The organism is Pseudomonas sp. EA_105y_Pfl2_R69 (assembly GCF_963970915.1).
GTDB lineage: Bacteria > Pseudomonadota > Gammaproteobacteria > Pseudomonadales > Pseudomonadaceae > Aquipseudomonas.
This window is the reverse complement of the sequence record NZ_CAXAOO010000001.1, coordinates 631,252-688,922: the sequence shown is the minus strand read 5'-3', so window position 1 is coordinate 688,922 and position 57,671 is coordinate 631,252. Positions and strand designations below refer to the sequence as shown.

The 57,671-nt window shown below is 62.0% G+C and carries 50 protein-coding genes (2 of these 50 only partly in view); 14 read left to right on the top strand and 36 right to left on the bottom strand.

Translation table 11 applies throughout. The features are described from left to right. From AACY13_RS02980 to AACY13_RS02930, 11 genes are all read right to left on the bottom strand, one after another. On the bottom strand, positions 1 to 3,050 hold the 5' portion of the coding sequence (locus AACY13_RS02980; protein ID WP_339459210.1) for a pilus assembly protein. The gene continues 709 nt to the left of window position 1, outside the view; 3,050 of the gene's 3,759 nt are visible here — the first part of the coding sequence; it begins with the start codon at positions 3,048 to 3,050; the stop codon falls past the left edge of the window. A gap of 41 nt (positions 3,051 to 3,091) precedes the next feature. Next, positions 3,092 to 3,559 carry a pilus assembly PilX family protein gene (locus AACY13_RS02975; RefSeq protein WP_339459208.1) on the bottom strand — a complete coding sequence of 156 codons (468 nt, stop codon included), beginning with the start codon at positions 3,557 to 3,559 and terminating at the stop codon, positions 3,092 to 3,094. 8 nt (positions 3,560 to 3,567) lie between these two features. Continuing rightward, entirely contained in the window at positions 3,568 to 4,563 is a 996-nt protein-coding gene (locus tag AACY13_RS02970; RefSeq protein WP_339459206.1) for a PilW family protein, read from the bottom strand. After that, the gene (gene pilV / locus AACY13_RS02965) at positions 4,560 to 5,021 is read right to left on the bottom strand and encodes a type IV pilus modification protein PilV (RefSeq protein ID WP_339459205.1); all 462 of its coding nucleotides are present in this window, start codon (positions 5,019 to 5,021) and stop codon (positions 4,560 to 4,562) included. Before pilV (AACY13_RS02965) ends, AACY13_RS02970 begins: the two co-directional genes overlap by 4 nt. Beyond that, positions 5,018 to 5,494, bottom strand: a complete 477-nt coding sequence (locus AACY13_RS02960; protein WP_339459203.1) for a GspH/FimT family pseudopilin — start codon at positions 5,492 to 5,494, stop codon at positions 5,018 to 5,020. Before AACY13_RS02960 ends, pilV (AACY13_RS02965) begins: the two co-directional genes overlap by 4 nt. A gap of 480 nt (positions 5,495 to 5,974) precedes the next feature. After that, entirely contained in the window at positions 5,975 to 6,544 is a 570-nt protein-coding gene (locus AACY13_RS02955; protein ID WP_339459202.1) for a GspH/FimT family pseudopilin, read from the bottom strand. Further along, positions 6,541 to 9,615 carry a pilus assembly protein gene (locus AACY13_RS02950; RefSeq protein WP_339459201.1) on the bottom strand — a complete coding sequence of 1,025 codons (3,075 nt, stop codon included), beginning with the start codon at positions 9,613 to 9,615 and terminating at the stop codon, positions 6,541 to 6,543. Before AACY13_RS02950 ends, AACY13_RS02955 begins: the two co-directional genes overlap by 4 nt. A 33-nt stretch (positions 9,616 to 9,648) precedes the next feature. Further along, complete coding sequence (locus tag AACY13_RS02945; protein ID WP_339459200.1) at positions 9,649 to 10,137, bottom strand: hypothetical protein; 489 nt, start codon at positions 10,135 to 10,137, stop codon at positions 9,649 to 9,651. Further along, positions 10,134 to 11,201, bottom strand: coding sequence for a PilW family protein (locus AACY13_RS02940; protein WP_339459199.1), 1,068 nt, complete (start codon positions 11,199 to 11,201; stop codon positions 10,134 to 10,136). The genes AACY13_RS02945 and AACY13_RS02940 overlap by 4 nt, the downstream gene beginning before the upstream one ends. Further along, positions 11,198 to 11,761: a type IV pilus modification protein PilV gene (gene pilV, locus AACY13_RS02935; protein WP_339459198.1), complete on the bottom strand. Its 564-nt coding sequence runs from the start codon at positions 11,759 to 11,761 to the stop codon at positions 11,198 to 11,200. The genes AACY13_RS02940 and pilV (AACY13_RS02935) overlap by 4 nt, the downstream gene beginning before the upstream one ends. A 2-nt stretch (positions 11,762 to 11,763) precedes the next feature. After that, on the bottom strand, positions 11,764 to 12,168 hold the full coding sequence (locus tag AACY13_RS02930; protein ID WP_339459196.1) for a type IV pilin protein: 405 nt from the start codon (positions 12,166 to 12,168) through the stop codon (positions 11,764 to 11,766). 325 nt (positions 12,169 to 12,493) lie between these two features. On the opposite strand from AACY13_RS02930, the gene AACY13_RS02925 reads away from it, so the two are divergent. After that, the gene (locus tag AACY13_RS02925) at positions 12,494 to 13,009 is read left to right on the top strand and encodes a GspH/FimT family pseudopilin (protein ID WP_339459194.1); all 516 of its coding nucleotides are present in this window, start codon (positions 12,494 to 12,496) and stop codon (positions 13,007 to 13,009) included. A 36-nt stretch (positions 13,010 to 13,045) separates the two neighbouring features. Here AACY13_RS02925 and ispH read toward each other — a convergent pair whose 3' ends face one another. From ispH to murJ, 6 genes are all read right to left on the bottom strand, one after another. Beyond that, entirely contained in the window at positions 13,046 to 13,990 is a 945-nt protein-coding gene (ispH, locus tag AACY13_RS02920) for a 4-hydroxy-3-methylbut-2-enyl diphosphate reductase (RefSeq protein WP_339459193.1), read from the bottom strand. 131 nt (positions 13,991 to 14,121) lie between these two features. Then, the gene (locus tag AACY13_RS02915; protein ID WP_339459191.1) at positions 14,122 to 14,559 is read right to left on the bottom strand and encodes an FKBP-type peptidyl-prolyl cis-trans isomerase; all 438 of its coding nucleotides are present in this window, start codon (positions 14,557 to 14,559) and stop codon (positions 14,122 to 14,124) included. Next, a complete protein-coding gene (lspA, locus tag AACY13_RS02910; protein WP_445262516.1) occupies positions 14,552 to 15,055 on the bottom strand; it encodes a signal peptidase II in 504 nt (167 codons plus the stop codon). Before lspA ends, AACY13_RS02915 begins: the two co-directional genes overlap by 8 nt. 72 nt (positions 15,056 to 15,127) lie before the next feature. Continuing rightward, complete coding sequence (gene ileS / locus AACY13_RS02905) at positions 15,128 to 17,959, bottom strand: isoleucine--tRNA ligase (RefSeq protein WP_339459187.1); 2,832 nt, start codon at positions 17,957 to 17,959, stop codon at positions 15,128 to 15,130. 48 nt (positions 17,960 to 18,007) lie between these two features. Then, positions 18,008 to 18,934, bottom strand: a complete 927-nt coding sequence (ribF, locus tag AACY13_RS02900) for a bifunctional riboflavin kinase/FAD synthetase (protein ID WP_339459186.1) — start codon at positions 18,932 to 18,934, stop codon at positions 18,008 to 18,010. A 76-nt stretch (positions 18,935 to 19,010) separates the two neighbouring features. Continuing rightward, positions 19,011 to 20,555 carry a murein biosynthesis integral membrane protein MurJ gene (murJ, locus tag AACY13_RS02895; RefSeq protein ID WP_339459184.1) on the bottom strand — a complete coding sequence of 515 codons (1,545 nt, stop codon included), beginning with the start codon at positions 20,553 to 20,555 and terminating at the stop codon, positions 19,011 to 19,013. Positions 20,556 to 20,749: 194 nt separating this feature from the next. On the opposite strand from murJ, the gene rpsT reads away from it, so the two are divergent. Then, a complete protein-coding gene (gene rpsT / locus AACY13_RS02890; RefSeq protein ID WP_136663161.1) occupies positions 20,750 to 21,028 on the top strand; it encodes a 30S ribosomal protein S20 in 279 nt (92 codons plus the stop codon). 373 nt (positions 21,029 to 21,401) lie between these two features. Here the strand turns inward: rpsT and AACY13_RS02885 are convergent, their stop codons facing one another. The 5 genes from AACY13_RS02885 to rplU form a co-directional block, all read right to left on the bottom strand. Then, on the bottom strand, positions 21,402 to 21,866 hold the full coding sequence (locus tag AACY13_RS02885; protein ID WP_339459182.1) for a CreA family protein: 465 nt from the start codon (positions 21,864 to 21,866) through the stop codon (positions 21,402 to 21,404). A gap of 10 nt (positions 21,867 to 21,876) precedes the next feature. Beyond that, on the bottom strand, positions 21,877 to 22,995 hold the full coding sequence (gene proB / locus AACY13_RS02880) for a glutamate 5-kinase (protein ID WP_339459181.1): 1,119 nt from the start codon (positions 22,993 to 22,995) through the stop codon (positions 21,877 to 21,879). A gap of 68 nt (positions 22,996 to 23,063) precedes the next feature. Continuing rightward, positions 23,064 to 24,287, bottom strand: coding sequence for an Obg family GTPase CgtA (gene cgtA, locus AACY13_RS02875; RefSeq protein ID WP_339459180.1), 1,224 nt, complete (start codon positions 24,285 to 24,287; stop codon positions 23,064 to 23,066). Positions 24,288 to 24,454: 167 nt separating this feature from the next. Beyond that, a complete protein-coding gene (gene rpmA / locus AACY13_RS02870; RefSeq protein WP_085584170.1) occupies positions 24,455 to 24,712 on the bottom strand; it encodes a 50S ribosomal protein L27 in 258 nt (85 codons plus the stop codon). A gap of 39 nt (positions 24,713 to 24,751) precedes the next feature. Further along, a complete protein-coding gene (gene rplU / locus AACY13_RS02865; RefSeq protein ID WP_304866209.1) occupies positions 24,752 to 25,063 on the bottom strand; it encodes a 50S ribosomal protein L21 in 312 nt (103 codons plus the stop codon). A gap of 245 nt (positions 25,064 to 25,308) precedes the next feature. Between rplU and AACY13_RS02860 the strand changes: the two genes are divergently transcribed. Next, positions 25,309 to 26,277 (top strand): polyprenyl synthetase family protein, encoded by a 969-nt coding sequence (locus AACY13_RS02860; RefSeq protein ID WP_339459177.1) that lies wholly within the window; start codon positions 25,309 to 25,311, stop codon positions 26,275 to 26,277. 307 nt (positions 26,278 to 26,584) lie between these two features. After that, a complete protein-coding gene (locus AACY13_RS02855) occupies positions 26,585 to 26,812 on the top strand; it encodes a PA4570 family protein (RefSeq protein WP_339459176.1) in 228 nt (75 codons plus the stop codon). A 103-nt stretch (positions 26,813 to 26,915) separates the two neighbouring features. Here the strand turns inward: AACY13_RS02855 and AACY13_RS02850 are convergent, their stop codons facing one another. From AACY13_RS02850 to ettA, 7 genes are all read right to left on the bottom strand, one after another. After that, positions 26,916 to 27,533, bottom strand: a complete 618-nt coding sequence (locus tag AACY13_RS02850) for an FKBP-type peptidyl-prolyl cis-trans isomerase (RefSeq protein ID WP_339459175.1) — start codon at positions 27,531 to 27,533, stop codon at positions 26,916 to 26,918. A 116-nt stretch (positions 27,534 to 27,649) separates the two neighbouring features. Beyond that, positions 27,650 to 27,949 carry a DUF6482 family protein gene (locus AACY13_RS02845; RefSeq protein WP_339459174.1) on the bottom strand — a complete coding sequence of 100 codons (300 nt, stop codon included), beginning with the start codon at positions 27,947 to 27,949 and terminating at the stop codon, positions 27,650 to 27,652. Between the two features lie 137 nt (positions 27,950 to 28,086). Then, positions 28,087 to 28,584, bottom strand: coding sequence for a TIGR00645 family protein (locus tag AACY13_RS02840; protein ID WP_339459173.1), 498 nt, complete (start codon positions 28,582 to 28,584; stop codon positions 28,087 to 28,089). A 202-nt stretch (positions 28,585 to 28,786) separates the two neighbouring features. Continuing rightward, positions 28,787 to 29,128 carry a PA4575 family protein gene (locus AACY13_RS02835; RefSeq protein WP_339459172.1) on the bottom strand — a complete coding sequence of 114 codons (342 nt, stop codon included), beginning with the start codon at positions 29,126 to 29,128 and terminating at the stop codon, positions 28,787 to 28,789. Between the two features lie 198 nt (positions 29,129 to 29,326). Further along, a complete protein-coding gene (locus tag AACY13_RS02830; RefSeq protein ID WP_339459171.1) occupies positions 29,327 to 31,825 on the bottom strand; it encodes a Lon protease family protein in 2,499 nt (832 codons plus the stop codon). Positions 31,826 to 32,044: 219 nt separating this feature from the next. Then, on the bottom strand, positions 32,045 to 32,374 hold the full coding sequence (locus AACY13_RS02825) for a TraR/DksA family transcriptional regulator (protein ID WP_339459170.1): 330 nt from the start codon (positions 32,372 to 32,374) through the stop codon (positions 32,045 to 32,047). 174 nt (positions 32,375 to 32,548) lie between these two features. Next, the gene (gene ettA, locus AACY13_RS02820) at positions 32,549 to 34,216 is read right to left on the bottom strand and encodes an energy-dependent translational throttle protein EttA (protein ID WP_339459168.1); all 1,668 of its coding nucleotides are present in this window, start codon (positions 34,214 to 34,216) and stop codon (positions 32,549 to 32,551) included. A 406-nt stretch (positions 34,217 to 34,622) separates the two neighbouring features. Here ettA and AACY13_RS02815 point away from each other — a divergent pair, with 406 nt between their 5' ends. The 3 genes from AACY13_RS02815 (at position 34,623) to AACY13_RS02805 (ending at position 41,100) form a co-directional block, all read left to right on the top strand. Then, positions 34,623 to 38,912, top strand: coding sequence for a sensor domain-containing protein (locus AACY13_RS02815; protein WP_445262515.1), 4,290 nt, complete (start codon positions 34,623 to 34,625; stop codon positions 38,910 to 38,912). 274 nt (positions 38,913 to 39,186) lie between these two features. Then, positions 39,187 to 40,440 (top strand): serine hydroxymethyltransferase, encoded by a 1,254-nt coding sequence (gene glyA, locus AACY13_RS02810; RefSeq protein ID WP_339459166.1) that lies wholly within the window; start codon positions 39,187 to 39,189, stop codon positions 40,438 to 40,440. Between the two features lie 288 nt (positions 40,441 to 40,728). Next, entirely contained in the window at positions 40,729 to 41,100 is a 372-nt protein-coding gene (locus AACY13_RS02805; protein WP_339459165.1) for a PilZ domain-containing protein, read from the top strand. Positions 41,101 to 41,132: 32 nt separating this feature from the next. On the opposite strand, the gene radA is transcribed toward AACY13_RS02805, so the two are convergent. From radA to AACY13_RS02790, 3 genes are all read right to left on the bottom strand, one after another. Beyond that, complete coding sequence (radA, locus tag AACY13_RS02800) at positions 41,133 to 42,497, bottom strand: DNA repair protein RadA (protein WP_339459163.1); 1,365 nt, start codon at positions 42,495 to 42,497, stop codon at positions 41,133 to 41,135. Positions 42,498 to 42,574: 77 nt separating this feature from the next. Then, positions 42,575 to 42,844, bottom strand: coding sequence for a YdcH family protein (locus tag AACY13_RS02795; RefSeq protein WP_339459162.1), 270 nt, complete (start codon positions 42,842 to 42,844; stop codon positions 42,575 to 42,577). An 84-nt stretch (positions 42,845 to 42,928) separates the two neighbouring features. Beyond that, a complete protein-coding gene (locus AACY13_RS02790) occupies positions 42,929 to 43,171 on the bottom strand; it encodes a YdcH family protein (protein WP_339459160.1) in 243 nt (80 codons plus the stop codon). Between the two features lie 160 nt (positions 43,172 to 43,331). Between AACY13_RS02790 and mscL the strand changes: the two genes are divergently transcribed. The 5 genes from mscL to AACY13_RS02765 all read left to right on the top strand — a co-directional run bounded on the left by mscL (position 43,332) and on the right by AACY13_RS02765 (position 50,819). Then, positions 43,332 to 43,745, top strand: coding sequence for a large-conductance mechanosensitive channel protein MscL (mscL, locus tag AACY13_RS02785; RefSeq protein WP_339459159.1), 414 nt, complete (start codon positions 43,332 to 43,334; stop codon positions 43,743 to 43,745). Positions 43,746 to 43,945: 200 nt separating this feature from the next. Continuing rightward, positions 43,946 to 46,165: a putative bifunctional diguanylate cyclase/phosphodiesterase gene (locus tag AACY13_RS02780; RefSeq protein ID WP_339459157.1), complete on the top strand. Its 2,220-nt coding sequence runs from the start codon at positions 43,946 to 43,948 to the stop codon at positions 46,163 to 46,165. 11 nt (positions 46,166 to 46,176) lie between these two features. Continuing rightward, complete coding sequence (locus AACY13_RS02775; RefSeq protein ID WP_339459155.1) at positions 46,177 to 47,298, top strand: ABC transporter substrate-binding protein; 1,122 nt, start codon at positions 46,177 to 46,179, stop codon at positions 47,296 to 47,298. Then, complete coding sequence (locus AACY13_RS02770; RefSeq protein WP_339459153.1) at positions 47,273 to 48,415, top strand: ABC transporter substrate-binding protein; 1,143 nt, start codon at positions 47,273 to 47,275, stop codon at positions 48,413 to 48,415. Before AACY13_RS02775 ends, AACY13_RS02770 begins: the two co-directional genes overlap by 26 nt. Beyond that, positions 48,390 to 50,819, top strand: coding sequence for a sensor histidine kinase (locus AACY13_RS02765; RefSeq protein ID WP_339459152.1), 2,430 nt, complete (start codon positions 48,390 to 48,392; stop codon positions 50,817 to 50,819). Before AACY13_RS02770 ends, AACY13_RS02765 begins: the two co-directional genes overlap by 26 nt. On the opposite strand, the gene AACY13_RS02760 is transcribed toward AACY13_RS02765, so the two are convergent. Further along, positions 50,810 to 51,586 carry a ferredoxin--NADP reductase gene (locus AACY13_RS02760; protein ID WP_339459151.1) on the bottom strand — a complete coding sequence of 259 codons (777 nt, stop codon included), beginning with the start codon at positions 51,584 to 51,586 and terminating at the stop codon, positions 50,810 to 50,812. The two genes, AACY13_RS02765 and AACY13_RS02760, sit on opposite strands and share 10 nt — an antisense overlap. A 231-nt stretch (positions 51,587 to 51,817) precedes the next feature. Between AACY13_RS02760 and AACY13_RS02755 the strand changes: the two genes are divergently transcribed. Further along, positions 51,818 to 52,942, top strand: a complete 1,125-nt coding sequence (locus AACY13_RS02755) for a class I SAM-dependent methyltransferase (protein WP_339459150.1) — start codon at positions 51,818 to 51,820, stop codon at positions 52,940 to 52,942. 110 nt (positions 52,943 to 53,052) lie between these two features. On the opposite strand, the gene AACY13_RS02750 is transcribed toward AACY13_RS02755, so the two are convergent. The 3 genes from AACY13_RS02750 to AACY13_RS02740 form a co-directional block, all read right to left on the bottom strand. Continuing rightward, positions 53,053 to 53,628 carry a TetR/AcrR family transcriptional regulator gene (locus tag AACY13_RS02750; protein WP_339459148.1) on the bottom strand — a complete coding sequence of 192 codons (576 nt, stop codon included), beginning with the start codon at positions 53,626 to 53,628 and terminating at the stop codon, positions 53,053 to 53,055. An 81-nt stretch (positions 53,629 to 53,709) separates the two neighbouring features. After that, positions 53,710 to 54,912, bottom strand: a complete 1,203-nt coding sequence (locus AACY13_RS02745) for a 3-oxoadipyl-CoA thiolase (protein WP_339459146.1) — start codon at positions 54,910 to 54,912, stop codon at positions 53,710 to 53,712. Between the two features lie 2 nt (positions 54,913 to 54,914). Next, positions 54,915 to 56,426, bottom strand: coding sequence for a 3-hydroxyacyl-CoA dehydrogenase (locus AACY13_RS02740; RefSeq protein ID WP_339459144.1), 1,512 nt, complete (start codon positions 56,424 to 56,426; stop codon positions 54,915 to 54,917). Positions 56,427 to 56,754: 328 nt separating this feature from the next. On the opposite strand from AACY13_RS02740, the gene AACY13_RS02735 reads away from it, so the two are divergent. Beyond that, on the top strand, positions 56,755 to 57,671 hold the 5' portion of the coding sequence (locus AACY13_RS02735) for a hypothetical protein (protein WP_339459143.1). It continues 403 nt past the right edge of the window; 917 of the gene's 1,320 nt are visible here — the first part of the coding sequence; the start codon lies at positions 56,755 to 56,757; its stop codon lies off the right edge, out of view.

The following is a 57,671-nucleotide window of genomic DNA, read 5'->3' as shown; positions in this document are numbered from 1 at the left end:
ACATCAGCGTCATCCTTGGCGATAAACAGCGGGTTGGCGTTGAGTGAGGCAGGAATCCGCCAGCTCGCGGTGTTGCTGCCCGCCAGGTCCAGTCGCCACAGGTTGCCCAACGTATCGGCGATATAGACGCGATCGGCAACCTGATCCCCATCCGTATCCGAGGCCAATGGCGCGCCCAGGCCGCCGGTGGTGGCGAGGGTGAACTCCTTGATCACGCTGCCGTTAGCGGCATCCAGCACCCAGACCTTACCGTTGGTCTGGGTGCTGTCGTGGTAACCGCTGCTGACGATCACCCCGAATTTATTATTAGGCAGCGCCACCAGCGCAGGCTGCCCCATGGTGTAACCCATACGGGGATGACTGAACTCCCACATCACACTGCCACGGCTCATGCTGCCGGGATCGGTGACATCCAGCGCGAAGACGCTGTTGCCACCCGCACCGGTAGCCCCCACAACCATGGTGCGCCAGCCCGTGCCGGTGCCCAGCCAAACGTCCGAAACACGGGGCGTACCATCGACATAGTAGCGGTGGGCGTAGGCCGGCTCGGTCAGGTTGATAAGGTTGCCGAATAGGTTGTTCGGCACATAGGCAAACAGTTCCTTGCCGCCATTGGTCGCAGACGTGGCACTGAGCCTGGCATCGAAGCCGTGCAACATGCCGTCGTTTGCCCCAACGATGACCATGGGGGTGCGGTTCTTGTAAGCATCGGATGTGCGAAACGCAGTGTAAGCCGCCCCCACGGCACCATCGGCCCAGCTCAGACGGGAATAACCGAAATCCTGATTGTGGATAAACTGAGGGTCCGAGTTGACGATATCGCCCAGCCGACTGCCGCGCTGACGGAATGGCTGTGCAGTATCTGTATCCGTGATTTCCCGAGAACGATCACCACGCAGGAAAGCCAGGCGCCGCTCAGCCAGCGTGCTATCCGACTCGCCCTGTTTGGTAAGCGCGGCGCGCTGGGTTGTGCTCAGGCCACTCCAAAGGAAATCAGCGCCGCTGGTCGAGCGCAGCGGACCATTGACCGAGTCAGCTGTGGGGGGCGCGCTGGTGAAGATTTTCCGGTTGGTAAGATCGGTGAGACTATCCAGGGCAGCAGCGGCACTCCAGGTTGCATCGGTCGCCACGGTGCCATTGCTGCCTATTTTTTTCGCCAGAAGGTCGCCACTCCAGCGCTTGCTATCGAGCAGTGACTGGAAGACCGCCGTATCGGTACTCAAGCGGGTCGAGTTGGTCGCCAGCGAAGCCGTTGTGCTTTCCGCCTCCTTGGCAATCTTGGCAAAAGCCAGCTTCAGGCTTTCGACCATCTTTGTCGCGTCGCTCGCGACATAGAAGTTATCGGGCCGCTGGTAGTCCGTACCGAGCATGTCCGAGGTGGTATGCCACCACGCTTCGGGCAGCGCAGTGGTGCGCGCATAGGGATCACCGAAATCGCCGGGCACCTTGAAACCACCGTACTTGGCTGCCAGCCAGTACTGGTTGCGGGCACGCCCAGCCAGGGATTCATTCTCGCGAACATCGACCCAATAGGTCGAGAGGGTTTGCTTGCCCGAAACCTGCGGACGCAAGTCCTTGGTGTTGGCATCGTAAGCAAGGCCGGCGATATAGGCCGAATTATGCCGCCCGGTAAATGGCGTGTTGATGGTGATACCTTCCAGCGCCGCTACTTTCTGCGTCGCGGTTACCACATTGACCGTGTCATCTTCGCTGACTTCACTGGGCGTCGTCGGCTCTCCAGTCATATCGCTGTTACCGGGAAGGTTCTTGTCGCGGTGCGAATTGGTGTCGCCGATGCCCAGGATCACGTTCTTCTGGCAGGCGTATTGAATAGGATCATCCCAGGCCGTGATCACCGGAAAACCGTCGGCGAGCCGATAGCGGTTGTCCTCATCGCCAGTAAGGTTGGAATAAGCAGAGACATTGCCTTGATGCTTGAAATAGCGCAGCGATGTGTAAAACAGCTCACTAACCGGATCGATGCTCTTGTGATTTTTGCTGGTCATCTGCCCGAACTTGTTCAGGTAGTTGATCACGCCGCTGTCAAGAATCACGGCATTGGTAGCCGTTGCATCCGTCGCGTCGGGGTTGCGGACCAGCACACCGGTGGTCGCATCCCACTCGCTTGCGGGGTTGCTCTGGTTACCGGCGACACCTGGGGTACGGACAGTCTGGCCGACAAACTTCTGCTTGGCACGTAGAACGCCGCCATCGCGCAGCTCATAGTGATCATTCAGGTAGCCGAAAACGCTGTAGCGAATGTCGCTGGAGTACTGCTGGATCAGCCCCTCAGGCTTGTACCCCTGCGAGTAGCTCTTGCAGTTGGCTTCCAGGCCCACAGCAGCATCGCACACCTTCACCCGGATATAGACTTCGTAGACAGCGCTTCCCTTACCGACCAGATCGGTGTCTGTCGTGTAATCGGTGACGTCTCCATTCAAATCGCCATCCATGCTAAAGCGCATGCGATTGCCCAGGCCGGCGATACGCGTTTTGAACAGACTCCAGTTTGCCGGGGTTGCGCCACTTACCGTTGTACTTACAGAAATCTCTCGTGCGCCACTGCCGTTCTGGCCTGTATGCCGGGCTTTTTCCAACCAAGTCACGGTAGGCGTGTCCTTGACCCGATAGCCACCGGTCAACGCGCTGCGAAAAGGGTCGATGGTCTGGGTTGCCGCCCAGTTAAGAAAGTTACCGCTCCATAACTTCCCTGCACAACTACGGTTGCTGGTTTTAGAGCTCGGGTAAAAGTGACTGTCACGGCGATCGCTATTGGTCGCGTCGTGGCTGTAGTCATAACACTTATCCGCATCGAAATAGCCGACATAGCTATTGCTGGCGCTGTAGGCACCCAGATTGGCAATACTGATAATGGTCGGCCACTCCACCGAGGGCACCAACGCGAGATTGCCCGGGACACTGCCGCCCCCCAGCAACAGGGGGGACTGGGAAACATCTGCATGGGCGGTCGAGGCACATGCGATCGCCAACGAAAGCATGAAAGCCCAGCTAGCGTGCAGCGATTTGGATCGACGAGCGAGGCTGTCCATCGCTAAGACTCCCTGAGAGCGCTTATAAAGTGGTTGGTCACTCATTGTTCAACCAGAAAAACTGACCGAAGCTTGATTGTGGAGGCGGCGCTATTGTCGGAATTGAGTGCCGTGCCGTAACCATCGGCCTCTACCCGCACCAGGGCACCTTCGTCGTCGATGGCCTCACCGGCCTCGGTGCTGGTGCGCAACTTGGCCAGCAGGGTAAGGCTGTAGGCCGGTACCGCGGCGACACCGGGAAAGGCGCTGTACGTGCCTGTTTCTGGTGCGACATCGAGAGTGTTCAAGGTGTTGTTAATGAATTTGTCAGTCACAACCCCCTCGCCCTGGCGCAGCGCAGCTTCGGCCGCCTGCAGCGCGAGGCTGCTGTCGCGCATATTGCCGGCCATACTTTCCTGCAGCGCCGTTCCGCGCATGCTGCTCAAACCGATAATCGTCAGCAGCAGCAACATAAACAGGGCGATGACCAGAATCGCTCCTCGCTGGTTATTGCTCGGTAATGCGGTCATGGGTCTCTTCATGGCAGGCGATTCCGAATTCCGATGGTGGCCGAGAACACTTGCGCAAGACGACGGTTCGGCACCGTCACCGCGACCCCGTTAAAGTCGACCGTCTGATTTTCCGCAACCACATTGGTCTCGGCGCTGACCAGCAACAGATAAACCCGCACAGAGACCACCTGACTCCAGTCACTTACGCTGCTTGCCGAAACATAGCTGCTGACCTGCCTGTCACTGCCGGCAAGACCATAGAGCACCCGAATATCTTGAACGCCTTCAATCAGGTCTTCTTTGTTGGCAGCACCCGCGGTGAAACTGATACGCCGCAGCGTGGGCACATTGGCGGCATTATTGCCCACGTAATACGCAACACTCTGTAGCCGGAGAATTTCCATGGATGAGTCATAGGCATGACTGAAGGGATTACTGCCTGGGTTCTTGTTGCCAGGCGACCCCGTAGCGCCTCGCGTCAACGTCTGGGCATTTGGATTACTGCGATTCTGGAACATGTCGCAGCCGACAGGATCGGAGACGATGATGATCGTACCCTGAGCGACACCACTGGCTGCGGTCAGGTTGATCGTGTTCGAATTAGCCAGAGTATTTCCACTGGCCGTTACCCCGGCGATATTGACCGCATGTTTGAGGTGAATCACATCGCCAGCGGTGCGATCAGTCACCCAGGACGGGGATGCATTGGTGCGGCCGCTTACGGCCTGGCTCAAGTCAAAATAATCCGCCTTGTAACCGCTGCTGCTCTCATTGAGCAGGTTATTCAGCGGTGCCTGACACTCGCCCTTGTAGCCGGCATGGCGAATATCGCTGCTCAAGAACTCCATGGCGAAACGGCCATTTTCCTGCACGCGGGACAGCGCAGTATTGGCGCTGTAGGTCTGCTTGCTCGCCAGAAACGTCTGCAATATACCCGCCATCAGCAACAAGCCGAGGGTCATGGCGACCAACAGTTCGACGAGAGAAAGACCTTTCTGCCGCTGCATCAAGGTACTGATCATATTTCGGTCCGATAAACGAATGTTTCGATGCCAGTATCAGCGTCATCGGCAGCCTTGATCCGTCCGCGGTTGTCATTCCAGCGCACAGATATGGTCACCAGCGTTCCGCTCTTTTCGACCCGACCGGTACCCTCCGGCAAGGCCAGGGCCAAGGCATTCAGCCATTCGGCCTTGTCTTTCTGCGCCTGGGTACCGCTCACGGAATGAGCACTGGAAGAGGTGGGGAAGTCGAATACATAAGCGCTGCCAAGCGCCGCCGTACGGTTTGCCCGCATGCGATCGGCCAGGTCACTGGCGAGTATGGTCACCTGGGAGCGGTAATAGGCGCTGTAATTGCTCTGCACGCTAGTAACCTGCAGCAACGCCATACCCAGCAGCCCGACAGACAGGACGACGATGGCGACAAGCACTTCGATAAGCGTGGTGCCACGCTGGTTGATGACAACGGAATTTCTCATTGGCAAGCCGCCTTACTCAAGGTGGCAGCACCGGTTACGGAAACTGCGATCTGGCGTTTCTGCTCGCCGCTACAGATGCTGGGTTTCACGGAAAAGTTGCTGGCGCTACTGGCCATACCGCTGCCGAGAAAGCTCACTCCGGCATTCGGCCCGACGATTGCCAGGCCTGAGGCACTATCCCAGACCTTGATCACCGAGCCGCTCGCCTGCCGCACGAGCCAGCCACCACTCCAGTCCGTGCCATTTTCACAGCTACTGCCCGCAGCATTGCTACGGCAGATGACGACGTTCTGACGACGCTTGACGGCCTCCGAGCGGGCGAACTGCAGCGCCCCCTGAAGCTCGCTGCCCAGGGTGGAAGCACGGTTATCCTGCAGCATGCTGCTAAATGACGGCGCGGCAATGCTGAGCACTATGGCAAGCACTACCAGCGTGATCATCAGCTCGACCAGCGTAAAACCTTTCTGCGACATCGCATCCACTCCATAGATGTCATCTTGTGTGGTGCGCAGAACCGCTACCTCCCTCCCCTGCAAACGCCCATCCATGGACAAACGGTCAAAAAAACCGACTAGCGGTTATTTGCGCTTCGGGATCATACCTGACTGGCACGCCCGTTTTACATTGTTGATACAAAGAACTGCGACTTCGCCACACATCGAAATGTGACAGGCAACGCAATGTGCGCAGCAGGCTGGGTTTGAGAAAGGCTAATGGGTTTATCGGAGAGCAGGCGGGGCCGTGCCGAAAGACTGAGGGAGCGGAGGGCAGCAAGCGGTGGGGACAAGGGGGGACAAATAGCCCGATCGGCTGAGGCTGGTACAACGCACAAGGGCAACCCGGCACAGGCCAGCCGCCCTTTGTGCCGAATCGCCGCTGCTTAATAGTGGCCAGGGGGATGCCAGCAGGGGCAGCCCGTTACGCCGGTTGAGCTACAAGAAACGGTTCAGGAATCAGGAGCAGGTCGCGGTATTGGTCTTGGTCACCGATGTACGTCCTGTCGCAGTGATATTGACCACACGTTCTTGACCTCCAACGCTGGGGGTGGCGCGACAGACCGTCAATGTGGCCTGGGTAGCCCCTACACCTGATCCCTGAAAGCGTACGCTGGCGACCGTCCCGGTAATTTTAAAACCGGAAGCGGCTGCCTGATGCTGCAGCAATACCGCCTCTCCTGTATCCAGCGCCCCGTCGTCGTCGGCATCGTGGAACACCACCCAACCTTGCTCCCAGCCCCCAGCAGCACAGCTAGCACCATCGGCAGAGACGCACATCCGAACAGCGGAGTTGCGCTTGATCGCCTCGCTGCGTGCCAGCACCGCGCCCGCGACCAGATCGTTGGCCTGAGAGCGCAGCTTACCCCCAAGGGTCATCTCGTTATACGCAGGTACAGCGATACCCATTAAGATCGCGAGTATCGCAATGGCAATTAACAACTCAACCAAAGTGAACGCCAGCGAGCGAGCGGGCATAGCCTTAACTCTCAAACCGTTACCTCCCCTCATAACCATTGGCTCGCTCATTGCTCTATATACCAGTGAGTACGATAGCGCTCAGTACTTGCCGAACCCGGCACAGGGGGTATGCAAAAAGGCCCAAAGCAAATGACCGGCGGCAGATCCGGAACCTGAGCACGAACTGGAGGTGGTGGAAATCCGCCGCCAGGGACATCAGTAAACAAATCCAAAATGCCGTCAAGGTCGAAATCATAAACCGCAAGCCCGGAGTCGTAGCCAACTGCATAGATCCGGGCACCGCCCAAGTTGCTAGTGCAGACACCCGGAGCAGCAGGCAAGGGCCTATTGGTGCTAAAGAAAGTTACGCCATCCTCGGTCACAGCATCACTGACTACCTTCTCCCCGACGCTCATTTCAATAAACCAGCCGTGCGCTGCTAAAGACAATGAAGTGGATCTCCCAGTCTGATTTTCCAAATCCGCTTCCGTACAGGCCCTACCGCCCTCATCTGGCGGAGTAACGGGATCAGCACAGAGCAATCCACCGGTCAAATCGGTGTTGTAATCCTTGATCATATAGAAGCGGTTTTCAATTGTAGTATCGAAAGGCCGCTCCCTATCGCCGCTGCCCACAAGAACACTATCAAATTGGTCACCCAGCACAACGTCTGGGCGATAGAGAAACTTCCGCGCGTCGACACCTGCACCAGCAAGAGATGCCAATTTAAATGTCAGCCAATTAGCAGGGTTAACATCATCAATATCCGAGCGCCACAGGTTACCCTTAGTATCGACACTATAAATTCGATCCGCCTTTCCGTTACCATCTCGGTCAATCAGCGTTACATCGGCCGGCATACTGCCCATACCAGCCTCATATATGTGCTTAATCAAGACACCGGTACGTGCATTTACAACATATATACCCCGCCCCTTGTTATTGACACCCGCCGGCAGCAGGTCTTCATTCTCTGGATCATAGCCAGCACCGAAGATAAGCACGGGATCACTGACCGAGGCTTTGATTCTGGCGGGGCGTAAGGTGGACCAGGTTTGCCCCAACTCAGAAAAGCCAGACTGGGTGTTATCAATTTTCCAGAGGTACTTTGGCTCTAAAGGGCTACTAACATCCAACGCATAAGCGAAACGCCCCCCGCGACGCATACCGATATAGAGATAAGCTTTATCGTTTGCTGCAGACTCAAACTTGCCATCGGCATTGGCGTCCAACTGATAAATCGACGTCGGCCCATCGGCAAAGTACGGTTTAGGGGACGCACTAGAAATTGCCGGGGAGTTTTCACGCAAGCGATTGAGTTGACTCAAGTGCTCGGGGAAGACCATACCCCACTGCTCGAGACCGTCGGCTGGATCCTGGCCGCCTTTGACGGCATGGAAAATACCTTCATTGGTGCCGTAATAAACCATTACATCGCTATCATTACCATAACGGTTGTAGTTCACCACCGCCGGGCGCGAATGCACCAAGTCACCATGAAGGCGCGCGCGCACATCGGTGCTAACATTATTGCCATCCTCGTTATCCATATTATCCGCACCGCGAACCCAGTTAATCAGAGGGGTTCCCAGCGCGGTAACGAGCGTAGTGTTAGCAGTACTAAACAATGTAGTGGAAAGCGCTGCTCCCGCGCTGCAGGAGCCATTACAGGTGTACAGCTTGCGCGCCGCCTGATCGGTCGCAAACGCAGTGCGCATGCGCTGAGCAGCGCCGCCCTTCTCCACCACCGAACCATCGGGCGCATCGCTTGCAGATTTTGGATTCCCCAGCGGTTCGAACTGCCAATAGTTGGAAGTAGAAGTCCAGAAGCTGGTTACGTCATCCAGCAAAAAACCGTCCACTTTATCCTGCACAGGCTTTGCTGAAGTGCCGCTATCCGCCAGCACAGGATTTCCGTTAACGTCTTCGGCCAGCAGATACTGCTTCAAATTACCCGGCCACCGCGGTCCAGCGCCCGCATCAGGGCGGAACTGCCCCATATACACCTGATTGAGAAACTCGCCACGTACATTCACACTCACCGGCAGCGTCGATGAGGCAAATACGCTATCCACCGGCTGCATTCCACGAAGGGCATCAACAAAGGCTTTCATGGCCTGCTGACCATTACTCGCCTCAAAGTATTTTCCGCCACCCACGTTAGCCGCACTCTTGAGCAACTCACGCGAACTCCTCATTGGCGCAGTACTGTAGTTATTGTCGGCTGGGTTCTGCACGGCAATAGTATAAGTAATGACATTCTGAGTCCCCACGGGCGGCCCGATATCACGCTTAAACAAGGTACGCGCATATTCATCAAACCAACTGCTGGTAAAGTTTGACGGGGTAAACGCCAAGGGGTCGCTTACCAATATCCCGCTTGGCTGCACCGCTGTAGCCCCAACCCCTCCCAACAGCTTGGTAGTATCGTTCTCCTCGCCAGAGTCAGGACCACCATTGCCTATAAATAAAATAAAATTCTTGCCACAGCCATCTGTAATCGGACTTCTATACCCATCACCTAATTTTGCCCCTATATCATATAGACTTGGACCACCATCAAAACCAACATAGTCGTCCGGCTTGCCACCGTAATATAAATAAGCCTCGTGCATGGATTTAGCATAAGGCGCATTATTAGAATCGGGGATAGAGGGGTTTATCTTAGCTAGCAACGCATCTCGATTTGCCTCGACATTCATCGGCCTTACATGATAACGGACATAGCCTCCCTTACCCTCTCCAGAGGGATTGGCAATCATCAGACCAATGTTAACCCCCTCCACCAGCTCCTGAACTTCGGTGCGCGTAATACACTCAGCCGGCGTCCGACTGACCTCTTTATTATTAGCATCAAGATTAATCGTACACGCAGGAAAATAGGGTGAATCAAGCGGATCCACCATATTATTCAGCACCTGCCGCAACATCTCTAACTTTTTACCTGTGCTAACCCCATCCAGCAATGTCACATTACTGTTGTTTGAAGCAGCGTTATCCAACATCAGCAACAGATTGGTTCGCCCTGTCGCCGCATTAGGATTAGTCAGGAAAATATCCGTATCCTCTGCGACAACCGCAAAAGGAAAGGCAAACGTCGCGCCCACAACCAGCTTACTTAAAAAATTCAGGGCATTCATGAGCGGCACCTCTCAACAGCAAAATTGGTCATCTTAAGGACAAGGATTAGGACTGGCAGGAAGCCTGATCTTCACACCTTGATTCACCGCCACATTAACGCCGGTTGCGGCATTATTCACAGAGGCAACGATATTCCAATAAGTATCTTGGTAGCCTGTTGCGCCACCCGCATTCGGCGCACCTTCTATAAGTATATTCGGCGACGAGTCCGCACTACTTTCAGACTTAACATCAATTGCCCGTATGCACACAGCAGGGGCCACGGTGACAGTATCCTGCCCCACAACGATAGTTCTAGTCGCAGGCGCAGTGAAGGTTGTCAAAGAGCCGAGCACTTCTTCAAGTGCCGCATTAGCCGCGGCCGTGGCCTCATCCCGCAACTGCACGTTATTCACAGCCGATAGATTAACCCCGCTTAACATAAATGCGCTGCTGACCATCAATGTAAGTAGCAGCAGCATGATTAAACCCACAATAAGGGTTGCACCTTGCTGAGCATATCTCCGAGCATATTTACTCATGGGATCTCCCGGCGGCCTGAAGGGTTGACCAATCGAACGGTAGTAGCAAATACGTGGCGCTTGAAACCATCATTTGCCGCTGCAACCGCTGTACTGCCTAGTTGGTATGCCTTTTTATCGGTATAACCGGGGGTAGCCACTGTATTACGTACCAGCACATAAAGTTTGACTGCTACCACATTGGCCAAGTCATCCAGTACGCAAGGGGTCAACGCAGTGCAGCGCTTGAACTCATCTGCACTGCCATCGCCGGGATTACTTGCACTGATAGGAAGACCGTTCTTACCCTCGGTATCCAAACCAAGTTCAACACGAAAGCTCTCTACCCCCTCAATCAGCGGTTGCGGGTCAGCATAGGCTCCATTGACTAGCTCCACGCGCATCAGCGTAGGCACACCGCCACTGTCAGCCAGGTAATAGAGTTTCGATACAACCTTACGCTGCGGCGCAAGGTCGACCGCAGGAACGGGAGTGGCCAAACTGCACGTCTTGGTTCTTAGGGGAAAAGTCATCTTATCAATAACGTATGGCTCTTCAGTGCCGACATTTCGGCACCCTGATACCTGGATATGCCAGCCCGTATCGCTGCCACCATTACAACCCGCCGCACCTTTCACACAGGTATTTGCATGACGCACCATCAACACATCACTGTTGGCCAGTACACCCGTCACGCCACAACCTGACAGCCCCGTAGCATCAGGAAAAGCCTGCACCGGAATACCGATAAGGTTGAGCATATAAGCGGGAGCATCCCAGCCGGCAACAACACAAGGATCGGGAATAGCTGTCGGCGGATCGATATTATTGTCCAACTCCCCCCAAAAGCCTGCGTGCTGAACGTCAGCCTGCATAAGCTGCAATGAGAAACGCCCATTCTCAATCAACACATTGGTCTTAGCCATTTCATCATTGGTGCGGGATATATCAATAAACAACTGCAAAACTGCCAAAAGCATCAATAGGCTGATAACGACTGCAACCATCAGCTCAATGAGGCTAAAGCCTCTGGCAGTTCTTGGCACACCCGGTGCAATCGGCAGTTTCTGGGCCTGTGTTTTCATTTCAAATCAGCCACCCTGATTATGCTGCTCACTACCCGCCGGCAGAGATCCGCAGTGCAACTTGAGCCAGACGGCCCATTGTATTTTCCGGCACCACAGGCGGAGTTGGCAGGCACCGACAACGGCGCAAGCCCCTGCCATGCCACACTCACCCGATAAGCACCGCCACCCAGCACTTCGACACAACCGCGTCCGCCAATCATGGTACCCAGCCTGTTGGTGCCTTCCATTTCCGCCGCCCCCTGCAAAGCATTACACCACTCACCCGCATCCACTTGTTGCTGAGTAGCAGTGCCTGTCTCACATACCGAACCCACGCCAATACCGTCCAAACTGGTTTCATAGGTAATGGCCTTCGCGCGATTAGTGGCTAGGCGATTGGCCATGTCATTAAGCAGCAGCAAAGCTTGAGATCGCTGATAGGCTTCCATTTCGGACTGTTGCAAACGCGATTGCAGCCCAGCCATCCCCAGCAGGCCTACCGTGAGAATAAACACGGTAACCAGCACCTCGATCAAGCTGACGCCGCGCTGATTACGGATGATTAGTGGCATAAGCATGGTCACCACTTTTCCGCCGGGGTCTTGGCCCCTTGGCTATTGAGCGTCAGGTTGCCATCGCTTGCCTGAGCCCCTGTCGGTACGAATGTGATCTCGAAGGAAGGTACGGCCCCCGCACCCAACTCGATCTTGAAGCCATATTTAGCTGACACCTCGGCAGGCAACACATAGCCGGTGCTGGTTTGAAAGGCTGCCGCATTGGCAGCAGCAACATAGGCGCGGTTAGCCAGCAAGAGTTGCTGCTGGCGGTTGGCGATATCCATCATCGCTGCCTGGGCGGCAGCACGGTTGCCTCGGATGATGTATTGCTGGTAGCTCGGGTAGGCGATGGCCGCAAGGATCCCGATGATCGCCACTACGATCATTAGCTCGATCAGGGTAAAACCACCTTGTCTTGTTCGCAGCACTTGATCACCTCCTGGCTGGTTACGACTTCGCTGCTGAGCACGTCGAGAGCGAAATCAACCGCTCGTTCGTTGTGCCAGATAATGACAGCTGTCCGCGCGACATACCTTGAACGGCTAGACAGATGGCACTCTCACTGTAGCCAGCGGTACACGGCATGCGTAACAAGACTGAAACACGGACTTGCAAATCGGTCGGCGCTGGCTACGTTATAAATCAGCCCCACACGCGCCACCGCGCTACCGCGATGAGTGGTGGCCAGAGCAAGACCATTGGTCTCCCAGCAGGAAGCTGGGATCAACGTACGACCCAGGAGGCAGGGATGCCATGTATTACAACACTCACGGCTTTACGCTGCCCGAACTGCTCACCACGCTCGGCATCCTTACCGTGCTGACAAGCGTTGGAGTGCCTGGCACCGTGCAGTTTATCGACAACCAACAGCTGGTCACTACTAGCAATCACCTGGTGGCGGACTTGGTACTGGCCCGCAGCGAATCGATCAAGCGGCGGCAGCCGGTGCTGGTCGATAATGGCGACGGCAATTGGCAGAGCGGCTGGCAGGTGTACGTCGACCTGAACAACAACGGCCTATTCGATGAAGGCGAGCCGATACTCCGCCAGGGCCAGCCTTTGCCCAGGAATGTGATTGCCAAAGGCAATACGCCGGTCCGGCGCTATATCCGCTATACACCGTCAGGCAGCAGCCATTTACTCGGCGGCGCATTTCAGGCCGGCACTTTGTTCATTTGCCATGCAAGCGGCAAATATGCCGTCAGGCAGTTGGTGTTAAGCGCTACCGGCAGAGTACGCAGACATAAAGACCCGCCAGCATCTTGCTGAGTCGCCTGACAGGCAGCCTGTAGGCGACTAACAACTTTAGAGCTGCGTCACCCGCAACTCCTTGGGCATGGAAAAGGTGACGTTTTCCGGCCGCCCTTCCAGCTCGCTCTCCCCGGCCGCGCCCCAGGCTTGCAGTTGGCTGACGACGCCGCGCACCAGCACCTCGGGAGCCGAGGCACCGGCGGTGATGCCGATGCCGGCAACGCCGTCGAACCACTCGCGCTTGAGGTCTTCGGCACCGTCGATCAGGTAGGCGGGGGTGCCCATGCGCTCGGCCAGTTCGCGCAGGCGGTTGGAGTTGGAGCTGTTGGGACTGCCGACCACCAGCAGTACGTCGCACTCGGCGGCCAGCTGCTTGACCGCGTCCTGGCGGTTCTGGGTGGCGTAGCAGATGTCGTCCTTGCGCGGCCCGCCGATGCTGGGGAATTTGTTGCGCAGGGCGTCGATAACCTTGCTGGTGTCGTCCATCGACAGAGTGGTCTGGGTGACGAAGGCCAGGGCTTCGGGGTTGCGCACCTGCAGGTGCGCAACGTCGGCCTCGTCTTCCACCAGGTAGATGGCACCACCATTGCTGGCATCGTATTGGCCCATGGTGCCTTCGACTTCCGGGTGGCCGGCGTGGCCGATCAGGATGCATTCGCGGCCTTCACGGCTGTAGCGAACCACCTCCATATGCACCTTGGTCACCAGCGGGCAGGTGGCGTCGAAGATCTTCAGGCCACGGCGCTCGGCCTCGTTGCGCACGGCCTGGGACACACCATGGGCGCTGAAAATAACGATAACGTCATCGGGGATCTGATCCAGTTCCTCGACGAACACCGCGCCGCGCGCGCGCAGGTCTTCGACCACGAACTTGTTGTGCACCACTTCATGACGCACATAGATCGGCGGGCCGAAGACTTCCAGGGCACGGTTGACGATCTCGATGGCGCGGTCGACGCCGGCGCAGAAGCCACGGGGGTTGGCGAGTTTGATATGCATGACGGTTATCTCGGCGCGCGCGGCACAGGGTTTGACCAATGTAACGCGAGACCGCTAGACGACCCCACGCCTTTCGTAACCCGGATGCAATCCGGGGTTAGCACATTCCCGGATTGCATCCGGGATACAGATCAGACCGCCTTGACCTCGATAATCTCCACATCGAAGCTCAGCGCCTTGCCGGCCAGGGGGTGGTTGAAGTCGATGGTCACCTGGCTGTCATCGAAGGCCTTGACCACGCCCGGCAGCTCGGCATTGGCGGCGTCGTTGAAGATCACCAGCAGGCCCTCGGACAGCTCCATATCCTGGAACTGGCTGCGCGGCATCACCTGCACGTTCTGCGGGTTGCCCTGGCCGAAGCCCTGTTCGGGGCCGATCGGCAGGCTGCGCTTGTCGCCGGCCTTGAGGCCGTAGATGGCCTGCTCGAAGCCCGGCAGCAGGTTGCCATCACCCACCTTGAAGGTGGCAGGCTGCTTATCGAAGGTGCTGTCGACCACATCGCCATTTTCCAGCTTGAGGGCGAAGTGCAGGGTGACTTCCTTGTCCGGGCCGATACGTAGGTCAGTCATGGGCTTTTTCTCCGGACTTCTCGCTTTTGAACATATCCAGCGCCAATAAAATCGCGCCGCCGGTGATCGCCATATCGGCGACATTGAACGCCGGGAAATACCAGCGGTGCTGCCAGTGCAGCAGAATAAAATCGACCACATGGCCGAATACCACACGATCCAGCAGGTTGCCGAGCGCACCGCCCAGAACCAGGGCAAGAGCCAGGGCCAGCCAGCTCTCCGCTGGTTTCAGGCGCTTGAGCCAGACCACCAGCACCACGCTGACCGCCACGGCAATCGCCGCGAAGAACCAGCGCTGCCAGCCGGCCGCATCGGCGAGAAAGCTGAACGCCGCGCCGGTGTTGTAGGCCAGGGTCCAGCTGAAGTAATCGGGAATGACCGCGATCTGCTGGTACATGCTCAGGTTGTTGTCGAACCAGAACTTGCTGGCCTGGTCGACCACGAACACCAGCAGGCTCAGCCAGAGCCAGGGCAGCTTGCCAAAGCGTGCGCTCATAAGCGGCACCCCTTATCGCAAAAGCAGTCCTCATTCCCGGCCTCTCTCCCGAAGGGCGAGGGGAGAAAATCATCACGCATAGTGACGAACCTCGCCCGCGCCTTCGATATTGTCCACGCAACGACCGCAGATTTCCGGGTGTGCCGGGTTGACCCCGACATCTTCGCGGTGATGCCAGCAACGACCGCACTTGGGGTGGGCCGATTTGACGATTTTCAGCTTCAGGCCAGGCACTTCGGTGTCCACGGCATCGGCCGGGGCATCAGCCAAGGGGGCCAGCGCTGCGGTGGAGGTAATCAGCACGAAGCGCAATTCATTGCTGAGCTTGTTCAAGTCGGCAATCAGGCTGTCTTCGGCATACAGGGTGACTTCGGCCTGGAGGTTGCCGCCGATAGCCTTGGCCGCGCGCAATCCTTCCATTTCCTTGTTGACCGCGACCTTGACCGCCATGACCCGCTCCCAGAACTCGCGGCTCAGCTCGAAATCCTGCGGCAGTTCGCTCAGGCCCTGGTACCAGCCATTGAGCATCACCGACTCGTTACGCTCGCCCGGCAGGTACTGCCACAACTCGTCGGCGGTAAAGGACAGCACCGGGGCGATCCAGCGCACCAGGGCTTCGGCGATATGGAACAGCGCGCTCTGGCAGGAGCGCCGCGCCACGCTGTCGGCGGCGGTGGTGTACTGACGGTCCTTGATGATGTCGAGGTAGAAGCCGCCCAGTTCCTGCACGCAGAAGTTGTGCACCTTCTGATAGACGTTCCAGAAGCGGTAGCTGTCGTAGGCTTCCTCGATCTCGCACTGTAGTAGCAGGGCGCGATCCACGGCCCAACGGTCCAGCGCCAGCATGTCTTCAGCCGGCAGCAGGTGCTGGGCCGGGTCGAAACCGCTGAGGTTGGAAAGCAGGAAGCGCGCGGTGTTGCGAATCCGCCGGTAGGAGTCGGCGCTACGCTGCAGAATCACCTTGGACACGGCCATCTCGCCGGAATAGTCGGTGGACGACACCCACAGGCGCAGGATATCGGCACCCAGGCTGTCGTTGACTTCCTGCGGGGCGACCACATTGCCCAGGGACTTGGACATCTTGCGGCCGTTCTCGTCGACCACGAAACCGTGGGTCAGCAGCTCTTTATAAGGCGCGTGGCCGTCGATGGCCGCGCCGGTGAGCAGGGAGGAATGGAACCAACCGCGGTGCTGGTCGGAGCCTTCCAGATACAGATCGGCTCGCGGGCCGCTGGCGTGGCCGAGCGGATGGGAGCCGCGTAGCACGTGCCAGTGGGTGGTGCCGGAGTCGAACCAGACGTCCAGGGTGTCGCTGATCTTGTCGTAGTCGGCAGCCTCGTCACCGAGTAGTTCGGCGGCGTCCAGCTTGAACCAGGCCTCGATGCCCTGCTGCTCGACACGTTTGGCCACTTCCTCCATAAGCTCGGCGCTGCGCGGGTGCAGCTCGCCCGTGGCCTTGTGCAGGAAGAACGGAATCGGCACGCCCCAGTTACGCTGGCGCGAGATACACCAGTCCGGACGCCCGGCGATCATGCTGTGCAGGCGCGCCTGACCCCAGGCCGGAACGAACGCGGTCTGCTCGATGGCAGCCAGGGCGCGCTCGCGCAGGGTGGTGCCCTGGTTGGGCTGCTTGTCCATGCCGACGAACCACTGCGCGGTGGCGCGGTAGATCAGCGGGGTCTTGTGCCGCCAGCAGTGCATATAGCTGTGCTGGATGGCTTCGTGCTTGAGCAGGCAACCGACTTCGTCGAGCTTGGTGACGATGGCCGGATTGGCCTTCCAGATAAACTGACCGCCGAAGAACGGCAGATCGCTGACATACACGCCGTTGCTCTGCACCGGGCTGAGGATGTCGTCGTTGCTCATGCCGTAGCCCTTGCAGGAACGGAAGTCGTCCTCACCATAGGCCGGGGCCGAGTGAACGACACCGGTGCCGGCCCCCAGCTCGACATAGTCGGCCAGGTAGAGCGGCGAGAAGCGCTCATAGAACGGATGGCGGAAGCGGATCAGCTCCAGCGCCGCGCCCTGGGCGGTGGCGATGACCTCGCCCTGCAGGCCGTAGCGTGCCAGGCAGCTCTCGACCAGCTCTTCAGCCAGCAGCAGCAGCTTGTCGCCGGTATCGACCAGGGCGTAGTTGAATTCGGGGTGAACATTGAGCGCCTGGTTGGCCGGGATGGTCCAGGGCGTGGTGGTCCAGATCACGATGCTGGTGGGCTTCGGCAGGCTAGCCAGACCGAAGGCGGCAGCCAGTTTGTCGGCATCCTCAACCGGGAAGGCCACGTCGATGGCGTCGGATTTCTTGTCCTGATACTCGACCTCGGCTTCGGCCAGGGCCGAACCGCAATCGAAGCACCAGTTGACCGGCTTCAGGCCCTTGAACACGAAGCCCTGCTTGACCATCTCGGCCAGGGCGCGGATCTCGCCGGCCTCGTTGGCGAAGTCCATGGTCTTGTACGGATTGTCCCAATCGCCGAGCACGCCGAGGCGGATAAAGTCGGCCTTCTGCCCTTCGATCTGCTCGCCGGCGTAGGTGCGGCAGCGCTCGCGGGTCAGGTCCGAGGGCTGGTTCTTGCCGAAGGTGGTTTCCACCTTGTGCTCGATCGGCAGGCCGTGACAGTCCCAGCCCGGCACATAGGGGGCGTCGTAGCCGGCCAGGGTCTTGGAACGGGTGATGATGTCCTTGAGGATCTTGTTGACCGCATGACCGATATGAATGCTGCCGTTGGCATAGGGCGGGCCGTCGTGCAGGACGAACTTCGGCCGGCCTTCGCCCTGCGCGCGCAGCTTCTGATACAGGCCAATCTCGTTCCAGCGCTGCAGAATCTGCGGCTCGCGCTGCGGCAGGCCGGCCTTCATCGGAAACTGGGTATCAGGCAGATTTAGCGTGGCTTTGTAGTCGGTCATTTCAGGCTCTTCGTAAGCGATTGGCACCCAGCAGTTGAAGCCGGGTGCTTAAACGCGCCAATGGGCACGGGCGGCAGCAATATCGGCAGCAATTGCCGTCTTCAATGCCTCAAGGGAGGCGAAACGCTGCTCATCGCGCAGCTTGTGGTGGAAAGCCACCGTCAAACGCCGGCCATACAGATCACCGGCAAAATCCAGCAAATGCACTTCCAGGTGGGCACTGCCATCACCCGCAACACTCGGGCGCACGCCGATATTGGCCACACCAGGCCAGACGCGGCCGTCAATCTCGGTGCTGACCAGATACACGCCCTTGAGCGGCACACGCTTGCGCTTGAGCTGCACATTGGCGGTCGGCGCATCCAGCTGGCGACCCAGCTTCTGCCCGTGCAAGACCCGCCCGGCGATCTGGAAGGGCCGCCCCAGCAGGTGTTCGGCCAGAACGAAATCGCCAGCGGCCAGGGCCTCGCGTACCCGCGTGCTACTGACCCGGATGCCGTTCAGCTCGACCGTGCTGGCGGCCTCGACACTGAAGCCCTCGCGTTCGCCGGCCTCGGCCAGAAAGGCGAAGTCCCCGGCACGGTCACAGCCGAAGCGAAAGTCGTCGCCAACCTCCAGATGCTGCACCGCCAGGCCGTCGAGCAGCACCTGGCGGACAAATTCGGCCGCGCTCAACTCCCGCAGACGCGGGTTGAAGGCCAGGCACAGCACGCGGTCGACACCTTCGGCAGCCAGCAGTGCCAGCTTGTCGCGCAAGCGCGTCAGGCGCGCCGGGGCGCTGTCCGGGGCGAAAAACTCGCGGGGCTGCGGCTCGAAAATCAGCACGCAACTCGGCACCCCCAGCTCGGCGGAACGCTCACGCAACCGCGCCAAGATGGCCTGATGGCCACGATGGACGCCGTCGAAATTACCGATGGTGGCAACACAGCCCCGATGCTGGGGCCGCAGATTGTGTAGGCCTCGAACCAGCTGCATAGCGCGCTTCTTGTTCATAAAGTGGTCGATTATACGCACACCGGGCAGCGGACAACAGGCAGCAAATCAGCCGCCATCAGAGTGCGCTGCGCCGCGCAAAATCCCGCAAACGAAAACCCAGCAGCGCCAACACCGCTAAATAGGCCAACAGTCCCACCCCGACCAACCCACCCAGTCGCAGCAGACGCCAGGGCATGGTGCCGTCCGCCCAAACCGGCAACTGCTGCATGGTCAGCAGCAACACCGCCGCCATGGCCAGCAATGCCAGCAGTAACTTGCCGGCGAACATGGCCCAGCCCGGCTGCGGCTGAAACATGTCGCGCTTGCGTAGCTGCCAGTACAACAGCCCGGCATTCAGGCAGGCGGCCAGGCCGATGGCCAGCGCCAGGCCGGCATGGGCCAGGGGAATCACGAAGATAAACAGCACATTCATCGCCTGGGTCGCCAGCAGCGTCACCAGGCCGATACGCACCGGGGTCTTGATGTTCTGCTGGGCATAGAAGGCCGGCGCGAGAATTTTCACCAGGATGATGCCAACCAGGCCCAGGGAATAGGCAATCAAGGCGCGCTGGGTCATCAGCGTATCGCCCGCAGTGAACTTGCCGTACTGGAACAGCGAGGCGATCAGCGGCTCGGAGATGATCGCCAACGCCACCGCACTGGGCAGCGCCAGCACCAGGCACAGGCGCAATCCCCAGTCGAGCAGCTTGGAATAGTCCTCGCGACTGGCACCGGCATGGGTTTTCGACAGGGCCGGCAGCAGAATGGTCCCCAGCGCTACCCCCAGCACGCCGGCCGGCAGTTCCATCAACCGGTCGGCGTAATACATCCAGGACACGGAACCGGCGACCAGAAAAGAAGCGAAGACGGTATTGATGATCAGCGAAATCTGGCTGACCGACACCCCGAAGATCGCCGGCCCCATCTGCTTCACCACGCGCCATACGCCGGTGTCCTTGAGGTTCAGCCGCGGCAGCACCAGCATGCCGATCTTCTTCAGATGCGGCAGCTGGAACAGCAGTTGCGCCAGGCCACCCACCAGCACCGCCCAGCCCAGCGCCATGATCGGCGGATCGAAATAGGGAGTCAGGAACAAGGCAAAGACAATCATGCTGACATTCAGCAGGGTCGGCACAAAGGCCGGCACCGAGAACCTGTTCCAGGTATTGAGCACCGCCCCGGCCAGCGACGATAGGGAAATAAGCAGGATATAAGGGAAGGTCACCCGCAACAGATCGGTGGCCAGAGCGAATCGATCGGCTTCGTCGGCAAAGCCCGGGGCCGAGATCCAGACGATCCAGGGCGCCGCGAGAATCCCGACAAAGGTCACTAGGGCCAGCACCAGGGTCAGCAGCCCGGTCACGTAAGCGAGAAAAGTCCGCGCTGCCTCATCGCCCTGCTGGGTCTTGTACTCAGCCAGAATCGGCACGAAGGCCTGGGAAAACGCCCCCTCGGCGAAAATCCGGCGCAACAGGTTGGGCAGCTTGAACGCCACCACAAAGGCGTCCGAGGCCACGCCCGCGCCGAAGGTGCGGGCGATAATGGTGTCACGCACAAAGCCCAATACACGCGAAAGCATGGTCATTGAGCTAACAGCGGCCAGCGACTTGAGCAAATTCATGTAATAATTCGATTTCCGCAAACAAGCGCAGCCGCGGACGATCCCTGGCGCGCAAAGGCGACGAGTGTAGCGGTCCACCACTGGTCAGGCCAGCACAGGTAAAAGCCAACAGGCTTGACAGCACGCCCTCATATCGGCATGATTCGCGGCCTTATTTGTTTGTAACCCCCAGAATTTTTTCGAGGAGCTTGACGGTGGCCAATACACCTTCTGCCAAAAAACGCGCAAAACAGGCTGAGAAGCGTCGTAGCCATAACGCCAGCCAGCGCTCGATGGTTCGTACTTACATCAAGAACGTGGTCAAGGCTATCGAAGCCAAAGACGTCGCCCTTGCTACTACCGCTTACACCCTGGCTGTGCCGGTAATCGACCGTATGGCCGACAAAGGCATCATCCACAAGAACAAAGCCGCTCGTCATAAGAGCCGCCTGAATGGCCATATCAAGGCCCTGGGCGAAGCTGCAGCTGCCTAAGCTGCCAGCGACACGCTGCTAGTTCTTAGAAAACCGACCTGATGGTCGGTTTTTTATTGCCTGCAATAATTGCCGGAGCAATCTTTAAGGCCTGCACCCATCACGTGTCGCGAGGCGATAAACCGTAGGCTGGCGTTGAGCGCAGCGAAGCCCAACAGGCAATGACATGTGGCGTTGCGCCTCAGCGGAACGCACCCAACCTACCCGCCGGGACCTTCCGCACAAAGAAGCGAGAGGGCAAACCGCCAGCTGCGCAGACCTGGATGGCACAACCCCTCACCCCGGAGAGCGAGGGGACTAATCGGCGCAAATCTGACCGTCGCGCAACAGTTAACGGGTACAAAAAAGCCCGAATCGCTTCGGGCTTTTTTACTCAGGGCTTTTGCGGCCAGGGCAGAATTGGAATCGCCGTCACCGCATTCTGCGGGCTGCCCTCGATTACCCGGTCGCTATACACCAGATAAACCAGGGTATTGCGTTTTTCGTCAAAGAAGCGCACCACCTGCATAGTCTTGAACACCAGCGAGGTGCGCTCGCGAAAGACCTCCTCCCCCTCCTCGAGCTCACCCAGAAAGCTGATCGGCCCAACCTGGCGACAGGCGATCGACGCTTCGGCGCGATCCTCGGCCAAGCCCAGACCACCCTTGACGCCACCGGTCTTGGCGCGCGACAGGTAGCAGGTTACCCCCGCCACCTGCGGATCATCGAAGGCCTCGACCACTATCTTGTCGTTGGGCCCCATCAACTTGAAAACCGTTGACACCTCACCAATCTGCTCCGCCGCCGCCAGCCCAGGCAGCAGCATAAGCACACCCAGCAATCCTTTTACGATCCGCATCAGCCTTCCCCTAAACCAGAATCAAATTATCCCGGTGCACCAACTCCGGCTCATCGACATAGCCCAGCAACTTCTCGATGGCATCCGACGACCTACCGATGATCTTTTGCGCCTCTAGCGCGCTGTAGTTAGCCAGACCACGAGCAATCTCGCGGCCATCCGCGGCCACGCAGACCACCATTTCTCCGCGCCTGAAGCTACCCTGCACCGCCTTCACGCCAACCGGCAGCAAGCTCTTGGTGCCAGTGGCCAGCGCCTTGACCGCACCGTCATCCAGCACCAGGGCACCGCGGGTCTGCAGATGCCCGGCCAGCCACTGCTTGCGCGCCGCCAGCATGCCGCGCTCGGGTGCCAGCAGGGTACCCAGGCGCTCGCCGGCCTTGAGTCGCGCCAACACCTGCCCGATCGCACCCCCAACAATCACCGTATGCGCCCCGGAACGTGCAGCCAGACGCGCCGCGCGCAGCTTGGTCTGCATGCCGCCACGCCCCAGCGCACCACCCACACCACCGGCCACGGCATCCAGGGCCGGATCATCGGCGCGCGCCTCGTAAATCAACTCGGCATTGGGGTTATGCCGCGGATCGGCGTTATACATGCCATCGCGGTCGGTGAGAATCACCAACAGATCGGCCTCGACCAGATTGGCCACCAGCGCCGCCAGGGTGTCGTTATCGCCAAAACGGATCTCGTCGGTCACCACGGTGTCGTTCTCGTTGATTACCGGCACCACATCCAGGTCCACCAGGGTACGCAGCGTGCTGCGCGCATTCAGGTAGCGCTTGCGATCGGACAGGTCATCATGAGTCAGAAGAATCTGCGCCGTACGCCGGCCGTGCTCGGCAAAGCTCGACTCCCACGCCTGGATCAGCACCATCTGGCCGATAGCCGCTGCCGCCTGCAATTCATGCATGGCGCTTGGCCGCGCCACCCAACCCAGCTTGCTCATGCCCGCCGCCACCGCACCGGAGGACACCAGCACCAGCTCAACGCCCTGCTCGCGCAGCGCCACCATCTGCCCGACCCATACCGCCATGGCCGCACGATCCAGGCCACGCCCATCGGCAGTCAGCAAGGCACTGCCGATCTTCACCACCCAGCGCTGCGCACCGGTTACCTTGTCACGCATGATCATCCAACCCCAGCCGCGAACTGTGATTACAAAAACGCCGCTATTAAGCGGCGTTGAACTCTTGCTTAATCCCGGACGTAAATAATTTCCGGGCCATCCTCGTCATCTTCTTCATCCCAGAAGCTGTCGTCTTCATCGACATCGCCGACTGCCTTGACCCCGGAACGACGCAACGCCCGCTTGTCGTCCAGCGCCTGCAGCTGGGCGCGCGCCTCGTCTTCGATGCGCGTATCCAGCTCAGCCAGCTCGGCGGCGAACTCGGGATTTTCCTGAATCCGCTCAGCGCGAGCCTCGAGGAAATCCATGATGTCATAACACAGCTTCTCAGTACCCTGGCGCGCCAGGGCAGAAACCACATACACCGGCCCCTGCCACTCGATCCGCGCGACGATTTCAGCGATACGGGCTTCCTGCTCCTCATCGAGGATCTGATCGGCCTTATTCAGCACCAGCCAGCGCTCGCGCTCGGCCAGCGACGGGCTGAACTTGGTCAGTTCATCGACGATGGTGGCAGCGGCCTCGGCCGGATCGGTCAGATCCAGCGGTGCCATATCGACGAGATGCAGCAACAGGCGAGTACGCGACAAATGCTTGAGGAAGCGAATGCCCAGACCAGCGCCCTCCGAAGCCCCCTCGATCAACCCCGGAATGTCGGCGACCACAAAGCTCTTGTAGCGGTCGACGCTGACCACACCCAGATTCGGAATCAGAGTAGTGAAGGGGTAATCGGCAACTTTCGGCTTGGCCGCCGATACCGAGCGGATAAAGGTGCTCTTGCCGGCATTCGGCAGACCCAGCAGGCCAACATCGGCCAACACCTTCAATTCCAGCTTGAGGTCACGCGCATCGCCCGGCTTGCCAGGCGTGGTCTGTCGCGGCGCACGGTTGGTACTGGACTTGAAGCGCGTGTTACCCAGCCCATGCCAGCCGCCCTGGGCGACCAGCAGGCGCTGGCCGGCGCGGGTCAGGTCGCCAATCACTTCCTGGGTGCCGGCGTCGATCACAGTGGTACCAATGGGCACCGGCAGGATCAGGTCCTCGCCTTTGGCACCGGTACAGTCGGTGCTACCACCCTTTTCACCATTCTGCGCCTGGAAGCGACGGGTATAACGGTAGTCCACCAGGGTGTTGAGGTTCTCCTGGGCTTCGATATAAACCGAGCCACCATCGCCACCATCACCACCGTTGGGGCCGCCCTTCTCGATAAACTTTTCACGACGAAAAGCCATCATGCCGTTACCGCCGTCGCCAGCTTTTACAAAAATCGATACTTCATCGACGAATTTCATTTTTACGCCTCCCGCAGCAAGGCGGGTTATCCAAAACGAGAAACACTAGGTTCTTGCAAAATTGACCTGCATTCAAATCGAACGCTACACCCAGGACAGTTTGGCAAGAACCCCAAGAAACAAAAAAGCCCCGTCGCATGGACGGGGCTTTCCCAGCAGTCGCGCAATTAAGCCGCAACGACGCTCACGTAACGGCGGTTGAACGCGCCTTTTACTTCAAACTTGATCACGCCTTCGATTTTCGCGAAGAGAGTGTGATCCTTACCCATGCCAACGCCGTAACCGGCATGGAACTGGGTGCCGCGCTGACGCACGATGATGTTGCCTGCTTTGATAGCCTGGCCGCCATACATCTTCACGCCAAGGCGTTTGGCTTCTGAGTCGCGACCGTTGCGGGTACTACCGCCAGCTTTTTTGTGTGCCATGAGTTCAATACTCCTATAAAGGGATCAGACCGAAACGAATCAGGCCTGGATACCGGTGATTTTGATCTCGGTGTACCACTGACGGTGGCCCTGGCGCTTCATGTGGTGCTTACGACGACGGAACTTGATGATGGTGACCTTGTCGTGACGGCCTTGGGCGATCACTTCAGCAACAACTTTGGCACCTTCAACAACCGGAGCGCCGATTTGAACGTCGTCGCCATTGCCGATCAGCAGAACACGGTCAAAAGTCACGGCTTCGCCAGTGGCCAGCTCGAGTTTTTCGACCTTGAGGAATTCGCCTTCGGTGACTTTGTATTGCTTGCCACCAGTAACAATTACTGCGTACATGGTAAATCTCCGTTGATCCTGCTCACCCAGCGCTTTATAGGAATAAGTGTCGGCTGGCATGGCTGCTTGGGGCCGGAAGGACACCCTTGCAATTGCGTAAGGCAGGGAAATACCCAGGGGGAAGTTCAGGGTGCGCGATTGTACGCAAGCAACCGACACCATGCAAGTGCGCCGAGTCCTTGCCTTGACAGCCCCTACCCTGCCCCCTAGCATGCCGCGCAACCCATGAGTAGCAGGTGCAAGCGATGCAACCCCAGGCTTTCTACCGCGTGGTGGCGGATGACTTTACCGCCGTCGACGGCATCATCCGCGCGCAACTGGTGTCGCGAGTCCCTCTGGTCGAGAAGATCGGCGACTATATTATCTCCGCCGGCGGCAAACGCCTGCGCCCGCTGCTGGTCCTGCTCAGCGGCAAGGCCCTGGGTATCGAAGGCGACAACCTGCGCCTGCTGGCCGCCACCATCGAATTCCTGCATACCGCGACCCTGCTGCACGACGACGTGGTCGACATGTCCGACATGCGCCGCGGCCGCAGCACCGCCAACGCCCAGTGGGGCAACGCTCCGAGCGTGCTGGTCGGCGACTTCCTCTATTCGCGCTCCTTTGAAATGATGGTCGAACTCGGCTCGATGCCGGTGATGAAGATCCTCTCCAAGGCCACCCGGGTGATCGCCGAAGGCGAAGTGCTGCAGCTGTCGAAGATCCGCGACGCCAGTACCACCGAGGCGACCTATATGGAGGTCATCCGCGGCAAGACCGCCATGCTGTTCGAGGCCTCGACCCACAGCGCCGCCGCCCTGGCCGGTGCCTCGGCCGAACAGACCGAAGCCCTGCGCACCTTTGGCGATCACCTGGGCGTGGCCTTCCAGCTGGTCGACGACCTGCTCGACTATCGCGGCGACGCCACCACCCTGGGCAAGAACGTCGGCGACGACCTGGCCGAAGGCAAACCGACCCTGCCGCTGATCTACTGCATGCGCGAAGGCACGCCCGAACAGGCCGCCCTGGTGCGCCAGGCGATCCAGAAAGGCGGCATCGAGGACCTGGAAAGCATCCGCAACGCCGTGGAAGCCGCCGGAGCCCTGGATTACACCGCCCGCCAGGCCCGTGACTACGCCGAACGCGCCATCGCCTGCCTGGACGCCCTGCCCGCCAGCGAATACCGCGACGCCCTGATCGAACTCAGTCGCTTTGCCGTAGCCCGCACACACTGAGGCTTAATGCGACAGACAAGAGCCCGTCCACGTGACGGGCTTTTTATTGGCGATGTACCAATCATGCGTGCACGAGGGCAGGCCCAAACGCTGCTCGGCGAGGAGCAATGTGCAGGGTGCGCTGCGCGCACCGGGATTTACAGCTTGCGTCGGCACACAGTAGTGCGGGTGACGAATCGCTGGTGCGCACGGCGCACCCTACGAAGACAAAAGACCGCGCACGCCCCCTTGTCGCCTCGTCAAATTAACACTTGCTATATATGTAATAAGAATTATTCTCATCTAACCATTTAAAGGGAGATGAGTCATGACCTATCTGATCGACGCCTGGCTGGACCGTCCGCAACCCTACCTGCGCATTCTCAATCGCAACACGGGCGAAGTCTGTGCGGTACTGGAGGACGATGCCCTGGACGAACTGCGCGATCAGGGCGACCTGGATCTGCACGAGCTGAACTCCTGCGAACCGCTGGTGCTCAAGGAGCTGGTGCGCAATCTGTTTCTCTACTGCTACGCCCGGGCGTTGCGCCCCTGAAACGCATCGCGGGCATGGACTAGGCGTCCCCGCCGCTCCTACACCAGACACGCTGGAACCTCATAGGAGCGGGCCATGCCCGCGAAAGAAAGCACCTGGACCGTTAGAGAACGTCCAGCAGCTCCACATCAAATACCAGCACGCTGTGCGGTGGGATACTACCCACACCTTGCTCGCCATAGGCCAGCTCGCTCGGCACATACAGACGCCACTTGCTACCGGCATTCATCAGCTGCAGGGCTTCGGTCCAGCCGGCGATCACGCCGCCCACCGGAAACTCGGCTGGCTGACCGCGATCGTAGGAGCTGTCGAACACGGTGCCGTCGATCAGGGTGCCGTGGTAATGAGCACGAATGGTGTCTTCGCGGGTCGGCATCGCGCCAGCACCGGTATTCAGCACTTCGTACTGCAGGCCGGAAGCCAGCACGGTGATGCCGTCACGCTTGGCGTTTTCCTCCAGGAATGCCAGGCCGGCACCGGCAGCAGCCTTAGCCTTGGCAGCAGCTTCGGCTTGCATGATGTCACGGATTACTTTGAAGCTGGCAGTCATCTCGGCTTCGCTCACGCGGCTTGGCTGACCGTTAAAAGCGTCGGTCAGACCCGCCAGAATGGCTTCCAGGCTCACACCCGGCGGCGGGTTGTCGCTCAATTGACCGCCGAGTTGGCGGCCGATGCCGTAGCTGACGCGGGTTTCGTCAGTGGAAAGATTGAGTTCGGACATGCAAAGGCTCCGCTGGGGCTGAAAAAAGGGCGACCAGCCTAGCACAGCTGCGCCGGCCACCCTACCGCTGCCATGTCCCGCGTGCGCCGCCACGCCCCAGGCGGAGACAGGTCCTCTCAGTGCGATGACTTCGAGCCCGGTTTTATCCCTGGCTCATCGGGCATGCCGCACATTTCGTCATGCACCTGCGCCTGTACCAGATGGAGCGACGGCAGCTGGCGCAAGGGCTGCAGCACCTCGCGGGCATGCTCCAGCGAGCGCAGATGGAGGATATGGCCGCGGCCATCCTCCAGCGTGAACGGCTGACCGCTCACGCGTGCTTCCAGCAGGTAATAGTTGCCCCCTTCGAGGGAGATGAGGTTCAACTCATCGACATGTCCGGCGCGGGCATGACTGGAAAGGTCGTGAAGGTTCATGAGGCCACCTCGCGCTAACGACTCGCACATACTCCATAAGAATATAGTCGCTGCAGAACAGCCGGGAAGCACAAGGCAGAAAGCCAACCGCCCGTCCGTTTTGCAACGGCCGGGCGGCGAGAAACGCATCAGGGGGATCAGCTCGATTCGTACTTGGTCAGCTTGTCCAGATAGCCCATGGCGAACGCCGAGCCGACAAAAGTCAGGTGAATGATCACGTACCACTTGAGGTATTCGATCTCGTAGTTTTTGGCATCCATAAACACCTTGAGCAGGTGGATCGAGGAGATCGCCACGATGGAGGCGGCAACCTTCATCTTCAGCGAGCCGGAATCCATCTTGCCCAGCCAGCTGAGCTTCTCGGTGCCCTCGTTGATATTCAGCTGGGAGACGAAGTTCTCGTAACCCGAAAGCATGACCATCACCAGCAGACCGCCAACCAGCGCCATATCGATCAGGGACAGCAGACGCAGGATCAGATCGGCTTCGCTGAGGGTAAAGATATCCGGGAGGATGTGGTACAGCTCCTGGAAGAACTTGATCGACAGCGCCAGCACCGCCAGCGATAAACCGAAGTAGATAGGGGCCAGCAGCCAGCGCGACGCGTACATGGTGTTTTCGATAAAGCGTTCCATAGGGACTCACAGAGGCTCAAAACTGGCGGCGAGTATACCCAGCGCGGCGTGCCAGACAAAGGCGTGGCACAAGCGGGAACGAGAAGCCCGGGTTATCCCCGGCATCTGTGGATAAAGCTGTGGGCAGGCTCAGGATCAATCGACACAAGCCACCTGGCAGCAGCCTTTGCGCCTGCTGGTCAAATCCTGCGCAAGCGACCGTTCAGGTTTCCGGCTGAAACAGGTAGTTGCCCAGATGGCGGCTGCGCTCGCTGTTCACGCGGCGCAGTTCGGCCTGGATATGCAAACGCCAGATTGGCAACTCGTCGCACGCGTCGTAGCCCATGTCACGCAGGCTATCGGCGATACCGGTGAGCACGCCTTCGGCGACGAAAGCCCCCTGGAACGGGCCTTGCGACTTGATTGCAGAGGGTTGGTTGCCGGCAATCCCAGCGGCACAGATCAGTGTCCAAAGGCCCGCACTGCCCGCCAGCGGCAACACCACGCATTCGATGCGAGTATCCAGGCCCAGGCAGTGACGGGTGAGATTGAGGCTGCGCGGCATGGCGGCGATCCTCTCGGGAGCAGATCTTCAGCCTACACCCGAGTGCGCACCCGAGGGAAGTCGCCAGTTATCCCCGCAAACTGTGGATAACTCTGTGGATGAACCGAGGAAAAGCCGCCCTGAACTGCACCGCATGAAGGGCCCCGGAATTCGCTCAGTGACTGACCAGCCACTGCACGAATCCCGGACCTCGGCCAGTCACTCGGCCGCGGGCTTCTTGGCGCGTGGTTTCTTCTCCTTGACGGCCGCCGGCACATCTTCCGGCTTGGTCTTCCTGACGGCTGCTGGCGCGTCCTCCGACTTGGCCTCGTCCTTGTCATCCTCGCCCAGATCGATCTCGGCGATCTCGCGCAGGCGTTCGACCACCCGGGCATTGATGCTGCCGGCGGGAAACTGGCCCTCGGCATTCGGCGAGCCGGCATCCTCGCCGACCAGCAGGCTCAGGGCCTCGTCGACCTGACGCACCGCATAGATATGGAACTGCCCGGCGCGCACCGCCTGCAACACACGCTCGTCGAGCATCAGGGTGGTGACGTTGGAATGGGGGATGATCGCTCCTTGCTCGCCCGTCAGGCCGCGGGCCTCACACAGACGGAAGAAGCCTTCGATCTTCTCGTTGACCCCACCGACCGCCTGCACCTCGCCAAACTGGTTGATCGACCCGGTAATGGCGAAACACTGCTTGAGCGGGGTGCGCGAGATCGCCGAGATCAGCGTGCAGACCTCACCGAGCGAGGCGCTGTCACCGTCGACATAGCCATAGGACTGCTCCAGGGCGATGCTCGCGGAAATCTCCAGGGGGAACTCCTGAGCGTAACGACTGCCCAGGTAACCGGTAAGGATCATCACCCCCTTGGAGTGGATCGGCTGGCCCAGATTGACCTCGCGCTCGATGTCGACGATGCCGCTGCCGCCGGGATAGACGGTGGCGGAGATGCGCGCTGGCACGCCGAAGGCCGAGTCACCGACTTCCAGCACGGTCAGGCCGTTGCACTTGCCCACCGCCGCGCCGGCGGTGTCGATCAGGATGATGCCGGCCAGCATGTCGTCGATGATCCGCGCCGAGACCCGTCCGGTGCGGGTCGCCTTGGCCTTCAGCGCGCGCTCGATATGGCCGGCATCGGTCAAGGTCTCACCGGCCAGCTGGCGAATGAAATCGGCCTCGCTGATTAGCTGGAACAGGTCGCCGATACGCGCCGACAAGCGCCCCTGGTGCTCGGCCAGGCGCGCACTGTAGGTCGCCACCCGCGCCACCGCCGCCGCCGTCATGGGGGCCATGCCCTCCTCCGAGGTGCGGGTTTTCATCAGCTGGGCAAACTGTTCCAGGCTTTCCGCGCCGAGGGGGATGTCCTCGTCGAAGTCGACCAGCACGCGGAACATTTCCTGAAAGTCCGGATCATGGTCCTGCAGCGCGTAGTACAGCTGGCGCGCGCCGATGATGACGACCTTGACCTGCAGCGGTATCACCTGGGGATTGAGGGTCACGGTAGCGATGCGGCCCAGGTCGCCGAGCGGCGACTCCATCTTCAGCTGGCGCGAATGCAGGGCGCGCTTGAGCGCATCCCAGACAAAGGGCTCGCCGAGCATCTTCTCCGCTTCGAGGATCAGAAAACCGCCGTTGGCCCGGTGCAAGGCACCGGGGCGCAGCTGCCGGTAGCTGGTGTAGAGCGCGCCCTGATCGGTGTTGTATTCGATCCGGCCGAACAGGTTGTCGTAGGTCGGATGCGGCTCGAAGACCACGGGCGCGCCGCCCTGGGCATGATGGCCGACCACCAGGCTGGGGCAATACTGCTCTTCCAGCAGTGTGCGGGTCTGGGCGTCGATGCGCTCCACCTCGACCAGTTGATCGACCACTGTCTTCAGCAGATTGACCTGCATGGCCTGCAGGTAGGCACAGACCCCGGCGTTCTCCGCATACTTCTGCGACAGGGGGGCCAGCAGCGGCTGCAGGGCCACGGTGATGGTTTCTTCGTTGAGCTGGCGCAGCTGGTTGCTCGACTCGCGCTTCCACTGCGGCAGGCTGGCCAGCTCCTCGTTGAGGCGTTCCTCCAGGATCGCGATGTCGGCGTGGAAACGCTCGCGCTCGGTTTCCGGCAACTGGGCGAACTCGGCCTCGTCCAGGGCCTTGCCCTCGAGCATGGGGGTGAAGGCGATATTGCTGCTATCGCGATACAGGGCGACGCTCTTCTCCAGCGACAGCCGCTCGATCACATCCAGGGCCTGGTCGTAGCGCTTGTTGAAGGCGCGGTCGATGGCATTTTTCTTCTGCTGGAACGAGGGGTGCTCGAACACCGCCGGAAAGGTCGCCAGCAGATTGTCGATCAGCTGATTGATATCGTCGAGAAAGGCGCCGGCCGTGCCCGATGCCAGCTCCAGCGCGCGGGGCTCGCGGGGCTCGTCGAAGTGATTGACGTAGAGCCGGTCGGCCGGAGTTTCCAGGCGTTTGGCTTCGGCCTGGAGGTAGCGTTTGACGAAGGAGAAGCGACCGGTGCCCGGCTCGCCCATGACAAATACGTTGTAACCGGGGCGAGGCATGGCCACGCCGAACTGCAGGGCCTCCACCGCACGCTCCTGGCCGAGCACCCCGCGAAAGGGCTCCAGGTCTTCGGTGCTGGTGAAGTTGAACTGCTCGGGAGTGAAGGGACGGGTAAGCGCTTCGGGTGCCAGCCGCAAATGGGCTGCAACGGAGTCTGGCATTGGAAATCCTTGGACGGAGGGCTGGTGAAATCATGGCCGTATCGAGGCCACACCACAAGCCGTAAGCTTGATCCCGAGCAGGTGAAAAGCAGCGGACTTGCCTCAAAGTGTGGCGGCCATATCAGCAGCCAGGCCATAAGCCTGCTTCAGGAAGTCGCCATCCTCGCGCCTCTCTCTGCCATGCTCGGCGCTATTGCAGTCGGCTGTGGCAACCGCAGCTCATCTTCTCTCGGCCTGATCGGCGCAGGCCAGGCAGTATTCGGTGGCCGGCATGGCGACCAGACGCGCCGGGTTGATCGCCTCGCCGCAGCGCAGGCACAGCCCGTAGCGGCCCTCGGCCAGACGCAGCTTGGCCAGCCCGACCTGGCGCATGCCCGCCTCGGCCTCAGCCAGCAAGGCTTCGAGCACTTCATCGTTCTGCCGCTGCAAGGCTTGCTCGGCGAAATCGGGCGAGTGGCTGCGCGCCAGGTCCTGGCGAATCGCGTTGGCACGGGCACTGTATTCGTTGAGCAGGGTATAGAGCGCGGTGTAAGGGTCGAAAGCGGGCATGCGGGCAGTCCTCAGGAGTACTGCTTCCAGTGTGGCGCGTATACGGCGTTTGACACTGATGCCGGTCAGGAATTCTGTAACTATTCATCGCCAGGTAGGCCTTTGCGCCGAGCGCTGCGGCAATAAAAACGGGGCCCGCAGGCCCCGTTTTTATTGCCGCAGCAAAGCGCGAACTTACTGCGCCAGCTTCTTGTGCCGCACGCGGTGCGGCTGGCTGGCTGCATCGCCGAGGCGCTTCTTGCGGTCGGCTTCGTACTCGGTGTAGTTGCCTTCGAAGAACTCGATATGCGAGTCGTCTTCGTACGCCAGGATGTGGGTGGCCACGCGATCCAGGAACCAGCGATCGTGAGAGATCACAATGGCCGCACCGGGGAAGTCGAGCAGCGCCTCTTCCAGCGAGCGCAGGGTTTCCACATCGAGGTCGTTGGACGGTTCGTCGAGCAGCAGCACGTTGGCACCCTCTTTCAGGGTCAACGCCAGGTGCAGGCGGCCGCGCTCACCGCCGGAGAGGTCCTTGACGAACTTCTGCTGGTCGCCGCCCTTGAAGTTGAAGCGACCGACATAGGTGCGCGACGGCACTTCATAGTTGCCGATCTTGATCATGTCGGAGCCGCCAGACACGGCTTCCCACACGCTCTTGCTGCCGTCGAGGTCGTCGCGGCTCTGATCCACGCAAGCCAGCTGCACGGTTTCACCGATCTCGATGCTGCCGCCATCCGGCTGTTCCTTGCCCATCAGCATGCGGAACAGGGTCGACTTACCGGCACCGTTACCGCCAATCACCCCGACTATGGCGCCCTTGGGCATGCTGAACGACAGGTTGTCGATCAGCGCGCGGTCGCCATAGCCCTTGCTGACGCCGACGAAGTCGATGACCTTGTCACCCAGGCGCGGGCCGGCCGGGATATAGATCTCGTTGGTCTCGCTGCGCTTCTGGAATTCCTGCGACTGCATTTCCTCGAAGCGCTGCAGGCGCGCCTTGGACTTGGACTGACGGGCCTTGGCCCCTTTGCGCACCCACTCCAGTTCGTCCTTCATGGCCTTCTCATGGGCCGACTGCTGCTTGGATTCCTGAGCCAGACGATCCGACTTGGCCTCCAGCCAACCGGAATAGTTGCCCTCGTAGGGAATGCCCGCGCCGCGGTCGAGTTCGAGAATCCAGCCGGCGACGTTGTCGAGGAAGTAACGATCGTGGGTGATCGCCACCACGGTGCCGGGGAAGTCATGGAGGAAGTGTTCCAGCCAGGCCACCGAATCGGCATCCAGGTGGTTGGTCGGTTCGTCCAGCAGCAGCATGTCGGGGGCCGACAGCAGCAGGCGGCACAGCGCCACCCGGCGCTTCTCACCGCCGGAGAGCACGGCGACCTTGGCGTCCCAGGCCGGCAGACGCAGGGCGTCGGCGGCGACTTCCAGCTGACGCTCGAGGTTGTGGCCGTCGCTGGTCTGCAGGATGGCTTCGAGCTTGGCCTGCTCGGCGGCCAGCTTGTCGAAGTCGGCATCCGGCTCGGCGTAGGCGGCGTAGACCTGATCGAGACGCGCCTGGGCGTCCTTGATCGCGCTGACGGCCTCTTCCACCACCTCGCGCACGGTCTTGTTCGGGTCGAGCTGCGGCTCCTGGGGCAGGTAGCCGACATTCAGCTCGGGCATCGGACGGGCTTCGCCGTCGAACTCGTTGTCGACCCCGGCCATGATTTTCAACAGGGTGGACTTGCCCGAGCCGTTGAGGCCGAGCACGCCGATCTTGGCACCGGGGAAGAAGGACAGGGAGATGTTCTTGAGGATTTCCCGCTTCGGCGGCACAACTTTGCTCAGCCGATGCATGGTGTAGACGTATTGGGCCATGGATAACCTGGGTTCTGGACAGAAAAACGAGATAAAGGCTGCAGGTTGTGACGGACCGCAGCCGAGCAGGCCGCTGCCTGCGTTTTGATCGGGCCGTTGCGCTGCCACGAATGGCGGCTCGGCCACGGATTCGCACAGCCACGCGCGTCGGGCAAAGCTACCGGAATGCGCAAGTCAGAGCAAACGACGCTCGTCGGCCGCACTGGCACTTCGCCATATTTATGGCATGCTAGCCGGCTGCTGCGTTCCAGGCTGGCACACGCCTTGCCAGGCACGCGCAAGCAAGCCGGGTCGCGACTGCGGCGCGCCGAACAGGCTGGTTATTTTTTACTCGAATTGGTTAACTCGCCTGGCCATGCACCGCGTTGCGCTATGCCCGATGCGAACCAAGTGGCCTTCGCTAGGGATGACGAAGCCGGACACTCCCCAGATACAGCTCATCCCAGGATTTAGGTCATTGCCTAGAGTCACGCCCCCACCCGCTTCGCGCCTCTCCAGCGAAGCCCTGCTTGCGCCCATGAGCGGCCCGGCCAGGGGCACGCTGGTGGCGCTGGTCATGCTGATGCTGGGCTTGCTGCTGTGGCAACTGCGCCTGGAATCGCACCAACTGCAGGACAACCAGCGCCAGCTCAGCCATGCCTACAGCAACCAGCTGGCCAATCACCTGAGCCTGAACATGGAGCTCAAGGCCAGCGCCGGCCAGGCCCTGCTGCAGCCCCACAGCCGCACACCTGCGTCGGGCGCAGCCAGCGAGGCCCTGCTCGGTTCGCTACGCGGCGTGTTTCCGACACTGCGCGGGCTGATCTGGCTGAATGCCCAGGGGCAGATGCTGGCCAGCGCCGGGGCCCCGCCGCCGAACGTCCTCTACCTCGGCGAACTGTTTCAACGCGGCCAGCAGCACGATTACTTCTATGCCTTCAGCGCCCAGGACGGCGGCGAGATCTACCTGATGCTGCGCCAGGCGCAGGACGAGGGTTTCTGGGTCCTGCACCTGACCAACCGGGCGCTGCGCAGCTGGCTCAGCGAACACCATCAAAGCCCCCAGCAGTGGCTGCTGGAAGACAGTTACTCGCAACGGGTCATCGCCAGCCAGGGCGACAGCCAGTCGCCGGACAGCCCGATTGCACCGCCCGTCACGGCCGAGAACCTGGCCCAGAGCATCCTGCTCAGCCCGCTGCCGGGCAGCGACTGGCAGCTGCGCGCGCTGTTCAACGAACGCAAGGTGCGCGCCCAGCAACTGCCGCAACTGGCCAGCAAGCTTCTGCTGTTTATCCTCTGCGCCCTGCTGACCCTGTTCGCCCTGTATCGCCTGCACCACGAGCAGCGCAACCTGCATGCCCTCAACACCGCCTCGCGGCGTTCCCTGCAACAGGCCGTGACGGTGCTGGGAGCCATCGAGGAACGGGTGCTGGTGACCGACGGCAACGGTCAGCTGCAGTACCTCAACCCCCAAGCCGAAAGCCTGTTCGGCCTGGGCAACGCCGAGGCGCATAACTGGCACCTGCTGCAGCTGCTGCCGCGCCTCGACCCCATGCTGCTGCACGGCAACGGCGCGCCCCATGAGCTGGGCCCGGACCTGGTGGAAATCCGCCAGAACGGGGAGTCGCGGCTGTACGACATCAGCCGCAGCGATCTGGGCGAAGAGTCCCAGCACGGCGGCTTCGTCTGGGTGTTGCGCGACGTTACCGAAGAGCAGCATGCCAATCAGGTGCTGCGCGAAACCCGCCGACGCTATCAGGATATTTTCGAAGGCACCGGCACCGCCCTCTGCGTGCTCGACCTGGCCGACCTGCACGACTACCTGCAGCAACAGCAGATCCGCGATCTGCCGGCCCTGCAACGCTGGCTGGCGGCCGAGCCGTTGCGCCATCAAGCGCTCTGCCAGCGCCTGCGCCTGACCGAAACCAACCAAATGGCCCTGCGCCTACTCGGCGTCGACTCCACCGAACAGGCCTGGCAACACCTGTTCAACAGTGGCCCACTGCACCCCGAGGGTTTCCGCCTGCAGCTGATCAGCACCCTGCTCACGGGCAACGGTCTGCTGGAAATGGAACGGCAGATCAGCACGCCCCAAGGCCACGAACGCCACCTGTGGCTGCTCCTGCGACTACCGGAGAACCCGCAGGAACTCAATTCGGTGACCCTGAGCATCAGCGACATCACCAGCCGCAAGCGCGTCGAAACCTCGCTGATCGAGCGCGAGCGCTTCTGGTCCGATGTGGTCAGCGCGGTTCCGGACACCATCTATGTTCACGACATCGCCAGCAAGCGGGTGATGTACAGCAACAACCATCTGGGTCCGCAGCTGGGCTACAACAAGGCCGAACTGCGCGAAATTGGCGAGCGCCTGTGGGAAAAACTCCTCCATCCCGACGACGTCGAACTCTACCTGCGCATGCGCAATATCCAGCAGGTGCTGGGCAAGGGCCGGCTGATGCAGTTCGAGCTGCGCTGGCGGCACCGCGATGGCAGCTGGCACTGGTTCGATATCCGCGAACAGGCCCTGGCCTACGATGAGCGCGGCCGGGTCAGCCGGCTGATCGGCGTGGCCAAGGACATCACCCAGCAGATCGTGCGCAGCGAATCCCTGCGCACCAGCGAGCAGCGCTACCGGATGCTGGCGGAAAGCATCAGCGACGTGATCTTCTCCACCGACGACAAGCTGCAGCTCAACTACGTCAGCCCCTCGGTCATGCAGGTACTCGGTTACGACAGCGAATGGGCGCTGGCCAACGGCTTCCACGGCCTGGCCACCAACCCGCGCCAGCTGATCGGTTTCTACGCCCTGCTGGAGCGGGTGCGCAACGCCCTGGGCGATCCGCAACGCCTGGCCGAGCTGCGCGCGCAGTTCCTGCCGCAGCTGTTCGTCTTCGACTGCCTGCGCGCCGACGGCCAGAAAATCCCGGTGGAGCTACGCCTGGTGCCCATGTGGGACGACAGCGGACGCTTCGAGGGCCTGCTCGGCGTCGGCCGCGACATCGGCCAGCAACGCCGTGCGGAGAAGGACCTGCGCATGGCCGCCACGGTATTCGAGCACTCCACCGCGGCGATTCTGGTCACCGACCCGGCCGGCTATATCGTCCAGGTCAACAACGCCTTCAGCCGGGTCAGCGGCTACAGCTCCAGGCAGATCCTCGACCAGCTGCCGAGCATGCTCACCGCCGACACCCAGCAGGCCAGCCACCTCAGTTTCGTCATCCGCCAGCTCAACCAGAAAGGCAGCTGGGAAGGCGAGGTGTGGCTGAAGCGACGCAACGGCGAGAAATTTCCGGCCTGGGTCGGCATTACCGCGGTGCGGGACGACGAAGGCGACCTGGTCAGCTACGTGTGCTTCTTCAGCGATATCAGCGAGCGCAAGGCCAGCGAACAGCGGATTCACCGCCTGGCCTACTACGACGCCCTGACCCAGCTGCCCAACCGCACCCTGTTCCAGGACCGCCTGCACAACGCCCTGCAGCATGGCGAGCGGCACCAGGAATGGGTGGTGCTGATGTTCCTCGACCTCGACCGCTTCAAGCCGATCAACGACTCCCTGGGCCACGCCGCCGGCGACCGCATGCTCAAGGAAGTGGCCGTACGCCTGGCCGCCTGTGTCGACGGCGACGACACCGTGGCGCGCATGGGCGGCGACGAATTCACCCTGCTGCTGCAATCCGATACCAGCCGCGAGGGGGCGCTGACGCGCGCCATTCATGTCGGCGAACAGATCCTCGCCAGCCTGGCCCAGCCGTTTATTCTCGAAGGCCGCGAGTTCTTCGTCAGCGCCAGTATCGGCATCGCCCTCAGCCCCCAGGACGGCAGCGAGCTGAGCCAGCTGATGAAGAACGCCGACACCGCCATGTACCACGCCAAGGAGCGCGGCAAGAACAACTTCCAGTTCTACCAGGCCGATATGAACGCCAGCGCCCTGGAGCGTCTGGAGCTGGAAAGCGACCTGCGCCACGCCCTGGAACAGGGCGAATTCAGGCTCTACTACCAGCCACAGTTCTCCGGCGACGGCAAGCGCCTGACCGGGGCCGAGGCGCTGCTGCGCTGGCAGCATCCGACCCGCGGCCTGGTGCCGCCGAACGACTTTATCCCGGTGCTCGAAGAGTTGGGCCTGGTGGTCCAGGTCGGCGAGTGGGTGCTGCGCGAGGCTTGCCACCAGCTCGGTCACTGGCATCAGGCCAAGGTGCGGGTGCCGAAGATCTCGGTCAACCTGTCGGCCCGGCAGTTTGCCGAAGGCGATCTGGACCTGCGCATCGCCAGCATCCTCAAGGACAGCGGCATCCCGTCGGCCTGCCTGGAGCTTGAACTCACTGAGAGCATCCTGATGGAAGACGTGGCCAATGCCATGCAGACCATGACCAGCCTCAAGCGCCTGGGTGTGTGCCTGGCCATCGACGACTTCGGTACCGGCTATTCGTCGCTGAACTACCTCAAGCAGTTTCCCATCGACGTGCTGAAGATCGACCGCAGCTTCGTCGACGGCCTGCCCCACGGCGAACAGGACGGTCAGATCGCCCGCGCCATTATCGCCATGGCTCACAGCCTCAACCTCACGGTGATCGCCGAGGGCGTGGAAACCCTGGCCCAGCTGGACTTCCTCCGCGGCCATGGCTGCGACGAGGTGCAGGGTTTCCTGCTCGGCCGCCCGATGCCGGCCAGGCAATTCACCGCGCTATTTAGCGGCACCGCGCTGTTTATGCTCAGCTAGAAACAATTTGCAGGATGGGCAGGGCGGCCTCGGAGCGACAGCCCGTCAGGCTTTGTGCCGCACCAACCACCCTGGTGCACTGCCTGCGGCGAGTGACACCCTAGGGGTCTTCGTGCAGTGCTCAAGTTAATAGAAACGCGCAGTTCAAGACTGCCTTGTCCATGAATCCCACTTGTCCGCCACATGACTGCGCTGCATACCCCTGCTCGGCCGAGATGGGGTAGAATTCGCCCCCTCTTTCTACCGCCCAGCCGCTTTTTCTCAGGGGAATGCCATGTTCAGCCGTGATTTGACTCTTGCCCGTTATGACGCCGAATTGTTTGCCGCGATGGAGCAGGAAGCCCAGCGCCAGGAACATCACATCGAACTGATCGCCTCGGAGAACTACACCAGCCCGGCGGTAATGGAAGCCCAGGGTTCGGTACTGACCAACAAGTACGCCGAAGGCTACCCGGGCAAGCGTTACTACGGCGGTTGCGAATACGTCGACATCGTCGAGCAGCTGGCCATCGACCGCGCCAAGGAACTGTTCGGTGCCGATTACGCCAACGTCCAGCCGCACTCCGGCAGCCAGGCCAACGCCGCCGTGTATATGGCACTGCTGAATGCCGGCGACACCGTACTGGGCATGAGCCTGGCCCACGGCGGCCACCTGACCCACGGTGCCAGCGTCAGCTTCTCCGGCAAGCTGTACAACGCCGTGCAGTACGGCATCACCGATGCCGGACTGATCGACTACGACGAAGTCGAGCGTCTGGCGGTAGAGCACAAGCCGAAGATGATCATCGCCGGCTTCAGTGCCTACTCTCAGGTCCTGGACTTCCCACGTTTCCGCGCCATCGCTGACAAGGTCGGTGCCTACCTGTTCGTCGACATGGCCCACGTCGCCGGTCTGGTTGCCGCTGGCGTGTACCCGAACCCGGTGCCGTTCGCCGACGTAGTCACCACCACCACCCACAAGACCCTGCGCGGTCCGCGCGGCGGGCTGATCCTGGCTCGTGCCAACGAAGCCCTGGAGAAGAAATTCAACTCCGCGGTCTTCCCGGGCGGCCAGGGCGGCCCGCTGGAGCACGTGATCGCCGCCAAGGCGGTGTGCTTCAAGGAAGCCCTGCAACCCGAGTTCAAGGCCTACCAGCAGCAAGTGGTGAAGAACGCCCAGGCCATGGCCAGCGTGTTTATCGAAAACGGCTATGACGTGGTCTCCGGCGGTACCGAGAACCACCTGTTCCTGTTGTCGCTGATCAAGCAGGAAATCACCGGTAAAGACGCCGACGCCGCCCTGGGTCGCGCCTTTATTACCGTGAACAAGAACAGCGTGCCCAACGATCCACGCTCGCCGTTCGTCACCTCCGGCCTGCGCATCGGCACCCCGGCCGTGACCACCCGCGGCTTCAAGGAAGACCAGTGCCGCGCGCTGGCCGGCTGGATCTGCGAAATCCTCGCCAACCTGGGCGACGAAGCCGTTGAGGCGCGCATCCGCGAGCAGGTGAAAGCGGTCTGTGCCCAGTTCCCGGTTTACGGCAACTAAGCAGCAGAGACTGCCTACGATCTGCTGCGCGTCGGCCCTGCTGCGTTGAAAACAGGTTCGGAATGCTCATGTACAACTCGTACACTCCGCTTCCTCACCTGTTTTCGCCTTGCAGGACTCTAGCTCGCAAGATCGTAAACAGTCTCTGGCCCGCAGCCGAAAAGCCCGCCCACCCCGGCGGGCTTTTTTCTGCCGCTCGCCCAGCACACCGCCGCGTCTGGCAAACAAACCGTACCCTCGAGACCCACCTTGGCTATAGTGGATTAAACCCCGCAGGAGTTTTTTTGCATGAGCAATACAGCCAACGAGCGGCGGCGCTTTCATCGCATCGCTTTCGATGCCCCCACCGAGATCATTCAAGGTGAGCGCAGCTGGGCAGTCGAGTTGCATGACGTGTCACTGAAAGGTTTGCTGGTCAAGCGCCCCGGCACCTGGAACGGCGACCCGCACCAGCCCTTCGAAGCCAGCATCCGGCTGGCCGACGATACCTGCGTGCGGATGGAAGTGGTACTGACCCGCACCCAGGACAACCTGCTCGGCTTCGTCTGCCGGCATATCGACCTCGACTCGATCAGCCACCTGCGCCGCCTGGTCGAACTCAACCTCGGCGACGAAAGCCTGCTGGAACGGGAACTGGCCGCCCTCGGCGAAGGGGACTGAAGAGCAGCCCTTGCTCCCGGAGAAATGCGCCGCTATTCGAACAAGGCATCCAGCGCCTGTTCCAGGCGCGTCACGGCAATCACCTGCAAACCCGGCGGCGGATCTTTCGGCGCATTGCCCTTGGGCACTATGGCGCGCTTGAAACCGTGCTTGGCCGCCTCTTTCAAGCGCTCCTGGCCGCTCGGCACCGGGCGGATCTCGCCGGACAACCCGACCTCGCCAAATACCAGCAGATCATGCGGCAGCGGCTTGTTGCGCAGGCTGGAGATCACCGCCGCCATCAGCGCCAGGTCGGATGCGGTTTCCAGCACCTTGACCCCGCCGACCACGTTGAGAAACACGTCCTGGTCATAGGTGGGAATGCCGCCATGCCGGTGCAGCACGGCCAGGAGCATGGCCAGGCGGTTCTGGTCCAGGCCCAGGGTGACGCGGCGCGGGTTAGCCATATGGCTGGTATCGACCAGCGCCTGCACCTCCACCAGCATCGGCCGGGTGCCTTCCCAGGTGGCCATGACCACACTGCCGGGGACTTCTTCCTGGGCGCGGGTGAGGAAGATCGCCGAGGGGTTGGTGACCTCCTTGAGGCCCTTGTCGGTCATGCCGAACACGCCCAGCTCGTTGATCGCACCGAAACGGTTCTTCACCGCGCGCAGCAGGCGCAGACGGCCATCGGACTCGCCCTCGAAATACAGCACGGTATCGACCATATGCTCGAGCACGCGCGGCCCGGCCAGCGCGCCCTCCTTGGTCACATGGCCGACCAGAAAGATCGCCGTGCCGCTCTGCTTGGCGAAGCGCACCAGCAGCGCCGCGCTCTCGCGCACCTGGGACACGCCGCCGGGTGCCGAGGACAACTGCTCGGTGAAGATGGTCTGGATCGAGTCGATCACCATCACCTTGGGTTTCTCCAGGCGCGCGGTGGCGATGATGGTTTCGATGCAGGTCTCGGTCATGACCTTGAGCTTGTCTTCCGGCAGGCCCAGGCGGCGGGCACGCATGGCCACCTGCTGCTGGGATTCCTCGCCGGTGACATAGAGCGCAGGAAAGCGCGTGGCGATATTGCACAGGGTCTGCAGCAGGATGGTCGACTTGCCGATACCCGGATCGCCGCCGATCAACACCACCGAGCCGTCCACCAGGCCGCCACCGAGCACCCGGTCGAGTTCGCCGGAGGCGGTGGAAAAGCGCGGCACTTCCTCGACGCTGACCTCGGCCAGGGTCTTGATCTGTGCCTGCTCGCCAGCCCAACCCGAGCGCCCGCTGGGGGTGGCGGCATTGGCTTCGAGCAGGGTTTCCACCAGGGTGTTCCAGGCCCCGCACTCGCCGCACTGGCCGGCCCATTTGGGAAAGGTCGCGCCGCACTCGGTGCAGCCATACATACGTTTGGCCTTGGCCATGCCGGACTCCTCGGAAAGCTGAGCCCGGATCATACGAAATAGCTGGATATATTTACAGCTACAGACCGTTGTTAATCCTAGCCCTTGCAGCAGCCACAGCACTGCTCGGCCGGCCCCTTAAGACGCTGCGCCACTTCATCCTTGAGGCCGACGCGGGCCAGCTTGAGGGACGCCAGGGCGTCGTCGGCCAGTACTTCGACGCCGTCCTCGACGCGGCAGATGCGCTTGTCCAGGGTTTCGTACTCATCGGCCAGGCGGGCGAAATCGGCATCCTTGACCCGCAGTTCGTGCAAGGCAGTGCGCAATTCGGGAAAGTCTTTGTTCAAGGGGTGGTGTTCAACGTGCATGCTGGCGCTCCTCGGCGGGTATGTTGGCAAGCAGCCTACCCCCCGCTCGCCGCTCAGCCCTTGACCGGGATCAACGTCGGCCGCTCAAGAACCACCACGCAGCAACTGCGCCAGTTCGTCCTTGAGGCTGACCCGCTGCATTTTCAATCCCAGCAACAGCATTTCGTCCATGGCTATGCGCCCGCTCTCCACCTCATAGATGCGCTTGTCGAGTTCTTCGTACTCCTCGGCCAGACGCGCGAAATGGCCGTCAGCCGCCAGCAAGGCCCCAAGCTGCGGCTTGAGTTCGGGAAATTCACGGCTGAGCGGATGATGTTCCAGTGGCATATCGGCATCCTCAATGGCGGTTCTGTGTTCAGACTAGACCAGCGCGGCCGGCTCTGCCGAAGCCGCTACCCGTGGCACACTTTCCTGCCCGACTGCTGGCTGGCAAGCGCCGCGAGCTGGATTACACTTCAGCGCACCACCACCTATCAGGGAAAGAAACATGAGCATTGTCAGTGAGTTCAAGGCCTTCGCCGTCAAAGGCAACGTGGTCGACGTGGCCGTAGGCATCATCATCGGTGCCGCCTTCGGCAAGATCGTCTCGTCCTTCGTCGGCGATATGGTGATGCCGCCCCTGGGCGTGCTGATCGGTGGGGTGGATTTTTCCGACCTGGCCGTGGTGCTCAAGGCCGCCGAAGGCGATGTCGCCGCCGTCACCCTCTCCTATGGCAAGTTTATCCAGAGCATCATCGACTTCCTGATCGTCGCCTTCGCCATCTTTATGGGGGTCAAGGTGATCAACCGGCTCAAGCGCGAAGAGGAAGCCGCACCCAGCGCACCACCCGCCCCCAGCAAGGAGCAGGAACTGCTGGGCGAGATCCGCGATCTGCTCAAGAGTCAGCAAGAAAACCGCTGACCCCGCGCGGAGGGGCACTGTCGATGCCGCCCCCGCGAACCGCCTCAGGAACTGCACCCGCCAGGCCGTGTGCAGTTTTTTTTCGCCTAGACTATTAACCACCAGCTTACTAACTCAGCCCTGGCGGCTGGTCAGTCAGGCCCCGCGGAGGTCCAACCCAGCGCCGGCGAAGCGTACGCCATACTTTACAAGGCCTGAAGATGAGCGATGTAGCAGAAGACGACCTGTTCGCTTTCGACGACGAAACCCACCCGGACAATCGCAGCCCAACCCAGCCCCGCTGGCGCATCCTGATCGTAGACGACGACCAGGACGTACATCAGTCGACCTGCTTCGCCCTGGCCAATACCGAGATCCTCGGTCGCCCCCTCGAATTCCTGCATGCCTATTCGGCCGCCCAGGCCGTCAGTGTGCTGACTGAGCAGGCGCAGGTCGCGGTGATTCTGCTGGATGTGGTGATGGAGTCGGAGCATGCCGGCCTGGACCTGGTCCGACAGATCCGCGAAGACCTGCATAACAGCGAGATCCGCATCATCCTGCGCACCGGCCAACCGGGCTATGCACCGGAGATGGAGGCCATCCGCGACTACGACATCAACGACTACAAGACCAAGTCCGAACTGACCCGCAACCGCCTGTACACCACGCTGACCGCGGCCATCCGTGGCTACGACCAGATTCATACCATCAACGCCAGCCGCCACGGCCTGGGCATGGTGATCCGCGCCAGCAGCCAACTCCTGGCGCGCCAGGGCGTCAGCGAGTTCGCCGCCGGGATCATCACCCAGATCTGCGGCCTGCTCGGCCTGCCGCCCGAAGGCGTGGTCTGCGCCTACGACCACCAGGCCTCGCCGGCCCACGCCCTGATCGTCGCCGCCGCCGGCAACCTGATGGACTGCATCGACAAGCAGCTGGAGGAGTTGCCCGATCAGCAGATCGCCCGGGCGCTCAATCGGGCTCTGGCCGAGCGCAGCAACCGCTACGGCAACCATTCGACCACCCTGTTCTTCCCCGGCCAGGGCCATAACCATATGGCCGCCTACCTGCAGACCGGACGCGCGCTGAACGCGCTGGACCGGCAACTGCTCGAGGTGTTCTGCAGCAACATCATCATCAGCCTGGACAACGTGCTGCTGCTCAGCCTGCTGCAGGACTATGCCTACAACGACCAGCTGCTGCACCTGCCCAACCGCCTGGCCCTGGTCCAGGCCCTCGACCAGGCACTGGCCGGCGCGACACCCGGCGAGACCACCCTGGCGCTGATCGATATCGACGGCTTCTCCGAGCTCAACGACACCCTCGGCCACCAGCACGGCGATGCCCTGCTGCAAGCGGTCGCCGAACGCCTGCAGCAGGCACTGCCGCCCGGCACGCTGCTGGCGCGGGTTGCCGGGGATGTCTTCGCCATCCTGGCCGGCAACCGGGTCGTCAGCGCCGACAGCCTGCGTGGCCTGTTCCAGCAACCGCTGTACTTTGCCGAGCTGAGCCGGCGCATCACCGCCACCATCGGCCTGACCTGCCTGGACCAGATCGACGGCAACGGCGGCGAGGCCCTGAAGGCGGCCAATATCGCTCTCAAGCATGGCAAGCGCCAGCAACGCGGCAGCATCAGCCACTTTACCCGCGCCATGGAGCAGGAAACCCGCGCCCGCGTGCAGTTGCTCCAGGAGCTGCGCAGCGCCTTCGAGCGCGAGCGGCTGTTCGTGGTCTACCAGCCGCAGATCGCCCTGGGCAGTCGCCAGTTGATCGGCGTCGAAGCCCTGCTGCGCTGGCGCACCGATGACGGTCAGTTCGTCGCCCCGGCGCAGTTTATTCCCCTGGCGGAAAGCTCCGGGCTGATTGTCAGCCTTGGCGAATGGGTTCTGCGCAGCGCCTGCCGGGACCTGCAGCGGATCATCCAGCACAGCGGCCGGGCGCTGCGCATGGCGGTCAACGTCTCGGTGGCACAATTTCGCCAGGCCGACTTCCTCGCCACCCTGGAGCGCGCGCTCGACGAAAGCGGCATCGACCCGGGCCTGCTGGAGCTGGAAATCACCGAATCGGTGGCCATGCTCGACGCCAGCTTTATGATCGACCTGCTCGAGCGCATCAAGCGTCTGGGCGTGAGTCTCGCCGTGGACGACTTCGGCACCGGTTTCTCCTCGCTCAGCTACCTCGAGCGCCTGAATGTCGACCGCCTGAAGATCGACCTCAGCTTTGTCAGCCAGATGGAGCAGAGCGATGGCAGCAAGCGCATCGTCGAAACCATTATCCAGCTGGGCCGCAGCCTGCAGCTGGAACTGATCGCCGAAGGAATCGAGCAGGAAAGCCAGGCCGTCTCGCTCACCCAGATGGGCTGCCACGAAGGCCAGGGCTACCTGTTCGCCAAACCGCTCGAACTGGCGGCGCTGCTGAGTTTTATCACGGCGTCGGGTCAGTGACGGAGCCGGCCATGGCCACGCGTGGGAGCCGGGCGCTATGTGCCGGATGGCTCCTGTATCTGGCCCTGGGCCTGGGCGGCTGCGGCGAACCCGAGTCGATCCGCCTGGGCTTTATCGGCGGCCTGTCCGGGACCAATGCCGAACTCGGTACCGCCGGGCGCAATGGTGCGCAACTGGCCGTGGAGCAGGCCAACGCCAGCGGCGGCATTGACGGCCGGCCACTGCACCTGCTGATCAAGGATGACCGCCTCGACCCCGAGCAGGGCCGCCAGGTCATCCGCGAACTGCTGCAGGAGCAGGTCGCCGCCATCCTCGGCCCCATGACCAGCGCCGTGGCCATGGCCGTGGTACCGCTGGCAGACGAGGCCCAGGTACTGATGATGGCCGGCACGGTCAGCAGCCCGGCGCTGAGCGGCCTGGACGACTATTTCTTCCGCACCATAGGCACCCACGCCGAACATGCCCGGCAACTGGCCGAGTACCTCGCCGAACAGCACCCGGCGGCACGGGCGAACCTGGTGCTGGACCTGCGCAACCAGGCCTACAGCGAAGCCTGGGCCGCGCACTTCTCCCGGCACCTGCACGCAGCCGGCGGCTTTACCCAGAAGGTCCTTGGCTTTACCTCCGGCCCGCAGACCGACTACGCCGCCCTGGCGGCCGAGGCCCTGCAGGGGGCCCCCCAGGTGGTACTGCTGATCACCAGCGCCCAGGATACGGCGCTGCTCTGCAACCAGCTGCGCCAGCGCCAGCCGCACACCGTGCTGGCCAGCGCGGAATGGGCCGGCACCGGCCAGCTGCTGGAACTCGGCGGCAAGGCCGTGGAGGGTCTGATAGTCCCGCACTATATGGACCTGCACAGCCAGCTCCCGGCCTTCCAGCAGTTTATTCAGGACTACCGGCAACGCTTCGGCCATGCGCCGAGCTTTCCTGCCCTGACCACCTACAACGCCACCCGGATAGTGCTGCAGGCCCTCGCCGCCCAGGACCGCGACGAACCCCTCAAGCAGACCCTGCTGCGCCAGCGCGAGTATGCCGGCCTGCAGGGCCCGATCCGCTTCGATGCCTTTGGCGACACCCAGGGCGCGACCTACCTGACGATTATCCGCGATGGCCAGTATGACGATGCCCGCTAGGCCACGCCTGCCGGGGCTGCTGGCACTCTGCGCCGTCCTGCTGCTGGCCGCCTGCGAGGAACAAGTCGCGGCCCCGCCGCCCATTCGCCTGGGCGTGATAGTCGATGTCTCCGGCCCCAGCGCCAGCCTCGGTTTGGCCGGGCGCAATGGCATGCAGCTGGCCGTCGAAGAAGCCAATGCCGCCGGCGGCATTCAGGGCCGGCCCATCGAGCTGCTGTACCGCGATGACGGCTTCGACCCGCAACGAGCCCGACAGGCGGCGGCCGAACTGATCGCGGTTCCCGTCGAGGCCGCGCTCGGCCCCATGACCAGCCTGATCGCCGAGCAGCTGGCCCCGCAATTTACCGAGGCCGGCATCCTGCTCATGGGCGCAACGCCGCTCAGCCCGCTACTGGCCGGGCGCGACGACCAGTTTTTCCGCACCCTCAGCCACACCAACCCGGACGCCCGCGATATCGCCAACCACCTGGGCCGGCAGCGTGGCCTGCGGCGGGTCAATGTGATCATCGAACTGAGCAACAGCAGCTACACCCGGCCCTGGCTCGCCGACTTCAGCCGCCACCTGCAGGCCAGCGGGGCCGAGGTTGGCCTGACCGTGGAATTCAGCCGCGACCAGCAGACCGATTTCGCCGCCCTGGCGCGCCGCGCCCTGGCCGACCGCCCCGCCGCCGTGGTGCTGATCAGCAGCGCCCTGGACACCGCCCTGCTGGCCACTCAGCTGCGCCAGCAGGCTCCGCAGTTGCTTCTCGCCACCCCGGCCTGGGCCGCGGCCGACACCCTGATCGAAATGGGCGGGCGCGCGGTCGAGGGCATGATCACCGCCCAGGCCTTCGACCTGAACGACAGCTCCGCCGCCTTTGTCGCCTTCAAGCAGCGCTACCAGGCGCGTTTCGCCCAACCCATCGATACCGCCGCACTGACCAGCTACAACGCCACCCACGTCCTGCTCGCGGCCCTGCAACAGCGCCTGCCCGGCGAACACCCCAAGCAGGCGCTGCTGCGCATTCGCCAGTTCCAGGGCGTGCAGCGCCAGATCGTCTTCGATGACTTTGGCGACAGTGACAGCCTTTTCTACCCCATGGTGGTGCGCGATGGCCGTTTCAGCAGTCCTGAGTAAGCTGGGCGCGGCCCACCCCCTGCTGCTGACCCTGGCCAGTCGCTTTATCCTGGTGGCCTGCATCCCGGTGCTGGCGGTCGGCCTGCTGTTTCGCCTGTATTACGAACCGCTGCTGCTCGATGAGGTGGAAAACCGCCAGAGCTTTGCCGCCGAGGCCATCACCCAGCAACTGGAACGCCATTTCAGCATTGCCAACCGCGAACTCGGGGCCCTGGCCGAACTGTTCCACAATAGCCAGACCCTGGATAACCAGCAGATCCAGACCCTGCTGGATGCCTATGCCGACAGCTCGGATTTCTACGAGGCCATCTACCTGACCGACGACACCGGCCAGATCAGTGCCATCGGCCTGCCGGCCGACCGCCGCACGCTGCGGCAGAACCTGTTCGGCCTGGATATCTCCGCCCGCGACTTCGTTCGCCAGGCGCAACTGAGCCGCCAGGGCGTCTGGTCCAACAGTTTTCTCTCCACCGTCAGCTCGCGTCTGGCGGTGGCCCTGGCGCAGCCTCTGGGCCCGCGCACCCTGGTCGGTGAAGTGGCCATCAGCCCGCTTCCCGAACTGGCCCGCCAGCTGAGCCAGGATGGCCGGCTGCAAATCCGCATGCTCGACCGCCAGCATCAACTGATCGCCGACTCGCAGAGCGCCCAGGCCGGACAACAGCTCAACCTCGGGCATCTGCAGGTTCTGCACGACCCGTCGGTGCGCAGCTTCGACCTGGATGGCCAGCAGCTGCTAGGCCTGGCGCGCAAGGTCAAGGGTCCGGACTGGCAGGTGCTGGTGGCGCAGCCGCAGCAGCAGGCCCATGCCCTGATCGACAGCACCTGGCGGCGCATCCTCAGCGCCCTCGGCCTGGCCCTCGCCATCGCCCTGCTGATCGCCGGCAGCACCAGCTGGACCCTGGCGCGGCGCATCTCGCAGTTCACCCGGCATGTCGGGGAAATCGCCAACGGCCACTATGACCTGCCCATGGCGCCAAGCAGCATCCGCGAGCTCAATACCCTGCGCGCCAGTTTGCAGCGGATGGTCGGAGCCATCCTCGAGCGCGAGCAGGCACTGCTGGACACCGCCCAGAGCCTGCGCGAAAGCGAGGACCGTCTGCTCGCCACCCTGGAATACACGCCCAACGTCGCCGTACAGTGGTTCGATGCCAGCGGCCGCATCCTGCTGTGGAACCATGCCAGCGAGCGCATCTACGAGATCCCCCGGGAAGCCGCCCTGGGCAAGACCCTCGACCGCCTGCTGTACACCCCGGGGCAGCAGGCGATGTTTCTCGCCAGCCTCGCCCAGGCCGCCAAGGGCACGCCGGTGGGGCCCTACCTGAGCGAGCTGCAGCTCGACCCGCAGCGCAGCATCTGCGTGCTGACCACCACCTTCAGCATCCCCGCGGCCGATGGCCGCCTGCAGTTCGTCAGCATGGACATCGACGTCACCGACCAGAAGCGCGCCGAACAGGCCTACCGGGAGCTGAATGCCACCCTGGAGCAGCGCGTGGCCGAGCGTACCGAGGCCCTGAGCCGCAGCAACGAAGAACTGAGCAACGCCATGGCGACCCTGCAACGCGCGCAGAACGAGCTGGTCCAGAGCGAAAAGCTCGCCGCCCTTGGCTCCCTGGTCGCCGGCATCGCCCACGAACTGAACACCCCGGTCGGCAACAGCCTGATGGCCGCCAGCACCCTGGAAGACCACAGCCGGGAGATCAGCGCCGCCGTCAGCGCCGGGGCACTCAAGCGCTCGGTGCTCGATCGGTTCCTGCAGGACAGCAAGACCGCCACCGACATCCTGGTGCGCAACCTGCGCCGGGCCAGCGAGCTGATCACCAGTTTCAAGCAGGTTGCGGTCGACCAGGCCAGCGCCCAGCGCCGCACCTTCCAGCTCAGCGAAGTGGTCAAGGAAATCCTTATCACCCTGGGCCCGACACTGAAGAAGACACCCTTCGTCATCGACAGCAATATCGACGACGAGATCGAACTGGACAGCTACCCCGGGGCCCTCGGCCAGGTGCTGGTCAACCTCATCAACAATGCCCTGAGCCATGGCCTGCAGGGCCTGGAGCACGGCAAGATCGGCCTCTATGCCTTCCCCTACGAGCCGGGCTGGATCGAGCTGGCCGTGTCCGACAACGGTCACGGCATCGCCGCGGAACACCTGCCGCGGATTTTCGACCCCTTCTTCACCACCCGCCTGGGCCAGGGCGGCAGCGGCCTGGGCCTGAATATCGTGCACAACCTGGTCACCGGGGTGCTCGGCGGCAAGCTGGAGGTGGCCAGCCAGCCCGGCTGGGGCGTGCGCTTCGCCATCCGCCTGCCGCTCTGTGCGCCAAGCGGCAGCGAGCCCCAGGCGGATAAACCGAACGATCCCACGCAAGCCGATGAGGATTCAGTACCGCCGGTGCCTCACCAGTAATTTTCCACCGCCACCTGGCCCGGCCGGCGACTCAGGCTCAGCCGCAACCCGCGCAGCTTCAACAGGCTGCGGGTGTCGTCGATCATCTGCGGGTTGCCGCAGAGCATCAGGCGCGAATGCTCGGGGCTCAGGTTGAGGCCGGCGGCGCGCTCCAGCTCGCCGCTGCTGAGCAGGTGGGTGATGCGCCCGTGCAGGCAGCCTGGAGCCTGCTCGCGGGTGACCAGCGGCAGGTACACCAGCTTGTCGGCGTATTCGGCCAGGTGTTCCAGATCCTTGAGGCCGCGAATCAGCGGCTGATAGGCCAGCTCGCTGGCGCTGCGCGCGCTGTAGACCAGGACGATGCGCTCGAAACGCTGCCACACCTCGAAGTCCTGCAGAATCGAGAGAAAGGGGGCCACACCGGTGCCGCTGGCCAGCAGCCAGAGATCGCGGCCATCGCCGAAGCGGTCGAGGGTGAGAAAGCCAAAGGCCTGTTTGTCGACCAGCAGGCTGTCGCCGGCCTTGAGTCGGCTCAACTCGCTGGTGAACTCGCCGCCGGGCACGACGATGGAGAAGAACTCGAGAAACTCGTCATGGGGGGCCGAGACCATCGAATAGGCGCGCCAGACCACGCTGCCATCGGCCTTCGCTACGCCGAGGCGAGCGAACTGCCCGGCGCGGAAACGAAACCCCGGATCGCGGGAACAGCGCAGGCTGAACAGGCTGGGCGACCAGACATGCACATCGCTCAGAATCTGTCGGGTGAACTTGTCTTCGCTGGCGGTCATACTTCACTCCCTCTGCTGCGCCGAAGATCTGGCAGGCCGTTAGAAAACGTAGCGAGCGAAGGCTAGGCGGGGACGCCTAGTTAAGGCGAAGTTATCCGAGGACGCGGAGTGTACGAGTTGTACATGAGCAGTCCGAGGCTAACTTCAACGCGGCATAGCCGAGCGCAGTAGTTTTTCAACGGCCTGTCACAGTGTCGCGCAAAGCGCCGCCCACAAACACCAGTAGTCCATATGCCTATATTCGTTACGCCTTTTGCCCAGCTCGACCTGATCCGCCAGCCCGAGCAGCAGGCCGAGCCCCTGCAAGCCTTCGACGCCGCCGACGAGTACCTGCTCAACCAGTTGCATGAACAGGGCTTGCCCGCGGACGCGCGGGTGCTGCTGCTCAACGACAACTTCGGAGCCCTGGCCGTCAGCCTGGTCGGCCATGCCCAGATCACCAGCAGCGGCGACTCGCACCTGGGCCGCGTGGCGCTCACGGTCAATCTGGCACGCAATCGACTGGCCGCCGAGGCAGTCAACTTCGTGCCAGCCAGCGAAGTTGCCCAGGGACCATTCGATCTCGTGCTGATCCGCGTGCCCAAGACCCTGGCCCTGCTGGAGGAACAACTGATCCGTCTGCACGGCCAGCTCGCGCCAGGTGCGCAGGTGATTGCCGCGGCCATGGTCAAGCACCTGCCACGGGCCGCCGGCGACCTGCTGGAAAAATATATCGGTCCGGTGCAGGCCTCGCTGGCGGTGAAGAAGGCCCGCCTGCTAAGCGCCACACCGCAAGCCAAACCCGCTGCGGTATCGCCCTACCCCACGCGCTATCGCCTGGACAAACCGGCCATCGAACTCGTCAACCACGCCAATCTGTTCTGCCGCGAAGACCTCGATATCGGCACCCGCGCCTTTCTGCCCCACCTGCCCAAACACCTCAGCCGCATGCGCGTGGCCGATCTCGGCTGCGGCAACGGCGTGCTCGGCATCGCCTACGCCCTGGGCAGCCCGCAGGCCGAACTGACGCTGGTGGACGAATCCTATATGGCCGTGCAATCGGCCGCGGAAAACTGGCGCGCGGCCCTGGGCGAGCGCCCGGTGCAGATCCGCGCCGGCGATGGCCTGGCCGAACAGGCGGCGGATTCGCTGGACCTGGTGCTGTGCAACCCGCCCTTCCACCAGCAGCAGGTGGTCGGCGACTTCCTCGCCTGGCGCATGTTCCAGCAGGCCCGCGCGGCCCTGGTCACCGGCGGCGAGCTATGGATAGTCGGCAACCGCCACCTGGGCTACCACGCCAAGCTCAAACGCCTGTTCCGCGGCGTCGAGCAGGTGGCGGCCACGCCGAAGTTTGTGGTGCTCAAGGCGATCAAATAGCTATCGAGCTATCCGCGGCTGAGGCCACTTGCCCCCCACTGACAACAGCACAGGGACGTGCTCGCCTTATAGATAGCGGCGAGTTTATGGTTGCGCCCCGATGCCACTGACTAACGCACTAGCTTGAATACCATGGCTCGATAGCTTGCGCATTGTTCGATCACGGCATCTGTACGTCCTCGGCCAGCGGTGCTGAGTAAAGCCAAGATAGCGTCGCTGACGAAGGGCACATCATCGCAGTGGAAACAGCCCTGGCGCACCCCGCAGGCGATAATCTGTCGCAACTCCTGGGCATAACTCTGGGCCAGTTGCTGCACCCGCAGTTGCTCTGCTACCGCCAGGCTACGCGCCTCCCCGGGGTCGATAAGCCCGCCCTGCTGCCCCCGCTGCGCATGCCAGACCAGGTGGTTTTCCACGAAAGCGGCCAGGGCCTGTTCGGCCGCAGCGCCTCGCGGCCGGACCTCGTACCAGGCGCACAGCAGGTCGTCGAAGTAATCGCAGAGCAGTTCGAAGAGCAGGCAGTGCTTGCTGGGAAAGTAGCGATACAGGCTGCCGGCCTGGATCCCGGCCCGTTCCGCCAGTTGACGCATACTCATGGCCTCGAACCCGCGCTGATGGATCAGGGCAGAGGCCGAGAGGCGGATCAGCTCATAGGTATGTTCGCCACTGTACCGAGAGCTGCCCATGGCACTACTGCGCAATGTCACATCCCCCAACCGGCCAGCGGCCGCATAGGCGGCCTGAAGGTTTTCTCGTCAGCATCCGTCTCAAGCCCGCTCGATCACCATGGCCAGCCCCTGGCCGACACCGATGCACAGGCTGACCACGGCATAGCGCGAGCCCCGGCGTTGCAGCTCGCGCGCGCTGGACAGCGCCAGGCGCGCGCCGGATGCGCCCAGCGGGTGGCCCACGGTGATCGCACCGCCATTGGGATTGACGCGGGGATCGTCCAGGGCTACGCCCAGGCCCTTGAGGCAGCCAAGCACTTGCGCGGCGAACGCCTCGTTGATCTCGATGATGTCCATGTCGGCCAGTGTCAGGGAGGCGCGAGCCAACGCCTTGTGGATCGCCTGAACCGGGCCGACGCCCATGATCCGTGGCTCCACGCCAACAGCCGCGGCTGACAGAATCCGCGCCATGGGCTGCAGACCCTGGCGCTGCCCGGCCTGACGGCTGCCTATCAGCAGCACCGCCGCACCATCGTTCACCCCCGAGGCATTGCCAGCCGTCACCACCCCACCCGCGTACAAAGGCTGCAGCCGGGCCAAGGCGCTCATATCGGAATCCGGGCGGGGATGCTCATCCTGCTCGATCAACGCGGACGGGCGCTTACGCCCCATCGACACCTCAAGCGGCAGGATTTCGCCGGCGAAGAAGCCATCACGCAGCGCCGCCGCGTATTTGGCCTGGGAACTCGCCGCGAAGAAATCGGCAGCCTCGCGGCTGATGCCATACTCGCGTGCCACGTTGTCGCCGGTCTCCGGCATGCTGTCGTTGCCGAACTGCGCGACAAGTCGAGGATTGGGAAAGCGCGAGCCGATCGTGCTGTCGAACATGCGGCAGTCGCGGCTGAAGGCCTGCTCGGATTTGCCCAGGACAAAGGGGGCCCGGGACATGCTTTCCACCCCTCCGGCCAGGTAGAGTTCACCTTCGTTGCAGGTTACTGCGCGGGCGGCGTCGATTACCGCCGCCAGGCCGCTGGCGCACAGACGGTTGACCGTCTGCCCCGGGACGGTAGCCGGCAGCCCGGCTAACAGGGCGGCATGGCGGGCCACATTGCGGCTGTCTTCGCCCGCCTGGTTGGTGGCCCCCAGAATCACGTCCTCAATATGCGCACCGGCAACGCCACTGCGCTCCAGCAGCGCACGGATAACCGCAGCGGCCAGGTCGTCCGGACGGATACTGGACAGCCCCCCGCCATGGCGGCCAAAGGGGGTGCGCAGTCCAGCATAGATATAGGCGTCGAGCATGCTTATTCCTCGGCAGTGGTCAGGGGCAGGCCGAGCTGGACGCGACGACGCAGCCAGGGGCTCGGCCGGTAACGCGGCTCGCCGCCGTAGCAGGCCTGCATGTTGTGCAGAATTTCCAGGATACGGGGCGCGCCGTAGTGCTCGCCGAAGGCCAACGGCCCCTTGGGGTAGCCGAGGGCCAGGGGGATGGCGCGATCCAGGGTGTGCGGATCGGCAATGCGTTTCTGGGCAATCTCGCAGCCCAGATTGACGATGCAGGCGATGATCCGTTGGCTCACGAAACCGGGCGAGTCGTTGATCACCTCCACCGGCACGCCGTCGACACTCAGGGCCTGGCGAGCCTGATTCAGCACTGCAGGCTCGAGCGCCGGCTGGCGCATCAGCACACGGCGGCGGTCAAAATCGCAGAAGGTTTCCAGCGCCAGGGTGCGCTTGGGTGGCAGCCCCTGGCGATGGATCATGCTGCTGGCATCCTCACCCAGGGGCGTGATCAGACAGATGGCGGCGAGCGAGGGCGCGCTGCCGCTTTCCAGCTCAGCCCCGGCCTGGGCCAGCAATTGGCGCAGGTGCGCGCGCAACTCGGGATCGTCGCTGTCCAGCCAGTATGGGCGGTCGAGCACGACCGGCTCGAGAACCGGCTCGGGGTCGCGCCGCGGCTTGCCCTCGTCGTAACGGTAATAACCCTCGCCACTCTTGCGCCCGAGCAGTTTGCCGGCAACCCGCTGAGCCGCGAGATTGGACGGGGTATAGCGCGGATCCTGGTAATACTGTTCGTGGATCGATTCCATCACCGCATGTGAAACATCCAGCCCGGTCAGGTCGGCCAGCTCGAACGGCCCCATGGGGAACCCCGGACCGTCGCGCAGGATGCGGTCGATCTGCTGTGCGGAGGCGATGCCCTCACCCAGCAGCCGTTGCGCCTCGGTGGCATAGGCGCGGCCGGCATGGTTGACGAGGAAACCGGGCGTGTCCGGGGTAATCGCCGGGAAATGCCCGGTTCTTTCCGCCAACTCAACCAGGCGCACGATCACCGCCGGGTCGGTGCGCTCGCCACGCACCACCTCGACCAGCTTCATCAGTGGCACCGGATTGAAGAAATGGAAACCGGCGACCCGCTCGGGGTGACGGCACGCACTGGCGATACGCGTCACCGAGAGCGATGAGGTATTGGTGGCCAGAATCGCGCTCGGGCTGACCAGGCCCTCCAGCTCGACGAACAGCGCCTGCTTGACCTCGAGGTTTTCGACTATCGCTTCAATCAGCAGGTCGCAATGGGCCAGTTCGCTCAGGCTAAAGGCCGGCTGCATGCGTTCGAGCGTTGCGCCCAGGTCTTCCGCGCTGATGCGCCCCTTGGCGACACTGCGCTCGAGCAGCTCGCGATTGAACGCCAGCGCCTGGTCAATGGCCTCGGCGCGCGTGTCATACAGCCAAACCTGCTGGCCGGCTGTGGCGAGGAGCTGGGTAATCCCCCTGCCCATCGCACCAGCACCTATGATACCGACTCGAAAAACCATGACACCTCCTGCCGAAGAGAACCTTCATTCCGCCAAGCGAAACTTGATTTCAATATTTGACCTTGAGACTAAAGACTGTCAGCCTCGAAAGCAATATCCCGCACAGATCAATTACCCCTATGGCTACCCCCTTCTCGCGGGTTCTGCTGCCAGCAGAACAACACGCCACAAGCGCCCGTAGCCCGGCTGCCGAGCCGTATGCAAGCGCCACCGAGCGGGGACAATCGGACGCAATGCAGCGCCTGCCGGACAGCGCGCCAGCCGCTGTGCCCAATCGGCAAGCGGCCATTGCTGGCGGGCTGCCCCAGTGAGCCGCGCCGAGGTGATGATGGCCTTACTGCTATGGGCGCTGGCCTGCGAACTGCTGGCACTGATCAGCGGCAGCCTCTGGCCGAGCCTGCTGTCCGCCGGTCTTTACGCGCTCTTCTTCGTCGCCCACTGGCGCTCGCTACTGCCCTACCCGCGTCGACTCGGCCTAGCCACGCTGGCGCTGGCCGGCCTGTGGCTCCTCTCGCCCAGGCCGAGCCTGGCCGTGGCAGGACAGCTGGCTGCCGCCTTCGCCTATTACGCGAGTTTTATTGCGGCCCTGGGGCTCACTCAGTGCCTGGTCAAACGCCTGCCGCAGCTGGCCAACCTGCACCATCTGCTGCTGAACGGCTCGGCCATCTGGCTCTATCCGCGCTACCTGTCCTGCGCCCTGCTGCTCGGTTCGCTGCTCAGTTTCGGCATGCTCAACCTGATCTGCGGCACGCTGCAGCAGCACCTGCACAACCAGCCCTTAAGCCAAGAGGCCCGCGATGCCGGCCAGCGCGGTGTACTGACCAGCGCTTTACGAGGATTCGCCCTGGTCCCCCTGCTCGCCCCCACCAGCGTCACCATGGCGATCATCGGCCGTGAGCTACCCGGGCTGGGCTGGACGACGCTGCTACCCTTTGGGATCGCGGCGGCACTGCTGCTGTCGCTCATCGGCTGGCGCGCCGAAAACAACCGCCTTGGAGCCCTGACGGGCATGCTGCCCGCAGCAACCAGTCACGCCCTACGCGGACCGATCATTGGCGGGCTAATGGGCATCGCCGCCATCACCCTGCTTGCCAGCCTGTCGCCACTCAGCCCGACCCAGGCGGCAATGCTGGTGCTTCCCACCGCTGTCGCGGGGTGGCTCTGGCACAGCCTGAAACAGGCCACGGCCGTGCATGATGAACTCGCCAGCACCCTGGCCGGGATGCGTAACGAGGTGTTTATCTT

Coding starts and splice junctions, on each gene's coding strand:
- glyA (WP_339459166.1), top strand. CDS start 39,187: ATGTTCAGCCGTGATTTGACTCTTGCCCGTTATGACGCCGAATTGTTT.
- AACY13_RS02925 (WP_339459194.1), top strand. CDS start 12,494: ATGTATTACAACACTCACGGCTTTACGCTGCCCGAACTGCTCACCACG.
- AACY13_RS02975 (WP_339459208.1), bottom strand. CDS start 3,559: ATGACCGCATTACCGAGCAATAACCAGCGAGGAGCGATTCTGGTCATC.
- AACY13_RS02840 (WP_339459173.1), bottom strand. CDS start 28,584: ATGGAACGCTTTATCGAAAACACCATGTACGCGTCGCGCTGGCTGCTG.
- AACY13_RS02795 (WP_339459162.1), bottom strand. CDS start 42,844: ATGCACGTTGAACACCACCCCTTGAACAAAGACTTTCCCGAATTGCGC.
- pilV (WP_339459198.1), bottom strand. CDS start 11,761: ATGCTTATGCCACTAATCATCCGTAATCAGCGCGGCGTCAGCTTGATC.
- AACY13_RS02740 (WP_339459144.1), bottom strand. CDS start 56,426: ATGGTTTTTCGAGTCGGTATCATAGGTGCTGGTGCGATGGGCAGGGGG.
- AACY13_RS02755 (WP_339459150.1), top strand. CDS start 51,818: ATGCCTATATTCGTTACGCCTTTTGCCCAGCTCGACCTGATCCGCCAG.
- AACY13_RS02745 (WP_339459146.1), bottom strand. CDS start 54,912: ATGCTCGACGCCTATATCTATGCTGGACTGCGCACCCCCTTTGGCCGC.
- ribF (WP_339459186.1), bottom strand. CDS start 18,934: ATGCAGCTGGTTCGAGGCCTACACAATCTGCGGCCCCAGCATCGGGGC.
- rpmA (WP_085584170.1), bottom strand. CDS start 24,712: ATGGCACACAAAAAAGCTGGCGGTAGTACCCGCAACGGTCGCGACTCA.
- radA (WP_339459163.1), bottom strand. CDS start 42,497: ATGGCCAAGGCCAAACGTATGTATGGCTGCACCGAGTGCGGCGCGACC.
- AACY13_RS02960 (WP_339459203.1), bottom strand. CDS start 5,494: ATGTCGCAGAAAGGTTTTACGCTGGTCGAGCTGATGATCACGCTGGTA.
- AACY13_RS02945 (WP_339459200.1), bottom strand. CDS start 10,137: ATGAGTAAATATGCTCGGAGATATGCTCAGCAAGGTGCAACCCTTATT.
- AACY13_RS02770 (WP_339459153.1), top strand. CDS start 47,273: ATGGCCAGTATGACGATGCCCGCTAGGCCACGCCTGCCGGGGCTGCTG.
- AACY13_RS02830 (WP_339459171.1), bottom strand. CDS start 31,825: ATGCCAGACTCCGTTGCAGCCCATTTGCGGCTGGCACCCGAAGCGCTT.
- AACY13_RS02885 (WP_339459182.1), bottom strand. CDS start 21,866: ATGCGGATCGTAAAAGGATTGCTGGGTGTGCTTATGCTGCTGCCTGGG.
- AACY13_RS02940 (WP_339459199.1), bottom strand. CDS start 11,201: ATGAAAACACAGGCCCAGAAACTGCCGATTGCACCGGGTGTGCCAAGA.
- AACY13_RS02760 (WP_339459151.1), bottom strand. CDS start 51,586: ATGACCGCCAGCGAAGACAAGTTCACCCGACAGATTCTGAGCGATGTG.
- lspA (WP_445262516.1), bottom strand. CDS start 15,055: ATGAGCGCACGCTTTGGCAAGCTGCCCTGGCTCTGGCTGAGCCTGCTG.
- ettA (WP_339459168.1), bottom strand. CDS start 34,216: ATGGCCCAATACGTCTACACCATGCATCGGCTGAGCAAAGTTGTGCCG.
- AACY13_RS02950 (WP_339459201.1), bottom strand. CDS start 9,615: ATGAATGCCCTGAATTTTTTAAGTAAGCTGGTTGTGGGCGCGACGTTT.
- pilV (WP_339459205.1), bottom strand. CDS start 5,021: ATGAGAAATTCCGTTGTCATCAACCAGCGTGGCACCACGCTTATCGAA.
- AACY13_RS02850 (WP_339459175.1), bottom strand. CDS start 27,533: ATGTCCGAACTCAATCTTTCCACTGACGAAACCCGCGTCAGCTACGGC.
- AACY13_RS02825 (WP_339459170.1), bottom strand. CDS start 32,374: ATGCCCGCTTTCGACCCTTACACCGCGCTCTATACCCTGCTCAACGAA.
- AACY13_RS02860 (WP_339459177.1), top strand. CDS start 25,309: ATGCAACCCCAGGCTTTCTACCGCGTGGTGGCGGATGACTTTACCGCC.
- AACY13_RS02780 (WP_339459157.1), top strand. CDS start 43,946: ATGAGCGATGTAGCAGAAGACGACCTGTTCGCTTTCGACGACGAAACC.
- AACY13_RS02915 (WP_339459191.1), bottom strand. CDS start 14,559: ATGACTGACCTACGTATCGGCCCGGACAAGGAAGTCACCCTGCACTTC.
- rplU (WP_304866209.1), bottom strand. CDS start 25,063: ATGTACGCAGTAATTGTTACTGGTGGCAAGCAATACAAAGTCACCGAA.
- AACY13_RS02775 (WP_339459155.1), top strand. CDS start 46,177: ATGGCCACGCGTGGGAGCCGGGCGCTATGTGCCGGATGGCTCCTGTAT.
- proB (WP_339459181.1), bottom strand. CDS start 22,995: ATGCGTGACAAGGTAACCGGTGCGCAGCGCTGGGTGGTGAAGATCGGC.
- murJ (WP_339459184.1), bottom strand. CDS start 20,555: ATGAATTTGCTCAAGTCGCTGGCCGCTGTTAGCTCAATGACCATGCTT.
- mscL (WP_339459159.1), top strand. CDS start 43,332: ATGAGCATTGTCAGTGAGTTCAAGGCCTTCGCCGTCAAAGGCAACGTG.
- AACY13_RS02845 (WP_339459174.1), bottom strand. CDS start 27,949: ATGAACCTTCACGACCTTTCCAGTCATGCCCGCGCCGGACATGTCGAT.
- AACY13_RS02855 (WP_339459176.1), top strand. CDS start 26,585: ATGACCTATCTGATCGACGCCTGGCTGGACCGTCCGCAACCCTACCTG.
- AACY13_RS02970 (WP_339459206.1), bottom strand. CDS start 4,563: ATGATCAGTACCTTGATGCAGCGGCAGAAAGGTCTTTCTCTCGTCGAA.
- AACY13_RS02815 (WP_445262515.1), top strand. CDS start 34,623: ATGACGAAGCCGGACACTCCCCAGATACAGCTCATCCCAGGATTTAGG.
- AACY13_RS02805 (WP_339459165.1), top strand. CDS start 40,729: ATGAGCAATACAGCCAACGAGCGGCGGCGCTTTCATCGCATCGCTTTC.
- AACY13_RS02750 (WP_339459148.1), bottom strand. CDS start 53,628: ATGGGCAGCTCTCGGTACAGTGGCGAACATACCTATGAGCTGATCCGC.
- cgtA (WP_339459180.1), bottom strand. CDS start 24,287: ATGAAATTCGTCGATGAAGTATCGATTTTTGTAAAAGCTGGCGACGGC.
- AACY13_RS02765 (WP_339459152.1), top strand. CDS start 48,390: ATGGCCGTTTCAGCAGTCCTGAGTAAGCTGGGCGCGGCCCACCCCCTG.
- AACY13_RS02790 (WP_339459160.1), bottom strand. CDS start 43,171: ATGCCACTGGAACATCATCCGCTCAGCCGTGAATTTCCCGAACTCAAG.
- AACY13_RS02835 (WP_339459172.1), bottom strand. CDS start 29,128: ATGCCGCGCAGCCTCAATCTCACCCGTCACTGCCTGGGCCTGGATACT.
- ispH (WP_339459193.1), bottom strand. CDS start 13,990: ATGCATATCAAACTCGCCAACCCCCGTGGCTTCTGCGCCGGCGTCGAC.
- ileS (WP_339459187.1), bottom strand. CDS start 17,959: ATGACCGACTACAAAGCCACGCTAAATCTGCCTGATACCCAGTTTCCG.
- AACY13_RS02955 (WP_339459202.1), bottom strand. CDS start 6,544: ATGAGCGAGCCAATGGTTATGAGGGGAGGTAACGGTTTGAGAGTTAAG.